Source organism: Pedococcus sp. P2_D7 (assembly GCF_056404295.1).
This window is the reverse complement of the sequence record NZ_JBFUEH010000005.1, coordinates 514117-560834: the sequence shown is the minus strand read 5'-3', so window position 1 is coordinate 560834 and position 46718 is coordinate 514117. Positions and strand designations below refer to the sequence as shown.

At 70.2% G+C, this 46718-nt stretch carries 45 protein-coding genes, 1 tRNA gene and 1 pseudogene; 17 read left to right on the top strand and 30 right to left on the bottom strand.

Annotation, left to right across the window (positions count from 1 at the left end; all coding sequences use genetic code 11):
• Positions 1-189, bottom strand: a 189-nt coding sequence (locus AC1DWJ_RS15065) for a helix-turn-helix domain-containing protein (protein WP_457255868.1), incomplete at its 3' end; no start/stop codon positions are given.
• Positions 190-367: 178 nt separating this feature from the next.
• Here AC1DWJ_RS15065 and AC1DWJ_RS15060 point away from each other — a divergent pair.
• Positions 368-608 (top strand): annotated as a pseudogene (locus tag AC1DWJ_RS15060) (helix-turn-helix domain-containing protein); the annotation flags it as partial.
• A 135-nt stretch (positions 609-743) separates the two neighbouring features.
• Here AC1DWJ_RS15060 and AC1DWJ_RS15055 read toward each other — a convergent pair.
• Positions 744-2696 (bottom strand): APC family permease, encoded by a 1953-nt coding sequence (locus tag AC1DWJ_RS15055; protein WP_457255867.1) that lies wholly within the window; start codon positions 2694-2696, stop codon positions 744-746.
• Positions 2697-2855: 159 nt separating this feature from the next.
• Here AC1DWJ_RS15055 and AC1DWJ_RS15050 point away from each other — a divergent pair, with 159 nt between their 5' ends.
• The gene (locus AC1DWJ_RS15050) at positions 2856-3026 is read left to right on the top strand and encodes a hypothetical protein (protein WP_457255865.1); all 171 of its coding nucleotides are present in this window, start codon (positions 2856-2858) and stop codon (positions 3024-3026) included.
• Positions 3027-3057: 31 nt separating this feature from the next.
• On the opposite strand, the gene AC1DWJ_RS15045 is transcribed toward AC1DWJ_RS15050, so the two are convergent.
• The 7 genes from AC1DWJ_RS15045 to AC1DWJ_RS15015 form a co-directional block, all read right to left on the bottom strand.
• Complete coding sequence (locus AC1DWJ_RS15045) at positions 3058-3732, bottom strand: response regulator (protein WP_457255864.1); 675 nt, start codon at positions 3730-3732, stop codon at positions 3058-3060.
• Positions 3729-5177 (bottom strand): sensor histidine kinase, encoded by a 1449-nt coding sequence (locus tag AC1DWJ_RS15040; protein ID WP_457255863.1) that lies wholly within the window; start codon positions 5175-5177, stop codon positions 3729-3731. The genes AC1DWJ_RS15045 and AC1DWJ_RS15040 overlap by 4 nt, the downstream gene beginning before the upstream one ends.
• Before the next feature lie 4 nt (positions 5178-5181).
• The gene (locus AC1DWJ_RS15035) at positions 5182-7200 is read right to left on the bottom strand and encodes an APC family permease (RefSeq protein WP_457255861.1); all 2019 of its coding nucleotides are present in this window, start codon (positions 7198-7200) and stop codon (positions 5182-5184) included.
• A 105-nt stretch (positions 7201-7305) separates the two neighbouring features.
• Positions 7306-8208: a DUF389 domain-containing protein gene (locus AC1DWJ_RS15030; RefSeq protein ID WP_477621207.1), complete on the bottom strand. Its 903-nt coding sequence runs from the start codon at positions 8206-8208 to the stop codon at positions 7306-7308.
• Positions 8209-8737: 529 nt separating this feature from the next.
• Positions 8738-9439, bottom strand: coding sequence for a cation diffusion facilitator family transporter (locus tag AC1DWJ_RS15025; RefSeq protein WP_457255858.1), 702 nt, complete (start codon positions 9437-9439; stop codon positions 8738-8740).
• Entirely contained in the window at positions 9436-9774 is a 339-nt protein-coding gene (locus tag AC1DWJ_RS15020; RefSeq protein ID WP_457255856.1) for an ArsR/SmtB family transcription factor, read from the bottom strand. The genes AC1DWJ_RS15025 and AC1DWJ_RS15020 overlap by 4 nt, the downstream gene beginning before the upstream one ends.
• 453 nt (positions 9775-10227) lie before the next feature.
• Positions 10228-10527, bottom strand: a complete 300-nt coding sequence (locus AC1DWJ_RS15015; protein ID WP_457255854.1) for a thioredoxin domain-containing protein — start codon at positions 10525-10527, stop codon at positions 10228-10230.
• A gap of 332 nt (positions 10528-10859) precedes the next feature.
• Between AC1DWJ_RS15015 and AC1DWJ_RS15010 the strand changes: the two genes are divergently transcribed.
• The 4 genes from AC1DWJ_RS15010 to AC1DWJ_RS14995 all read left to right on the top strand — a co-directional run bounded on the left by AC1DWJ_RS15010 (position 10860) and on the right by AC1DWJ_RS14995 (position 14162).
• Positions 10860-11600, top strand: coding sequence for an amino acid ABC transporter ATP-binding protein (locus AC1DWJ_RS15010; RefSeq protein WP_457255853.1), 741 nt, complete (start codon positions 10860-10862; stop codon positions 11598-11600).
• A 79-nt stretch (positions 11601-11679) separates the two neighbouring features.
• The gene (locus AC1DWJ_RS15005; RefSeq protein ID WP_457255851.1) at positions 11680-12519 is read left to right on the top strand and encodes a glutamate ABC transporter substrate-binding protein; all 840 of its coding nucleotides are present in this window, start codon (positions 11680-11682) and stop codon (positions 12517-12519) included.
• Between the two features lie 99 nt (positions 12520-12618).
• Positions 12619-13290 carry an amino acid ABC transporter permease gene (locus AC1DWJ_RS15000; RefSeq protein WP_457255849.1) on the top strand — a complete coding sequence of 224 codons (672 nt, stop codon included), beginning with the start codon at positions 12619-12621 and terminating at the stop codon, positions 13288-13290.
• Positions 13287-14162 (top strand): amino acid ABC transporter permease, encoded by an 876-nt coding sequence (locus AC1DWJ_RS14995; RefSeq protein ID WP_457255848.1) that lies wholly within the window; start codon positions 13287-13289, stop codon positions 14160-14162. Before AC1DWJ_RS15000 ends, AC1DWJ_RS14995 begins: the two co-directional genes overlap by 4 nt.
• Positions 14163-14223: 61 nt before the next feature.
• Here AC1DWJ_RS14995 and AC1DWJ_RS14990 read toward each other — a convergent pair.
• The 6 genes from AC1DWJ_RS14990 to AC1DWJ_RS14965 form a co-directional block, all read right to left on the bottom strand.
• Positions 14224-14299, bottom strand: a tRNA-Asn gene (locus AC1DWJ_RS14990).
• Between the two features lie 106 nt (positions 14300-14405).
• Entirely contained in the window at positions 14406-14921 is a 516-nt protein-coding gene (locus AC1DWJ_RS14985) for a hypothetical protein (protein ID WP_477621206.1), read from the bottom strand.
• Entirely contained in the window at positions 14921-16909 is a 1989-nt protein-coding gene (dnaG, locus tag AC1DWJ_RS14980; protein ID WP_457255845.1) for a DNA primase, read from the bottom strand. Before dnaG ends, AC1DWJ_RS14985 begins: the two co-directional genes overlap by 1 nt.
• Positions 16910-16972: 63 nt before the next feature.
• On the bottom strand, positions 16973-18205 hold the full coding sequence (locus AC1DWJ_RS14975; RefSeq protein WP_457255843.1) for a deoxyguanosinetriphosphate triphosphohydrolase: 1233 nt from the start codon (positions 18203-18205) through the stop codon (positions 16973-16975).
• A 10-nt stretch (positions 18206-18215) separates the two neighbouring features.
• Positions 18216-18896: a YdeI/OmpD-associated family protein gene (locus tag AC1DWJ_RS14970; RefSeq protein WP_477621205.1), complete on the bottom strand. Its 681-nt coding sequence runs from the start codon at positions 18894-18896 to the stop codon at positions 18216-18218.
• Positions 18817-20169, bottom strand: coding sequence for an amino acid permease (locus AC1DWJ_RS14965; RefSeq protein WP_477621204.1), 1353 nt, complete (start codon positions 20167-20169; stop codon positions 18817-18819). The genes AC1DWJ_RS14970 and AC1DWJ_RS14965 overlap by 80 nt, the downstream gene beginning before the upstream one ends.
• A gap of 94 nt (positions 20170-20263) precedes the next feature.
• On the opposite strand from AC1DWJ_RS14965, the gene pdxR reads away from it, so the two are divergent.
• A complete protein-coding gene (pdxR, locus tag AC1DWJ_RS14960) occupies positions 20264-21694 on the top strand; it encodes a MocR-like pyridoxine biosynthesis transcription factor PdxR (protein WP_477621203.1) in 1431 nt (476 codons plus the stop codon).
• Here the strand turns inward: pdxR and AC1DWJ_RS14955 are convergent.
• A complete protein-coding gene (locus AC1DWJ_RS14955; RefSeq protein ID WP_477621202.1) occupies positions 21679-24072 on the bottom strand; it encodes an ATP-binding cassette domain-containing protein in 2394 nt (797 codons plus the stop codon). The genes pdxR and AC1DWJ_RS14955 overlap by 16 nt on opposite strands.
• Positions 24073-24172: 100 nt before the next feature.
• A complete protein-coding gene (dusB, locus tag AC1DWJ_RS14950; protein ID WP_477621201.1) occupies positions 24173-25372 on the bottom strand; it encodes a tRNA dihydrouridine synthase DusB in 1200 nt (399 codons plus the stop codon).
• A 38-nt stretch (positions 25373-25410) separates the two neighbouring features.
• Here dusB and AC1DWJ_RS14945 point away from each other — a divergent pair, with 38 nt between their 5' ends.
• Positions 25411-26259 (top strand): sulfurtransferase, encoded by an 849-nt coding sequence (locus AC1DWJ_RS14945; RefSeq protein WP_477621200.1) that lies wholly within the window; start codon positions 25411-25413, stop codon positions 26257-26259.
• 22 nt (positions 26260-26281) lie between these two features.
• Here AC1DWJ_RS14945 and AC1DWJ_RS14940 read toward each other — a convergent pair whose 3' ends face one another.
• The 7 genes from AC1DWJ_RS14940 to AC1DWJ_RS14910 form a co-directional block, all read right to left on the bottom strand.
• Positions 26282-26887, bottom strand: coding sequence for a response regulator transcription factor (locus AC1DWJ_RS14940; protein ID WP_457255886.1), 606 nt, complete (start codon positions 26885-26887; stop codon positions 26282-26284).
• Entirely contained in the window at positions 26887-28107 is a 1221-nt protein-coding gene (locus tag AC1DWJ_RS14935; protein ID WP_477621199.1) for a sensor histidine kinase, read from the bottom strand. The genes AC1DWJ_RS14940 and AC1DWJ_RS14935 overlap by 1 nt, the downstream gene beginning before the upstream one ends.
• Positions 28108-28166: 59 nt before the next feature.
• Positions 28167-28955, bottom strand: coding sequence for an ABC transporter permease (locus AC1DWJ_RS14930; RefSeq protein WP_477621198.1), 789 nt, complete (start codon positions 28953-28955; stop codon positions 28167-28169).
• Positions 28952-29899 (bottom strand): ABC transporter ATP-binding protein, encoded by a 948-nt coding sequence (locus AC1DWJ_RS14925; RefSeq protein WP_477621197.1) that lies wholly within the window; start codon positions 29897-29899, stop codon positions 28952-28954. Before AC1DWJ_RS14925 ends, AC1DWJ_RS14930 begins: the two co-directional genes overlap by 4 nt.
• 69 nt (positions 29900-29968) lie before the next feature.
• Complete coding sequence (locus AC1DWJ_RS14920; protein WP_477621196.1) at positions 29969-31231, bottom strand: hypothetical protein; 1263 nt, start codon at positions 31229-31231, stop codon at positions 29969-29971.
• The gene (locus tag AC1DWJ_RS14915) at positions 31228-31779 is read right to left on the bottom strand and encodes a SigE family RNA polymerase sigma factor (protein ID WP_477621195.1); all 552 of its coding nucleotides are present in this window, start codon (positions 31777-31779) and stop codon (positions 31228-31230) included. Before AC1DWJ_RS14915 ends, AC1DWJ_RS14920 begins: the two co-directional genes overlap by 4 nt.
• 133 nt (positions 31780-31912) lie before the next feature.
• Entirely contained in the window at positions 31913-33304 is a 1392-nt protein-coding gene (locus tag AC1DWJ_RS14910; RefSeq protein WP_477621194.1) for a glycine--tRNA ligase, read from the bottom strand.
• Positions 33305-33396: 92 nt separating this feature from the next.
• On the opposite strand from AC1DWJ_RS14910, the gene AC1DWJ_RS14905 reads away from it, so the two are divergent.
• Genes AC1DWJ_RS14905 through AC1DWJ_RS14880 form a run of 6 tightly spaced genes read left to right on the top strand, consistent with a single transcriptional unit; the run spans position 33397 to position 38135 of the window.
• On the top strand, positions 33397-34593 hold the full coding sequence (locus AC1DWJ_RS14905; protein ID WP_477621193.1) for an aminotransferase class I/II-fold pyridoxal phosphate-dependent enzyme: 1197 nt from the start codon (positions 33397-33399) through the stop codon (positions 34591-34593).
• 35 nt (positions 34594-34628) lie between these two features.
• Positions 34629-34913 (top strand): DUF6703 family protein, encoded by a 285-nt coding sequence (locus AC1DWJ_RS14900; RefSeq protein ID WP_457255818.1) that lies wholly within the window; start codon positions 34629-34631, stop codon positions 34911-34913.
• 42 nt (positions 34914-34955) lie between these two features.
• Entirely contained in the window at positions 34956-35897 is a 942-nt protein-coding gene (locus AC1DWJ_RS14895) for a metal ABC transporter substrate-binding protein (protein ID WP_477621192.1), read from the top strand.
• On the top strand, positions 35894-36727 hold the full coding sequence (locus tag AC1DWJ_RS14890; RefSeq protein WP_477621191.1) for a metal ABC transporter ATP-binding protein: 834 nt from the start codon (positions 35894-35896) through the stop codon (positions 36725-36727). The genes AC1DWJ_RS14895 and AC1DWJ_RS14890 overlap by 4 nt, the downstream gene beginning before the upstream one ends.
• Positions 36724-37719, top strand: coding sequence for a metal ABC transporter permease (locus AC1DWJ_RS14885; protein WP_477621190.1), 996 nt, complete (start codon positions 36724-36726; stop codon positions 37717-37719). The genes AC1DWJ_RS14890 and AC1DWJ_RS14885 overlap by 4 nt, the downstream gene beginning before the upstream one ends.
• Positions 37716-38135 (top strand): Fur family transcriptional regulator, encoded by a 420-nt coding sequence (locus AC1DWJ_RS14880; protein WP_477621189.1) that lies wholly within the window; start codon positions 37716-37718, stop codon positions 38133-38135. Before AC1DWJ_RS14885 ends, AC1DWJ_RS14880 begins: the two co-directional genes overlap by 4 nt.
• A 92-nt stretch (positions 38136-38227) precedes the next feature.
• Here the strand turns inward: AC1DWJ_RS14880 and AC1DWJ_RS14875 are convergent, their stop codons facing one another.
• The 3 genes from AC1DWJ_RS14875 to AC1DWJ_RS14865 are packed head-to-tail and all read right to left on the bottom strand — an operon-like array spanning position 38228 to position 40032.
• Entirely contained in the window at positions 38228-39004 is a 777-nt protein-coding gene (locus AC1DWJ_RS14875) for an isoprenyl transferase (protein ID WP_477621216.1), read from the bottom strand.
• A 2-nt stretch (positions 39005-39006) separates the two neighbouring features.
• Positions 39007-39846: a DNA repair protein RecO gene (gene recO, locus AC1DWJ_RS14870; protein WP_477621188.1), complete on the bottom strand. Its 840-nt coding sequence runs from the start codon at positions 39844-39846 to the stop codon at positions 39007-39009.
• Between the two features lie 51 nt (positions 39847-39897).
• Positions 39898-40032: a hypothetical protein gene (locus tag AC1DWJ_RS14865; protein WP_477621187.1), complete on the bottom strand. Its 135-nt coding sequence runs from the start codon at positions 40030-40032 to the stop codon at positions 39898-39900.
• A gap of 80 nt (positions 40033-40112) precedes the next feature.
• On the opposite strand from AC1DWJ_RS14865, the gene AC1DWJ_RS14860 reads away from it, so the two are divergent.
• On the top strand, positions 40113-40742 hold the full coding sequence (locus tag AC1DWJ_RS14860; protein WP_477621186.1) for an alpha-ketoglutarate-dependent dioxygenase AlkB: 630 nt from the start codon (positions 40113-40115) through the stop codon (positions 40740-40742).
• A 105-nt stretch (positions 40743-40847) separates the two neighbouring features.
• The gene (locus tag AC1DWJ_RS14855) at positions 40848-42188 is read left to right on the top strand and encodes a hypothetical protein (RefSeq protein ID WP_477621185.1); all 1341 of its coding nucleotides are present in this window, start codon (positions 40848-40850) and stop codon (positions 42186-42188) included.
• A 63-nt stretch (positions 42189-42251) separates the two neighbouring features.
• Here the strand turns inward: AC1DWJ_RS14855 and leuA are convergent, their stop codons facing one another.
• Entirely contained in the window at positions 42252-43997 is a 1746-nt protein-coding gene (gene leuA / locus AC1DWJ_RS14850; protein ID WP_477621184.1) for a 2-isopropylmalate synthase, read from the bottom strand.
• A 222-nt stretch (positions 43998-44219) separates the two neighbouring features.
• On the opposite strand from leuA, the gene AC1DWJ_RS14845 reads away from it, so the two are divergent.
• The gene (locus AC1DWJ_RS14845) at positions 44220-45038 is read left to right on the top strand and encodes a hypothetical protein (RefSeq protein WP_477621183.1); all 819 of its coding nucleotides are present in this window, start codon (positions 44220-44222) and stop codon (positions 45036-45038) included.
• Here AC1DWJ_RS14845 and AC1DWJ_RS14840 read toward each other — a convergent pair.
• Together AC1DWJ_RS14840 and AC1DWJ_RS14835 are read right to left on the bottom strand one after the other, a co-directional pair.
• Positions 45017-46036 (bottom strand): 1-aminocyclopropane-1-carboxylate deaminase, encoded by a 1020-nt coding sequence (locus AC1DWJ_RS14840; protein ID WP_477621182.1) that lies wholly within the window; start codon positions 46034-46036, stop codon positions 45017-45019. The two genes, AC1DWJ_RS14845 and AC1DWJ_RS14840, sit on opposite strands and share 22 nt — an antisense overlap.
• 20 nt (positions 46037-46056) lie before the next feature.
• Entirely contained in the window at positions 46057-46710 is a 654-nt protein-coding gene (locus AC1DWJ_RS14835; protein WP_477621181.1) for a GntR family transcriptional regulator, read from the bottom strand.
• Positions 46711-46718 lie beyond the last annotated feature (8 nt).

Below are 46718 nucleotides of genomic sequence, written 5' to 3'. Positions count from 1 at the left end.
ACACGACCGTGGCCGATGAGACCGGTCACCCAGGTTCTCCAGCCCGCCACCCTCGTACCGCGACAGCCACTCATGAAGGGTCTTGCGTGCAACCCCGAACCGGGCCGCCACTTCGGTGACGGTCGCGCCCTCACCGATCACCGCCAACACCGCCTGATACCGCTGCTCAGCCACACTCATCTCCCGCATCTCGAGAGTGTCACCGATCAACCGGAGTAGAACTGTCACCCATCAACCGAGGGACTTCAGCCCCACCAGTGCCTTGTATGAGTTCGCCTGATGCTTGACGTTTGGGCTTCGGTTGATGCCTGACAGTGTTTCGGTTGATGGTTGACAGTTACTTCGGCTGATCCTTGACACTCCCTTGATGAGGGAGATGAGCGTGGCTTGAGCAGCGGTACAAGGCGGTGCTGGCGGTCATCAGCGATGGCCGCACGGTCAAGGAGGTCGCGGCCGCGTGGTCAGTGTCGCGGCAAACCCTGCACGACTGGCTGGCCCGGTACGAGCAGGGCGGGTTGGAGGCGTTGACCGACCGGTCTCACCGGCCCGAGACGTGCCCGCATCAGTTGGACCCCGAGCTGGAGGTCGCGGTGCTGGAGATGCGGCGGTTGCATGTTTTATGTGGAATTGTCCGCTGCTTCGAGGGTGGCGCCGACCACCGACACCAGTCCACCTTCCCCGGACGGCCAACGATCCTTGACCAATTCCTTAACCGCGGGCGGGACCTTCGCCGTCGGCGAGGGTCAGCTGACGTGGATGCTAGGTCGCCGGGACGGGTCGGGTTCGACCTTGCGAATGATCTCCCGGACAACGGGAGGGGTGTCGCCGCGGCCCAGGAGCAGGTACCGCAGCAGGTGGGCAACCGGGGAGCCTTCGGACCACTCGAAGTGGCAGTGCGGGTGCAGCCCGGTCGCGTCCCGCAGGGCAAGCAGGACGGCGGCCATGGCGTTGGGTGCGGCCGGGCTGGCCAACCGCAGGATGCGGTACCCGCCCACCTCGACGCCGTGCACGCGCAGGACGTCGGCGAAGTCGGAGGGGTCGTCGATGTCGACCTCGAGGAACAGCACGTCCGAACGGCCCGGAACCGGGTTCATGGAGCGCTGCTCGGCCTCCTTGGCCACGTACTCGGCCTCGTCGCCGGCCTGTCGCTTGTTCGCGATGATGTTCAGCAGCCCGTCGTGGGCGACGGACTCCTCGATGAACCGGCGGGCGTCCTCGTCGAACTCGATATGTTCAACTCGCAGCTCGGTGGTTCGACTGATGCGGGAGATGAGGGAGACGACCACGATGCCGAGGATGAACAGCCCGGAGATGGCAATGCCGTCGGGCTTCTCGCGGATGTTCTCCACCAGGGCGTACAGCAGGATGAGGGTCAGGACCGCGAACCCTCCCGCGGCGACCTTCTGCCGGTGCCGGTATGCGGAGATGGTGACGGCCACCGCACCCGAGACCATCATGGCCAGGATGCCGGTCGCGTAGGCACCCGCTTGGGCGTTGACGTCGGCACCAAACGCGATGGTGATGATGATGCAGATGACGGTGTAGACGAGTACGACCGGGCGCACCGCGCGGCCCCACTCGGGGGCCATCCCGTAGGCGGGTAGGTAGCGGGGCACGATGTTGATCAGGCCGGCCATCGCCGAGGCGCCCGCGAACCACAGGATGAGGATGGTGCTGATGTCGTAGATGGTGCCGAACCCGTCGCCAAACATCTCATGCGCCAGGTAGGCCAGGGCGCGGCCGTTGGCCTCCCCGCCGGTCTTGAACTCCTGCGCGGGGATGAGCACGGTGGTGACGAAGCTGGTGGACAGCAGGTACACCGACATGATGAGCGCCGCGCCGGCCAGGAGCTTGCGGGTGTTCCGGATGCGGGAAGCGAGCTTCTCCTTCGCGCTCTCACCGTCGGCGGCGACCAGCGGCATCATCGACACCCCGGTCTCAAACCCGGACAGGCCGAGCACCAGCAGCGGGAACGCGATCACCGCCGGGCCGATAGCCCCACCCAGACCGCCGCTGTCGGCCAGGGCGGACGTCCAGGCGGACAGGGCGCCGTCGGTGCTGAACACCTCCATCAGTCCCTTGACGACGACGACGGCGTTCAGCGCCAGGAAGACGGCCACGAGCGGGATGGCGACCCTGACGGCCTCGCTGAAGCCGAGTAGGAACACCCCGCACAGCACGAGCAGCAGGAACACCGTGATGGCCACCGCGTGCCCGTGCAGGGCGTCGGGGAAGAACGGGGACTCCAGCACGTGCACGGACGCGTCCGCCGCGGACAGGGTGATGGTGATGATCCACGACGTGGCGACAAAACCAAGCAGGACAAGGACGAACACCTTGCCGCGCCAGAAGGGCAGCAGGTCCTCCAGCATGGCGACCGACCCTTGCCCGTGCGGGCTCTCCCTGGCGACGCGGGAGTACATCGGCAACATTCCCAGCAGGGTCAGCAGCACGATGAGCAGGGTCGCCAACGGGGACAGGGCGCCGGCGGCCAAAGCGGCGATGCCGGGCAAGTACGCGAGGGTGGAGAAGTAGTCGACCCCGGTCAGGGTCATCACCTTCCACCAGGCGTGAGGCTCCGCGTGCTCCTCCCCCGACTCAGGACCGACCGGCTGGACGCGGTGCTCGAGCAGCCACTTGGCTCCAGGCCGCGTGGACTCGGTGCGGGTCGCGGGACTCGGCACTCGGGCGGGCATGACCAAAGGGTCAGGAGCGTTCATTTCGTCTCTCTGTAGCGGGAACGTTGGGGCGGAGCCACCCTATGGCGGCAGGCCTTGACCCTCCCCACCCGTGCCACGCCCACGCTGCGCCACCCCGCTGCTACGTCCAAGCCATGAGGCGAGCGTGAGGCGACGATGAACACCGCGGTCCGCGTCGTCCTGGCTGTTGCTGCAGCGGCAGGAACCCTCGCCATCGGCAGGGCGGTTGCCAACCGTGAGGAGAACCACCGGATGTCGCTGCCGATGTCCGTCGGCGTCGGTGTGGTGTTGCTCGCGGTGTACCTCACCATCGCCTTGTCCATGTAAAGGGCTCCCATCAGGGTGCGGCAGGATTGAGTCAGAGCTCGAAGCGGTAACCGAGCCCGGGTTCGGTGATGAGGTGGTGCGGGGTGGATGGGTTCTCCTCGAGCTTGCGTCGCAGGGTGGCCATGTACACGCGCAGGTAGTTGCTCTCGTCGCCGTAGGTGGGGCCCCACACCTCTTGGAGGAGCTGCCTGCCGGGGATGAGCCTGCCTGGGTCGCGCACCAGGACCTCGAGCAGGTGCCACTCGGTCGGTGTCAGGCGGACGTCCTGACCTGCGCGGGTGACGCGCTTGGCGCGTCGGTCGATGACCAAGGTGCCTGCCGCAAGGGTCGGCACGTCACCTCCTGGGGCCGCTCGGCGCAGGCTGGCCCGCAACCGGGCAAGGAGCTCATCCATGCCGAAGGGCTTGGTGACGTAGTCGTCGGCGCCCGCGTCGAGGGCGTCGACCTTGGCGCCTTGGGCGTCCCGTGCAGAGAGCACGATGATGGGCACGTCGGTCCAGCCGCGCAAACCGCTGACCACGTCGACCCCGTCGATGTCGGGGAGCCCGAGGTCGAGGATGACGATGTCGGGCAGGTCCGCTGCTGCTGCCGCCAGGGCGGTGGTTCCGTCGCCGACGGCGTGCACGTCGTACCGGCGGGCGCGCAGGTTGATGGCCAAGGCTCGGCGAAGCTGGGGATCGTCTTCGACGATAAGTACTTTGGTCATTGCGGCGCCGCCGGGAGTCGGATGGTCATGGTCAGGCCACCGCCAGGGGTGGTGGATGGACTGATGCTGCCGCCCATGGCCTCGGTGAAGCCTCGGGCGATGGCCAGCCCGAGCCCGACCCCGCCGGGTGTGGTGTCACCAAGGCGCTGGAAGGGAACGAACATCTCTTCCCAGCCGCCGGGGTGGGCGCCTGGCCCTTGGTCGGCGACCTGGATCTGGATATACGCGGCATGCGATGTCGGCAAAGGTGTGGCGGCGATGCTGACCTTGCGCCCTTCGGGGGTGTATCGGAGCGCATTGTCGATGAGGTTCGCCAGGACGCGCTCGAGCAGGCCGTCGTCGGCCATGACAGATGGCAGTCCCTCCGCGATTTTGAGGACGACGCCGCGCGCATCGAGGGTAAGCAGGGCCCGGGAGGCGATCTCCTCGACGTCCACGGGGTGGGTGTGCACCGACAGGGCGCCCGCTTGGATGCGGCTCATCGCCAGGAGGTTGTTGACCAGGCCGGTGAGCCTGTCGGCGCCTTCCTCAATCGTGGCCAGGAGCTCGTCCTGCTCGCCCGGCTCCCACGTCACGTCGGGCTGCCGCAGCCCAGATGCGGCGGTCTTGATGCCTGCCAAGGGGGTGCGAAGGTCGTGCCCGACGGCCGTCAGCAACGCCGAGCGGACCCGGTCGGTCTGGGCGAGCTGTTCCGCCCGAGCTGCTTCCTGAGCGAGTCGCGCGGTTTCCCACGCCCGCCCGGCCGTCCCGGCGAGGGCTTCCAGTAGGACTCTGTCTTCGGCGAACAGCGGGCGGCCGTACCCAAGCAAGCTCAAAGTGCCCGACGCCGGCACGCACAGCACCGCTGGCCCCTCGGCTGTGGGGCCGGTCCATGCCACCGGATGCTCCGGCTCTGCGTTTGGGGCCAGGGTAACGGTGTCCATGCTGTACAGCTCGCGCACCTGGTCAAGAACCTGCTGCACGGTTACCCCGCGCATCTCCGCACTGCTCAAGGTGGCAACCATGCGGGTTTGGAGCCGGTTTCTTTCTGCCTTGGCTCGGTTCCTTGCGCCAACCTCGACCGTAATGCTGACAATGGCAGCCGCCAGGACAAACACCACGAGGTCGGTCAGCGCGTCCGGCTCGCCGACACTGAGCGTGTGGTAGGGCGGGGTGAGGAACCAGTTCGCCAGAAGAAATCCTCCGACCGCGGCCAGGAGGCCAGGCAGGACCCCGCCTACGACAGCGACCACCACAACCGCCAGCAAGTAGACGAGTAACACACTCTCGCCAGGCCCCAACGGCTGCAGGCCCACCATCGTCCACGTGAGCAAAGGCATGCCCACGACGCACAGCCCCAAGCCTGTCAGCAGGCGCCGTCTAGAAAGCCCGGTGGCCCCGGGTGACATCGCCCCGGTAGGGAACAGCCCCGCTGCGGGCTCCGCTCGCGGTGCGGCCGGCTGCATGACCTCAGCGTGCCACACCAAGACCTTCGGGACGGCCGGACAAGTCCGCAGAAGGGACGGCCACCCTCCCGCTCGGCCCGTCCCCGTCCGAGCCATCTGTAGTGACGCCCGGGTCCACGGACAGCTGCCAAGGCACCGACGTCACCATCACGCCGGGCTCGAAAAGCAGCCGGGCCTTCAGACGTAGTGCGCTCTGGTTGTGTAGCAAATGCTCCCACCACCGACGAACTACGTACTCGGGGATGAACACGGAAACGACATCGCGGGGGTGGTCCCGCAGGAGCTCGCGTACGTGCTCGATCACCGGCCGGGTCATGTCGCGGAACGGCGAGTCCAGAACGGTCAGCTCCACCGGGATGTCCCGCTCGATCCACTGCGCGGTCAGTCGTTCGGTGGCCCCCGCGCTGGTGCGCACCGTGACGGCCCGGAGGCTGGCGGGCCTGGTCGCTCTGGCGAATGCCAGCGCCCGCAGTGTGGGTGCATGCAGCGTCGACACCAGCACCAGGGTGTGGATCCGGGCTGGCAGAACTACCCCACCGACGGCCGGCCGAAGGGCTCGGGCCACCGTCCGGTAGTGCTTGCGGATGAGCGTCATAAGAGCGATGAGCAGAGGCATGGCCACCACGACCAGCCAAGCACCGTGGGTGAACTTGGTGACCAGGACGATGACCAGCACCAACCCGGTCACGGCGGCGCCCACGGCGTTGACAGCCAGCTTGCGCCTGATGCTTGCCCGGTCGCGTGCTGCTGCGGGTGTGACCAGCAACTGCTGCCAGTGCCGCACCATCCCGACCTGGCTGAGGGTGAACGAGACGAACACGCCGATGATGTACAGCTGGATCAGTCGGGTCGTGTTCGCGTCGAACGCCCACAGCAATCCGATCGCCAGCAGCGCCAGGATCACGATGCCGTTGGAGAACACAAGTCGGTCTCCACGGCGAGCGAACTGTCGCGGCAGGTATCCGTCCTCCCCCAGCAAGGACGCGAGGATCGGGAAGCCGTTGAACGCGGTGTTCGCCGCCAGGACGAGGATGGCTGCCGTAAAGCCCTGCACCGCATAGAAGCCGATGCTGCCCCCACCGAAGATGGCGCCCGCGACCTGGGCGATCACCGTCTTCTGCGTGTACCCGTCCGGGGCCCCGATGAGCATGGATGGGTCATGTGCGACGTGGACCTTGGCGATCAGGGCCAACGCTGTGAGCCCGACAAACATAACGATGGTCAGAACACCCATGATTGCCAACGTGTCTGCGGCATTGCGGCTCTTGGGTCGTTTGAAGTTGGGCACTCCGTTGCTCACCGCTTCCACCCCGGTCAGCGCGGTACATCCCGAGGCAAAGGCCCGAAGGGCGAGGGCAAGCACGAGCAACCCGGAGACGTGACTTTCGGCCCGAATCCCAAGCGGCGCTGACTCGGCGACCGGCGCCGCCCCCGTCGCGGTCCGGTACAGCCCGAGGGCGAGCATGACCAAGACACAGGCGACGAACCCGTACGTAGGGATCGCGAACGCCGCTCCCGACTCCTTGATTCCGCGCAGGTTGATGACGGCGAGCAAAGCCACCAGCCCCACCGAGAGCGTGAGGGCGTGGGGCGCCAGCTCCGGGACGGCGGAGACGATGTTGGCCACCCCTGCCGCCACCGACACCGCCACCGTCAGGACGTAGTCGACGAGCAGCGCGCTGGCCGCGACCAGGGCGGCGCCGCGCCCCAGGTTGGCCCGACTGACGGCATACGCCCCGCCACCGTTGGGGTAGGCATAACAGGTCTGGCGGTAGGACAACACGACAACGACAAGCAAGAGCACGACCCCGGCAGCGACGAGCGGTGTGAGGTGCAGCAGCGTCAGGCCGCCCAGGCTTAGCACCAGCAGAATCTCCTCGGTGGCGTACGCGTTGGATGACAGTGGGTCGCTGCAGAACACCGGCAAGGCGAGCTTCTTCGGCAGCAGGGTTTCGCCCATCTGCGAGCTCAGTAGAGGTCGGCCCACAAGGAGACGCTTGGGCATGCGCAGCAGTTCGGTCACCGCCCGACTGAAGCACCACTGCCGCTATAGGACTGTGGCTCTTGACGCGTCCTTAGCGGGCGAGGTACCAATCTTGATACTCCCTTAGCGTCGAGCGCGTGCGGGTTATCTCGGCCAGTCGGGGCTCCGGCGCCTCAGTCGGCCGCTGATGCGGGCTCGTCTAGCGGACACGCGTGCCCAGACGGTCTGCTGCACGGCCAGGGTCGCCCACCCCGCCAACGCCATCCCTGACAGGTTCAGCGCCAGTTGCAGGGTGCTGCCCCAAACCTCGTGACCGACGCCAAACGCCAACCCGAGGGCGATGTTCCCGGCAGCGGGGACGGTGGTTACGGAGATGAACACCCCGGACAGGCCACCGGTACGGGCGGAGGTCACCGACAAGACACCGGCCGCGCCCGCGATGACGGCCACGATGAACGACCACGTGTCCGGGAAGTAGATGAAGTCGGTGCCGGGACGAGGCCCAGTGACGTCAGCCAGAGCGAGCCAGCCCAGCGCCTTTCCTACCAACGCGAGCAACGTAGTCAGCGCAATCGCGGCGCCGAACCCGGCAACGAGGGTGACGATGGCGCTGCGCAGCAGTGTGTATCGGCGGCGGACGAGCGCCACCCCAAGAGCGGCGACAGCGCCGAACTCCGGACCGAGGACCATGGCCCCGATGACCAGGATCTGAGAGTCCAGGACGATCGCGATGGTCGCAATGAGCGTCGCCAGCGTCATGAACGTGCTGTACGTCCAGTTCAGCTCGGAATCCTCGTACGCCCGCTGGGTCACGTCGGCCCACACCACGGAGTCGGCACTGCTGCCCGGTGTTCGCCGCTCGGCTTGGTAGCCATCCTTCGAGAGCCATGTGGTCACCGTCTCGATGTGCAGCGACCCGCCCTGGTGGACACCCAGATCGCGCAAGCCGTCGATGACCGCGTTCGCGCCCTCACGGGCTACATCGGTCAGGACCAAGTCGCCCGCCGGGCGGAGGGATGCGTCGCGGACCACGGACAAGGCACTCACGCTGGTGTCCGCTTTCCAACAGGGCCACGATTCGTTCGGTCTGGGCGGCCGGTGAGGAGATGCGCAGATGCAGCATGCGGACAGTGTGTCCCACGTTCGTGCTCGTACTTCGCTCGGCATCTGGGCTGCGAATCCAGCTGTCGCGCTCGACCTCGACCAGACGCTCGCGGATTCGCCCAGCCGAGTGAGGTACAAGACCGGCTCGGACGGCAGCGCCCGGCTGTCGCCGGCCGCGAGCTTGGCGATCCGCTCCCGGTGCCGCTGGCGTTCCCGGATCTCGGCCCGTAGGCACGACCGTCAAGCACCTACCGGGACAGCACACGTGAACACACATGCTTGCCCACAATGCTCGCGGTGAGGACTTTCCATACTGGCTCAAGCGCGGCTCCGCCGCGAGGCGCGGGGCCCCGCGATGGGGCCCCGCGCTTAGGCGCTTCGCGCCACGCGCACCCCACCGCACCCCACGCCTGAACAGCAGAAGAGCGGCGTCCCGGTTCTCAGTCACCCGGGCGCCGCTCTCGTGGGGCTGTCAGTCCTTGCAGCAGCCGTCCGCGCAGGCCGCGACCGAGCCCGTCTGCCTCGACTCGTGCAAGACCGCGTTCGGGGCACAGCAGCTGTCGCCCTTCCACGCCTCAAGACCCTCCTTCAACGCCACGCCGGCGATCACCAACGCGGCCAGCGGGTCGGCCCAGGTCCACCCAAACATCGAGTTCACGGCCAGCCCGACCAACAGCACCGCCGACAGGTACGTGCACAGCAACGTCTGCTTGGAGTCCGCGACCGCCGACCTCGAGCCCAGTTCCCGCCCCGCGTGTCGTTGGGCGTACGACAGCCCCGGCATCACCATGAGACTCACGGCCGCCAAGGCCAACCCGACGGTGGAGTGCTCGGCCCGTCCCGACCCGAGCAGAGAGCGGACAGCCTCGAAGCTCACGTAGGCCGCCAAGGCGAAGAACGAGCAGGCGATCACCCGCAGGGCAACCCTTTCCCGCGACTCCGGGTCCTTCCCTGAGAACTGCCACGCCACCGCGGCCGCCGAGGACACCTCAATGACCGAGTCCAGCCCGAAGCCGACCAGAGCGGTCGACGACGCCGCACGCCCAGCCCAAAGCGCGATGACAGCCTCGATGACGTTGTAGGTGATCGTCGCGGCCACCAGCAGCCGGATGCGACGCGACAGCACTGCGCGACGGGCCACGACCGAGGGTGTGGTCAGCTGCAGCGAGGTCACGCCGTCGACCCGACCTTGTCGCACACATCGACCGGCGAGCACGCAGGGTCCACGGCCAGCACCAAGCTCAGCAAGTCACCCAGCGCGTGTCCGATGTTTCGGTCCGCCAACTCGTACCGAGTGCGACGCCCTTCCGGAACAGCCACCACCAGACCGCACCCACGCAAGCACGCCAAGTGGTTCGAAACGCCTTGCCTGGAGGCACCCACCAGGTCAGCCAAGTCACTCGGATACGACGAACCCTCTCGCAAGGCCAGAAGGAGCCGGGCCCGGGTGGGATCCGAGAGGGCATGCCCGAACCGGGCCAGTACATCGCTTGGGGTCGCCATTTGCATGACCGTCATAGTACAGCCACCGCTGTATCCCCCGACCGAGGTCCCCGTGGCCCCGTCCCGGCGACACTCACCTTCCGCCGCCGACCCGACGCTCCACTGTCCACCCGCCTCCGGGACGCCTCAAGGCCGCTGCGCGTCACTGTGTGATGGCCTGCGGCCAGCCTTGACCCGACCACTCCGGCAGGCTCCCCTGCTCTGCTAACGGATCGGTGGCTCCGTCTGCTCACCTCACCGACAGGACCCCCGCGCTTCAGACGACCTCTGGCGATTTCGGCCCACCGGTCCAGGAGCTCATGTGACCGCGTGGGAAGACCCAACGGAACACGCTCAGGCCCGGTCGCTTGCACCAGCAGTCGTCCGCGCAGCCACAAGCGATCAGCCCCATGCGCTCTCGCACCAGCCCGACGACGGCCGCCGCGAGGTAGAGACCCCCAGCAAGTCCCACGACTCGCTTCATGACAACACCTCCACCAACTGATCCACCGTGGGCGACCCGGCTCGGCCTTCTGCGGAAGAGAACACCCGGCAGGCCAAAGCCGCCTGCTCGTCCCCTGTCGCGAATGGGTCTTGGCCATCGAGCAAGATCGTCGGCGACCCGATGAAACCCAGACGCTCTGCATCCTCGGGCGTCTCCACCAGCACATGCTCGATCCGCTCGACATCACGCCCAACGCGGGCCAAAGCCGTCCGCAACCGCTCATCGGCAAGCGCCGAATGGGGACACCCATCGAAGTACAGCAGCCGCACATCCACGACCCCATCATGCGCCTCGCCACACCGGAGGCTCCGTATGTTGCGGGTCCGACCCTCAAGCGCAGCGACTCTCGTGGCACCTCAGTGGCACACCATTTTGAGAATCGACCGATTTGGTGTCAGCCGACCACGACCGACTGAGCACAAATCGGCAAGAAATAGCGCCTGACCTGCACCTTCGGGACTTCTCATGATCCGTCGGTCGTCGGTTCAAGCGCGACCTGCCCCACCAGTGCCTCGGCGCGGAGCTCGCGGACGCCTCAGGTTGCCTTTGGGTGACAGATGGGGACGGAGGAGGCAGGGAACTGCGTCAAACGGGTAGGTTGCCGGGCATGACGGAGCCACTGGTCGTCCTCAAGGGCGTCAACAAGCACTTCGGCGAGCTGCACGTCCTCCAGGACATCAACCTGTCCATCGGCAAGGGCGAGGTCGTCGTCGTGATCGGTCCCTCGGGGTCCGGCAAGTCGACCCTGTGCCGCACCATCAACCGGCTCGAGACCTTCGAGACCGGCTCGATCACCATCGACGGTGTACCGCTGCCCGAGGAGGGCAAGGAGCTCGCCAAGCTGCGGGCCGACGTCGGCATGGTGTTCCAGTCCTTCAACCTCTTCGCCCACAAGACGATCCTCGACAACGTCACGTTGGGCCCGATCAAGGCCCGTAAGGTGCCCAAGGCCGAGGCCGAGAAGCGGGCGATGGAGCTGCTCGAGCGGGTGGGCGTCGCGCACCAGGCGCAGAAGTTCCCCGCCCAGCTATCCGGCGGTCAGCAGCAGCGCGTGGCCATCGCCCGTTCGCTGGCGATGGACCCCAAGGTGATGCTCTTCGACGAGCCCACCTCCGCCCTCGACCCCGAGATGATCACCGAGGTCCTCGACGTCATGATCTCCCTCGCCAAGGAGGGCATGACGATGGTCGTCGTCACCCACGAGATGGGCTTCGCCCGCAAGGCTGCGAACCGGGTCGTCTTCATGGCCGACGGCCAGATCGTCGAGGAGAACGACCCCGAGGGCTTCTTCACCACGCCGAAGTCCGACCGCGCCAAGGACTTCCTCGGCAAGATCCTCACCCACTGACCGACCACGACATCCAGACCGCACTGCACTGAACACCGGGGCGCGCCAGCGCAGCGGCTACACATCAGGAGGAAACGGAATGAAGATTCGTCAGATTGGCGCCATGACCGCCGCATCGGTCCTCGCGCTCGGCCTGGCCGCCTGCGGCGACAGCGCCAAGGACGGGGGCAGCGGCGGAGGCGGGGGCAGCAAGTTCAAGGTCGGCATCAAGTTCGACCAGCCCGGCCTCGGTCTCAAGGAGGGCGCGAAGTACACCGGCCTCGACGTCGACGTGGCGACCTACGTCGCCAAGGAGCTCGGCCACGAGGCGGGCGACATCCAGTGGGTGCAGGCCCCCTCGGCCCAGCGCGAGACGCTGATCTCCACGGGTCAGGTGGACATGGTGGTCGCGACGTACTCGATCACCGATGCCCGCAAGGAAAAGATCTCCTTCGCCGGTCCTTACTTCGTCGCCGGCCAGGACCTGCTGGTGCGCGCCGACGACACGTCGATCACCGGCCCGGAGGCCCTCACCGGCAAGAAGCTCTGCTCGGTGACTGGCTCCACCTCCGCCCAGAAGGTCAAGGACAAGTACCCGGGCGTGCAGCTCCAGGAGTTCGGCACCTACTCCGAATGCGTGACCGCCCTCGTCTCCAAGGGCGTCGACGCCCTCACGACCGACAACACCATCCTCGCGGGCTACGCCTCGCAGGCGCAGTACAAGGGCAAGCTCAAGGTCGTCGGCAAGACCTTCTCCGAGGAGCGCTACGGCATCGGCCTCAAGAAGGGCGACACCGCCACCTGCGAGAAGATCAACACGGCGATCGGCAAGATGATCTCGTCCGGCGACTGGCAGAAGGCCATCGACGCCAACCTCGGCCCGGCTGGTTTCAAGGTCGACAGTGCGACCAACCCGCCCAAGCAGGACGCCTGTTCCTGACCCGTCCCACGCCGCAATGGGTATGCCGCGCGCTCAGCTGAGCGCGCGGCATGCCGCGGCCCTTGTCCGCACCACCCCAGCGACGGAAGGCATCCCTGCATGGGCGACATCCTGAGCACTTACGGTTCCGAGATCCTCAAGGCGTTCTGGGTCACGATCCGGCTCGCCGTCGTGGCGGGCATCGGCTCGCTGGTCATCGGCACCCTCGTCGCAGTCATGCGGCTGTCGCCGGTGCGCGTCCTGCGGCTGCTGGGCGCGTGGTACGTCAACGTCTTCCGCAACACGCCGCTGACCCTGCTCATGGTCTTCAGCATCCTGGGCCTGACCTACATCCTCGGCCTCAACCTCGACCAGCAGGACATCACGCAGAACGCGCTGCGATGGTCGGCCGTGATGCTGTCGATCTACCACGCGGCGTTCGTCTGCGAGGCCCTCAGGTCGGGAGTCAACACCGTGCCGGTCGGTCAGGCCGAGGCCTCCCGGTCGATCGGGCTGACCTTCTCCCAGAGCATGCGTGAGGTGATCCTGCCGCAGGCCTTCCGGGGCGCCGTTGCCCCGCTCGGGTCCAACTTCATCGCCCTCGTCAAGAACACGACGGTCACCGCAGTCATCGTGGCGGCCGAGGCGGGCGGGCTGATGCAGAAGATCATCGAGAACGAGACCGGCACGCTGTCGGTCTTCTTCATCTTCGCGCTCGGCTTCGTCATCCTGACGCTGCCCCTTGGAGTCTTCTTCACCTCGCTGTCGCGTCGCCTGGCGGTGAAGCGATGAGCGCCTCCGTCCTGTTCGACGCTCCAGGGCCCCGTGCTCGCCGGCGGCACGCCATCCTGTCGGTCGTCGGCGTCCTGCTCGTCCTCGCGATCGGCTACGTGGTCGTCCGCAAGATGCAGACGGCCAACCAGCTCGAGGGCTACATGTGGAAGCCGTTCGTGACGGACCGCTCGGTCTGGCGCGACTACCTCCTCATCGGCCTGTGGGGCACGCTGAAGGCCGCAGTGATCTCCATCGCGCTGGCCATCGCCTTCGGGCTGCTGTTCGGCATCGGTCGGCTCTCGAGCATCACGCCGATCCGCTGGGCGTCCGGCGTGGTCGTGGAGTTCTTCCGCGCCGTCCCGGTGCTGATCATGATGATCGCCAGCTACGGCTACTACTCGCGAGCCGGCGTGTTCTCGAGCGAGACTGCTCCCCTCGCCGGCGTCGTCACCGGGCTGACGCTCTACAACGGGTCCGTCATCGCGGAGCTGGTTCGTTCCGGTGTCTTCTCCCTGCCGAAGGGCCAGTCCGAGGCGGGCCTGTCCATCGGGCTGACGGAGTCGCAGACGCTGCGCTCGATCCAGCTGCCGCAGGCCATCACCGCCATGCTGCCCGCCCTGATCGGCCAGTTCGTCGTCATCCTCAAGGACTCGGCGCTGGGCTACTCGATCACCTACGGCGAGCTGCTCGTCTGGTCCAAGACCCTGGGGTCGGCGTTCGCCAACACCCTGCCGGCCTACATCGTGGCGGCGCTGCTGTTCATCCTCATCAACTTCACCCTCACCGTGATCGCGAGTCGGGTGCAGCGCCGGCTCTCGCGTCGTGGGCGGACCACGATCCGCGAGGCCGCAGCCGTCCCTGCCCCCGCAGCGGCGGACACGACCGCCTGAACGCCCGCCGACGGCACGACGAAGGCCCCGGACCTGATGGTCTGGGGCCTCGTTGGTGGGGTGGCTCCCCCGGTTGGACTCGAACCAACAACCTGCCGATTAACAGTCGGCTGCTCTGCCAATTGAGCTACAGGGGAAAGTCCGTCGGCGGTCCCCCGCGTTCGGCGCTGCGCAACCATAGCAAAGGATGCGCGCAGTTCTGAAAACGGGTGGAGGCGCGGGTGGAGGGTCGCCGCAGCGTCCCTAGAGCCCGACCTGCTCGCGCAGGTAGACCAGCGCCGCCTCGGTGCGGGCGACCAGCTCGGGGTCGTCGGCGCGCACCCCTCGGCCGAGCACCACCTGCTCGACCAGACCGCCGCCCGCGAGGTCCTGCCGGAGGGCCACCTTGGCCGTTCGGCGAGGTCCGAGCTCGATCCGCTGGGCCAGCACCACGCTTGCCTGGACGCGCTCGCGCAGGGTCTCCGGCACCAGGCTCGTGGCGCCCAGCACCCACTGCGAGGGCCGCGAGCCGTCGACCCAGGTGACCGTGAGGGTGCTGAGCTCGGCCGACCAGGTGCCACCGTCCACCTCGTGCCACGGGCGGTGGAGCGTTCGCTCCCCGGCCGCGTCGACGGCATACAGGGCATGGTTGGTGGCGACCACGGTCGCGCCGCTGGCTTCCTCGCGACCCCAGCTGAGCACCCGCTCCCCCGACGCGAGCCCCACGGCGGAGCGCACCTCGGCCGGCAGCCGCTCTGGGCGGCGCAGCGAGATCGCCATCACGAGGCCTGGTCGCGCAGCGTCGCCAGCTCGCGCTGGAGCTCCTGGAGCTCCCCGCTCAGGCTGCGCGCGAGGGCAGGGTCGGTGTGCGGGTCGGTCGCCATCCTGCGCATGGCCGACATCGCGTCGGCGATCCTGCGGGTCAAGGAGACCTCCTGGACGCGGGTGAGCAACGCGTCGATGTAGCGGCGCTCCGGCAGCCCGGTCGCCTTGTCGAACCTGGTCGGCAGTGACGCGACCGCCAGCTCGGCGACGAGCCCGTGCACGGCCAGCGGCGCTGCCTGCGTCACCCGGTCGGCCCAGGCCTGGACGGACAGCCCCCGCTGTGGCCCGCCGGCTCCGCGGACCCCGTCGAAGACCGCCCGGTGGGCAGGAGCGGTGAACGCGTCGGCCGAGACCTTGTCGACGTCATCGGGGGCGAAGCTGTCGGGGTACTGCAGCAACGTCTGGAGCAGCTGCCGCTCGGCGAAGACGATGGGGTCGCGCAGGTCGGGGGCGGGCAGCGCGGCGCGCGCCTCCTCGATGGAGGGCTCGGGCACCGTGTCGGCGTCGGGCCGGTTGACGACCGCCTCGCGCGAGCGCTCGTGCTGCCCGGGCCGACCCTCGCGACCAGCCGGGGACTCCGCAGCCTCCTTGGCGTCACGGGCGGCCATCCGCTGGGCGCGGGACACCTCCGCCTGCACCTGCTCGACCTCGACCCCGATCCACCCGGCGACCGTGCGGATGTACTCGGGGCGCATCGAGCTGTCCCGGATCGAGTTCACGATGGGAGCGGCGGCACGCATCCCCTGGACCCGGCCCTCGGCAGTCGTCAGGTCGAACCGGGCGATCGTCGTGCGGACGGCGAACTCGAACATCGGCACCGCGTCGTCGATGAGGTGACGCACCGCGTCGTCGCCTTGGGCGATGCGCAGCTCGCACGGGTCCATCCCGCCCTCGGCCACGGCCACGAACGACTGCGAGGCCCACCGCTGGTCCTCGCCGAACGCCCGCATGGCGGCCTTCTGCCCCGCGGCGTCGCCGTCGAACGTGAAGACCACCCGGGCTGGGGCGAGGTCGGCCTCGTCGCGCATGATCCGGCGCAGCAGCTTGATGTGGTCGACACCGAACGACGTGCCGCACGTGGCCACGGCGCCCTCGATGCCGGCCAGGTGGCATGCCATCACGTCGGTGTAGCCCTCGACGATGACCGCCTTGCGGTCGCCCGCGATCGACTTCTTGGCCGCATCGAGGCCGTAGAGGACGGTCGACTTCTTGTAGATGGGGGTCTCGGAGGTGTTGAGGTACTTGGCGGCGATCCGGTCGTCCTCGAACAGCCGGCGCGCGCCGAACCCCACCGTGTCGCCGGTGATGTCGCGGATCGGCCAGACCAGCCGCCCCCGGAAGCGGTCGTAGAGCCCGCGGCTGCCCCGACCCGAGAGACCGGCCAGGGTGACCTCCTCGTCGGTGAAACCCTTGGAGCGCAGGTGGCGCGACAGCTCCTCGCCACCGCGGGGCGCGAAGCCCACACCGAACTTCTTGGCCGCCTCGCTGTCGAACCCGCGCTCACGCAGGAAGTCGCGGCCCACCCGGGCCTCGGGCGCGTTGAGCAGGGCGTGGTGGTAGAACTCCTGCGCCACCCGGTGCGCCTCGACCAGCCGCGAGCGCCGCCCGAGGGTCTCGCCGTCACGGGGCCGGCCACCCTCCTCGTAGTGCAGCTCCATGCCGAGCTTCTGGGCCAGCCGCTCGATGGCCTCGCTGAAGGTGAGGTGCTCGACCTTCTGGACGAACGAGATGACGTCGCCGCCCTCGCCGCAGCCGAAGCAGTGCCACGCGCCGACCACGGGACGGATGTTGAAGGAGGGGGTCTTCTCGTCGTGGAAGGGACACAGGCCCTTCATCGAACCCGGGCCGGCAGGTCGCAGGGTCACGTGCTCGCGCACGACATCCTCGATGGACGAGCGCTCCTTGACGAGCGCGACGTCCTCGGCCTTGATCCGACCCGCCACTGGCCCTCCTTGTCGCGGTTGAGTCTAGGTGGTGGCCATGACTCGTCGTGGCCGACCATGAGGTCAGGACCAGGCGTGGTGCAGGTACTCCGCGCGCACGTCGGTCAGGGATGCGACCTGGTCGACCACGACCCGCAACGCCTCGGCGTCGTCCGTGGCCGCCTTCCAGTCGCCGAGCAGGTCGGGGTCGAGCCGTCCGACCGGGTCCTGCTGGTAACCGGTCACCAGGTCGGCCACCACCTCCCGCTGCCGGCTCAGCACGTCGACCCGCTCCAGGGCGTGCATGACGAAGTGCGCCGCCACGGCCTTGAGCACGGCACACTCGGCCCGTGTCTCGTCCGGAACGACCAAGTCGGCGGCGTAGCGGGTCAGCGGCCCGTCACCGTGCCGCTCGCGGGTGGCCACCTCCACCCCGTGGACGAACCGGCCGATGAGCCGCGACGTCATGTCCTTGAGCGCCGCCCGGTCCACCCGTGACCCGTCGTATGCCGTGGGCACGGCACCGCTGGCGAGCACGCGTTCCAGCGCAGCGCCGAGGGCGTCCACCCCGAGGTCCGCGGCGTACAGGCCGGTGGCCACCGCGAGCACCGAGTCGACGTCGGTGCGGTCGCGGAGGCGGCGCACGTCGAGGCGGCCCGAGGCGATCGCGTCCTCGACGTCGTGCACGGAGTAGGCGACGTCGTCCGACCAGTCCATGACGTCTGCCTCGAGGCACCGCTGCCCGTCCGGCCGGCCGTCTCTGAACCACTCGAAGACCGGCAGGTCGTCGACGTAGACACCGAACTTGGCCGCGGCACCGTCGTCCCCCGCGCCGCGGCGCCACGGGTACTTCGTGGCGGCGTCGAGGGTCGCCCGGGTCAGGTTGAGCCCTGCTGGTCGGCCGTCCGGGTGGACCCGCTTGGGCTCCAGCCGGGTCAGCAGCCGCAGGGTCTGGGCGTTGCCCTCGAACCCACCGATCTCGGCGGCGATCTCGTCGAGGGCGCGCTCGCCGTTGTGGCCGAAGGGTGGGTGCCCGAGGTCGTGGGCCAGGCAGGCCGAGTCGACGACGTCGGCGCTGCAGCCGAGCGCCTGCCCGAACTCGCGGCCGATCTGGGCGACCTCGAGGCTGTGCGTGAGCCGGTTGCGCACGAAGTCGTCGTCGCCGGGCTGCACCACCTGGGTCTTGGCCGACAGACGGCGCAGCGACGCGGAGTGCACCAGCCGGGCCCGGTCGCGAGAGAAGTCGTCCCGGTCGGCCCGTTTCGTGGCAGGGTCTTCCCGCACCCACCGCTCACGGTCGACCGCGCTGTACGCCACGCTCGCGAGCCTACGACCGGGCGGCCCGCGCTGCCTCGGCGGCCCGCTCCACCCACTTAGGCTGGGTGCCGTAGCGCTGGCTGGGGATCAGCCGCCCCGCTGCGCTGTCCTCGACCAGCTGGGCCATCCGCTTCGCGCGGGTGGCCTCCTGCTTGGCGGTCACCACCCAGTGCACGGCGAGCTTCCGGTAGGACGCCGTGGCGATCTCCCAGAAGGCACTGGCGGCCGCGTCGCCCGCCAGCCGCGCGGCATACTCCGGCGGCAGCTCGAGCTGGCCCGCGCTCTCGTAGGAGTAGACCCCCGAACGGTCCTCGCGGCGCAGGGCGTAGGCGGCCAGCCCCGGTGGCTGCATCCGCCCCTCTGCCGTGAGCCGCTCGACCGCGGCGATGTTGATGGCGCTCCAGTTGCTGGTGGACTTGCGGGGCGTCCAGCGCTGGCGGGTGGTGTCCTCGTCGATCCGCTGGGCGACCGAGTCGATCCAGCCCCAGCAGAGCGCCTCGATGACCGCCTGCTCCCAGGTCAGACCGCGGTCGGGCACGTGCTTCTTGGAGAGACCCATCCAGAGCTCGGTGGCGGTGTCGTGGTTGGCGGCGAGCCAGGCGCCGAACTCCTCAGGCCCCGAGAAGAACGTCGCCGGGCGCTCCGCGGTCCCGCCCGGCGTCCCGATCCGCATCGGCTTCGTCGTACCCATGGACGCAGCCTGCCACGACCCCCCGACGGTCGTGCCACACCTGGTAGGCCACCGCCGAAGCGGCGACACCGAGCGCCCACACCACGTGCCAGCCGTTCATCACCAGCAGGCCCAGCACCGAGACCAGCGCGACCACGGCGGTCCACCAGGCTCGTGAGCCGCGGTCCAGGAGGCGCACGGCCGCGGCGGTCCCCAGGACGTAGACCAGCGTGAAGCAGCCCGTGGCCAACAGCATCAGCGGGGTGAGCCCGAGGTGCAGCACCTCCGAGGCCACCAACCAGAGCACGGACTGCCCGGCGATGAGGGCCAGGCTGCTCCGCGGCACGCCACCCTTCTCCGCATCCACCGCCAGGTATGCCGGGAGGGCACCGTCGCGCGCCAACGCAGCCCCCAGCCGCGAGCCGCCCGCGTAGTAGGCGTTCATGGCCCCGACCGTGAGCAGGACGGCCACCACGGCGGTGACGATCCGGACCTCGCCGCCGACGCCCGCTGCCAACAGGTCCGACAGGGGCGCCGCACTGGTTCCGGTCGCCGGCCCGAGCACCATCAGGCTGGTGGCCGCGAGCGCGAGGTACAGGGTGCCGACGACCACCAGCGCGATGGCGGTCGCCCGGGGCACGTCCCGAGCCGGGCGCCGGTAGTCACCCGCGAGGGAGGCCACGGCCTCCCAGCCGGCGAACCCCCACACCAGCAGTGCCGCCGCCGAGCCCACGGCCCCCCAGCCGTGCGGCGCGAACGGCCGCAGGTTGTCCCACGACGCGTGCGGCAGGGCGGCGACGATGGTCACCAGCATCAGGGTCGCGAGCACCGCGGTCAGCCCCAGCTGGACCCGGCCCGACAGCCGGAGCCCGGCGGCGTTCATCAGCGCGACCCCGACGATGAGGCTCGCGGCCACCGCGACGGAGACCATCCGCCCGCCACCCACCGCGTCGGACACGTAGTGCCCGGCCATCAGCGACGCCGGTGGGGCCCCCACCGGGACCGCGAAGTAGAAGCACCAGCCGACGGCGGCCGAGGCTCGCGGACCGAAGGCGCGCCGCACGTAGGTCGAGACTCCCCCGCTGTCCGGGAAGCGGGCCCCCATCGCGGCGAAGGTCGATGCGAGCGGGATGCTCAGCACCACCAGCGCGGCCCAGGCCACGAGGGAGGCCGGTCCGGCGATCCCGGCCGCGATGGCCGGCAGTGTGATGACCCCGGTGCCGAGCACGGCACCGATGGACAGGGCGGTGCCCTGGGGGATGCTCAACCGCGCCGTCGTCGGGGTGCTCGTCATGGGACCAGCCTCGCCGCTCATTGGCCCGGTCAGAAGGTCCACTTGAGGGCAAACTGATTGAGCCAATTTCCGGTCTACGCCCTACCCTGTGGAGGTGGACCTGCACCTCGATCCCGCCACGACCGGCGACCGGTCCGCGACCATCTACCGCGAGCTGCTCGAGGCGATCCTCGACGGCCGGCTGGCCGCCGGAGAGCGGGTCCCACCCAGTCGCGAGCTCGCGTCGTCACTGGGCGTCGCCCGCGGCACGGTCACCACGGCCTACGACCGGCTGACGGCCGAGGGCTTCCTGGTGACCCGCGTCGGCGCCGGGACGTTCGTGTGCGCCGACATCGAGCCACGGCGGGCCCGACGGGCACCGGTCGGCGACCTCCGCCCCCGGGAGGTGTGGTCGGCGCTCCCACCACCGGTGCCTGACGCGGCACCCACCGACTTCGACCTGTCGGTCGGCGGACCTGACACCACGCTCTTCCCCCTCGCCGTGTGGCGCCGGCTGGTGTCCGCGACCCTGCGGCCGTCGTTGCTCGCCGCCTCCGCCTACGAGGGCGGTGGCCACCCGGGGCTGCAGGCCGAGGTCGCGAGGTATGCCGGTCTGGCCAGGTCGGTGGTCGCCAGCCCCGAGGACGTGCTCCTCACCAACGGCGCCCAACAGGCCCTCGACGTGGTCGCGCGGGCAGTGCTCGACCCGGGTGACGTCGTCGTGGTCGAGGACCCGGGCTACACGGCGGCCACCAGGCTCTTCGCCTCGCACGGCGCCACGGTGCGGCCGGTCCGGGTCGACGAGGAAGGTCTCGTCGTCGACGACCTGCCCGGCGCCGCGCGGATGGTGTACGTGACGCCGTCCCACCAGTTCCCGACCGGTGCGGTGATGTCGCTACGACGCCGGATCGCCTTGCTGGAGTGGGCCTCTCGGCGCAACGTCGTCATCGTCGAGGACGACTACGACAGCGAGTTCCGGTTCGAGGACCGCCCCCTCGCGCCGCTGCAGAACCTCGACCGTGACGGTCGCGTCGTCTACGTCGGCTCGTTCTCCAAGACCCTCATGCCCTCGCTGCGGGTCGGTTACCTGATCGCCCCTCGGTCACTCCAGGAGACGTTGCGCCAGGCCAAGCTGCTCACCGACTGGCAGGGTGACGCGGTCACCCAAGGAGCGTTGGCCCGGTTCATGGGCGAGGGGTTGCTGTCGGCCCACGTCCGCAAGGTCACCAAGCTCTACGCGGTGCGCCGGCAGGCCCTCCTCGATGGCCTCGCCACGCTGCCCCACGGCGTCCTCGAGGTGCTTCCCTCGGCCGCCGGCCTCCACGTGTGCACCTACTTCACCGACCGCACGGTCGACGACGTGGCGGTGGCTGCGGCAGCCGCCAGGGCCGGGGTCGCGCTCGAACCCGTGTCGGTGCGGTTCCAGGGCGGCACGCCCCGCCCCGGCCTGGCGATGGGGTTCCGCCGGATCACCGTCGAGCAGGTGCCCGAGGCGGTCGCCCGGCTGGCGTCGGTCCTCCCGGCGCCGGGTCAGGCACCCACGTAGAGCGCGAGGTGCTCGCCGGTCAGGGTCGAGCGGTCCGCGACCAGGTCGGCCGGCGTGCCCTCGAACACCACCAGCCCACCGTCGTGCCCCGCGCCGGGGCCGAGGTCGATGAGCCAGTCGGCGTGGGCCATCACGGCCTGGTGGTGCTCGATGACGATGACCGACTTGCCGGAGTCCACGAGCCGGTCGAGCAGGCCGAGCAGGTTCGCCACGTCGGCGAGGTGCAGACCCGTGGTCGGCTCGTCGAGGACGTAGACGTCACCCTTCTCCGCCATCTGCGCGGCCAGCTTCAGGCGCTGGCGCTCGCCACCGGACAGGGTGGTGAGCGGCTGGCCCAGGCTGAGGTAGCCCAGGCCCACGTCGGCGAGCCGGTCGAGCACCTTGTGGGCGGCCGGGGTCTTCGCGTCACCGTCGGCGAAGAAGGCCTCCGCCTCGGTGACCGACATGTCCAGCACGTCGGCGATGTTCTTGCCCCCGAACGTGTACTCGAGCACGGCGGCCTGGAAGCGGCGGCCCTCGCACTCCTCGCAGGTCGACTCGACGGTGGCCATCACCCCCAGCTCGGTGAAGATGACGCCGGCGCCGTTGCACGTGGGGCAGGCGCCCTCGGAGTTCGAGCTGAAGAGGGCCGGCTTGACGTTGTTCGCCTTCGCGAAGGCCTTGCGGATCGGCTCGAGCAGGCCGGTGTAGGTGGCCGGGTTGCTGCGGCGTGAGCCCTTGATCGCGGCCTGGTCGACGACGACCACCCCGTCACGACCCGCGACCGAGCCGTGGATGAGCGAGCTCTTGCCCGAGCCGGCGACACCGGTGACGACGCACAGCACGCCGAGCGGGATGTCGACGCTCACGTCGCGCAGGTTGTGCGTCGAGGCGCCGCGGACCTCCATGGCTCCGGTGGACGCGCGCACCGAGTCCTTGATCGCCGCGCGGTCGTCGAGGTGGTGACCAGTGGTGGTGTCGCTCGCCCGCAGACCCTCGACGCTCCCCTCGAAGCAGACCGTGCCACCTCCGGTCCCGGCACCGGGACCCAGGTCGATGACGTGGTCGGCGATCGCGATGGTCTCGGGCTTGTGCTCGACCACCAGCACCGTGTTGCCCTTGTCGCGGAGCTGGAGGAGGAGCCCGTTCATCTGCTCGATGTCGTGCGGGTGCAAGCCGATCGTGGGCTCGTCGAAGACGTAGGTGACGTCCGTGAGCGACGAGCCGAGGTGGCGGATCATCTTGGTGCGCTGCGCTTCTCCCCCGGACAGCGTGCCGGCCGGCCGGTCGAGGGAGAGGTAGCCCAGGCCGATCTCGGTGAACGAGTCGAGCGCGTGCTGGAGGCCGGCGAGCAGGGGTGCGACCGAGGGCTCCTCGAGGTCGCGGACCCACCCGGCCAGGTCGCTGATCTGCATGGTGCACAGCTCGGCGATGTTCTTGCCCCGGATCCTCGACGACCGCGCCTCCTTGCTCAGCCGGGTGCCCTCGCACTCAGGACACGACTGGAAGGTGATGGCCCGCTCGACGAACCGCCGGACGTGCGGCTGCATCGCCTCGACGTCCTTGGACAGCATCGACTTCTGGACCTTCGGGATGATGCCCTCGAAGGTCAGGTTGACGCCCTCGACGTTGATCTTGGTCGGCTCCGCGTAGAGCATCGTCTCGAGCTGCTTCTTGGTGAACGAGGCGATCGGTTTGTCCATCGGGAGCCCCATCCCCTCGAAGAGCCGGCCGTACCAGCCGTCCATCGAGTAGCCCGGCACGGTCAGGGCGCCCGCGCGCAGCGACTTCGTCTCGTCGTACAGCGCGGTCAGGTCGAAGTCGGAGACCGCGCCCGTGCCCTCGCAGCGCGCGCACATCCCGCCCAGGTAGACTTGGTTCTGGACGACGGCCTTCTCGACCCGGCCACCCGCCTTCTCGGTGCTCATCACCCCGCTGGCCTTGCGGGTCGGGACGTTGAACGAGAACGCGGTCGGCGGGCCGATCTGGGGGTCGCCGATGCGGCTGAACAGGATGCGCAGCATGGCGTTGGCGTCCGTCGCGGTGCCCACGGTCGAGCGCGGGTTGGCGCCCATCCGCTCCTGGTCGACGATGATCGCGGTCGTCAGGCCCTCGAGGAGGTCGACGTCGGGTCGGGCCAGCGACGGCATGAACCCCTGCACGAAGGCGCTGTAGGTCTCGTTGATCATCCGCTGGGAGTCGGCGGCGATGGTGCTGAAGACCAGCGAGCTCTTGCCGGACCCGGACACCCCCGTGAACACCGTGAGCCGCCGCTTCGGGATCTCGACGCTGATGTCCTTGAGGTTGTTCTCGCGCGCACCGTGGACGCGGATCAGGTCGTGGCGGTCCGCCGGGTGCGTCCCGGTCGACGTCGCCTGCGTGGTGGTACCCCTGCTCATCGTGTCTCCCTCTCCAACCCGGTCGCCGCGCGGCCAAGCCTAGCCACGGCGCGTGCGGCGATCTTCTCGATTCCTGACGGACCGAGGTGGCTCAGTCGGGTCAGCCGCCGGAGACGGACAGCTCGGCCTCGGCGACCGCCTCGCGGTGCGCCTCGCTGAGCTCGCGGCTGTCGAGCCAGCCCTCAGGCAGGGCGACGTGGCGCGGCGAACCTGCGCGCCCACGCTGGCCCTCGGCGGCGTCACCCGGCCACGCCGCGTCGGGGTCCATCGACGCGATCAGCTCGTCCAGGGCCGCCATCGAGTCGACCAGCGCGAGGTGGTGGCGCACGGTGGAGCCGGCAGGGAATCCCTTGAGGTACCAGGCGATGTGCTTGCGGATGTCGCGGCAGGCCTTGTACTCGTCGTCGTAGAAGTCGATGAGGTACTCGGTGTGCCGGCGCATCGTGGCGGTCACCTCGCCGAGGGTCGGCTCGACGCGCGCCGGGGCGCCGGCGAAGGCCGCGGCCAGGTCGGTGAACAACCACGGACGACCCAGGCACCCGCGGCCGACCACGACGCCGTCACAGCCGGTCTCACGGGTCATCCGCACGGCCTCCTCGGCCGACCAGATGTCGCCGTTGCCGAGCACTGGGATGGTCTTCACCGTCTCCTTGAGCCGCGCGATGGCGGTCCAGTCGGCCTCGCCGGAGTAGGCCTGGGAGGCCGTGCGCCCGTGCAGCGCCACGGCCGCGACACCGGCCCGCTCCGCGGTCAGGCCCGCCTCGAGGTAGGTCAGGTGGTCGTCGTCGATGCCCTTGCGCATCTTCACGGTCACCGGCACGTCATACGGGCTCGCCTCGCGCACCGCCCCGCGGACGATGGCCTCGAACAGGTCGCGCTTCCACGGCAGGGCGGCGCCGCCGCCCTTGCGGGTCACCTTGGGCACGGGGCAGCCGAAGTTGAGGTCGATGTGGTCGGCGCGGTCCTCGGTGACCAGCATCCGCACGGCCGCCGCGACAGTGGCGGGGTCCACGCCGTAGAGCTGGATCGACCGCGGGCTCTCCTCCGGGTCGTGCTCGATCAGCCGCATCGACTCCGGCGTCCGTTCCACGAGCGCCCGGGACGTGATCATCTCGCTGACGTAGAGCGAGGTCGCCCCGCTCGCGCCGCCCTGGTCCAGCCCCTGGTTGCCGTACTCACGGCACAGCTTGCGGAACGCCCGGTTGGTGATGCCCGCCATCGGCGCCAGCACGACCGGCGACTCGATGGTGTGGCGCCCGATGGTGAGCGGCGGCAGCAGGGAGGCAGTGGTGGCGGTCATGGCGGCACCAGTGTCCCATCTGGTGCTTGACTGGCCGAATGCGTGCCCTGATCAGCGCCGACGAGCTGCTCGTCGACGTCACCCGCGACCCGGCCTCGGTCGTGCTCGTCGACGTCCAGTGGAACCTCACGACGACGGCCGGACCACCGGGGCGTGACCTGTATGCCGCGGCGCACCTCCCGGGGGCCCATCACGTCGACCTCGACGCCGAGCTGGCCGGGCCTCCCGGTCGCGGGGGTCGTCACCCACTCCCCCAGGCCCACTCGGTCGCAGCCGCCGCCCAGCGGTGTGGAGCCGACAACGACTCGCGCATCGTCGTCTACGACCAGGGTCCGTCGTTCGGGGCGGCGCGGGCCTGGTGGGTGCTGCGCTACTTCGGGGCCAGTGACGTGCGCGTCCTCGACGGAGGCCTGGCTGCGTGGCGCGCCGCCGGTGGACCCGTGACCCGCGAGCTCCCCGAGCCCGGCGCCGGGACCTTCGAGGCCCACGCGGGTGGGATGCCGGTGGTCGACGCCACCGCGGCGGCCCAAGTCGCCAGCGACGGTGTCCTGCTCGACGCGCGCGCCGTGGAGAGGTTCCGTGGCGAGACCGAGCCCATCGATCCGGTGGCCGGCCGCATCCCGGGAGCCGTGAGCGCCCCCGCCACCGAGAACCTCGGCCCGGACGACCGGTTCCTCGATGCCGAGGTCTTGCGGGAGCTGTTCTCCCGCAAGGGAGTTCCCGCACCCGGCCCGGTGGGTCCGGTCGCGGCATACTGCGGCTCCGGGGTGACCGCCGCGCACACGGTGCTCGCACTGGAGGAGGCAGGCGTCGAAGCGGCCTTGTATCCCGGGTCGTGGAGCGAGTGGATCACCGACCCGAGCCGGCCGGTCGCCACCGGCGACTGAGACCGACCTCCCGCCGGACGGGCTACAGCCAGCCGTACTCGTCGGCGATCCGGACGGCGTCAGCGCGGTTGCGCGCCATGGTCTTGCCGATCGCGGAGGACAGGTGGTTGCGCACGGTCCCCTCGGAGAGGCTGACGTCCCGGGCGATGTCGGCGACCGAGCCACCCTCGCGCGCCGCGATGAGCACCTCGGTCTCGCGGGCGGTCAGCGGCGACTCGCCCCCCGCGAGCGAGTCGGCAGCGAGGGCCGGGTCGACGACCCGCAGACCCGAGTGCACCCGGCGCACCGCCTCGGCGAGCTGTCGCGCCGGGGTGTCCTTGACGACGAACCCGCTCGCACCGGCCTGGAGCGCCCGACGGAGGAACCCCGGTCGTCCGAAGGTGGTCACGATGAGGACCCGCACCCCGGGCATCGCCTCGTGCAGCGCCGCGGTGGCGGCGATGCCGTCCAGCCCGGGCATCTCGACGTCCACGAGCGCCACGTCCGGCTTGCTGGCTCGGGCGGCGGCGACGACCTCGTCACCACTGCCCACCTCGGCGACGACCTCCATGTCGGGCTCGAGCCCGAGCAGCGTCGCGAGGGCGCCGCGCACCATCGCCTGGTCGTCGGCGAGCAGCAGTCGGATCATCATGCCTCTACCCTCTCGTGGGTGTCGGGGTCGGACTGTCGCGGGTCGGACGGTGCGGTGACCGACAGCCGGTAGCCGTGCGGCTCCAGCGATCCCGCCACGAGGCGGGCGCCGGCAGCCTCGGCGCGCTCCTGGAGGCCCAGCAACCCCGTGCCGGGACTGCCGGGCTGCACGCCGGCGCCGTCGTCCGTGACGGTGATCCCGTGCTCGTCGAGGATCACCCGGCAGCTCGTCGCACGGCTGTGCCGGATGACGTTCGTGACGCCCTCGCGCAGGGTCCACGCGCAGAGCTCGCGCAGGTGGCTGGGCACGGCGTCGGCAGCAGTGGGCAGGTCGGCCTCGATGCCAGCCGTCGCGAGGGACGCGCGGGCCCGGGCCAGCTCGGCCGGCAAGGACATCTCACGGAAGCCCGCCACCGCCTGCCGGACGTCGGCGAGTGCGTCTCGCGCCAGCCGCTCGAGGTCGGCCACCTCCGCCTTGGCGCGTTCGGGGCTGACCTCGAGCAACCGGGCGGCCAGCTCGGCCTTCACCGTGATGACGGTGAGGCTGTGCCCGAGGATGTCGTGCACGTCGCGCGCCATCCGGTTGCGCTCGTCCTGGATGGCGAGGCGGGCGTTCTCCTCCCGGGCCTCGGCGAGCGCTCGCTGCCGTTGGGAGGCGATCATGCCTCCGGTCACGGCCAGCATGGCCAGCACCATCGACATGCTGATGCTGACGTCGTGCGTCCAGCCGTCGACGTGGAAGGTGAGCAGCTCGTAGAGGGCGACCAAGCAGGCGCCGATGGCCAGTCCCACGCGGACCCGGAAGGTCCACAGCCCTGACACCGCGAGGAACACCCAGGTCGCCGCGCCCTTCTGGCCCACCGTGACAGTGGCCAGGGCCGCGAGCAGGGCCAACCCTGCCCACGACGCGATCCCGATCGGTGTGACGTACCAGCGCGACGCGACGGAGCCCCTCGTCCCCCACACCGCGGCGCGGAGGTGGGAGAAGTGCACCAGGTAGAGGACGCCGAACAGGACGAGCACGACCAGCCCACCGTCAGCGCGGAGGTTCTGCCGTTGCTGCCAGGCCGCGTTGAAGGCGTCGGAGAGGAACACCAACCAGATGCCGGCGAAGAAGATCCCGACGATCCTCCCGCCCCACGTGTCGTCGCCGGTGTCGCCGAAGAACTGGGCCCGCGGACCGGTGGTCCGTCCTCCCTCGGCGTTGCGCTCGCTCACACCGCCCAGCCTGTCAGAGACCGGGCCGGCGGTGAACGAGCGCACCGCCGCCAGCAGGGTCAGACGCGCGCTGTGTCGCGACGGAACCGCCATGCCGCGCCTCCCGCGAAGACCGCCAGCCAGGCCACCACGTTGACGCCTGCCCCCCAGCCGGGCGCCGTGCCGGTGAGGGGAGCGTGGGCCAGCTCGCTGAGCCCGTACATGGGCGTGAACTTCGCGATGGTCTGGAAGGTCTGGCCCATCTGGTCGAGCGGGGTGAAGAGCCCGCCGAGGAAGGCCAGCAGGGCCAGTCCCGGCCCGAGGATCTGCATGACGTTGTCGCTCGGGAGCAGGTAGCCCATGAACACCCCGAAGGCGGCGAAGACCAGGGACCCCACCCACGCGATGAGCGCCGTCTCCCACCACAGGTGGTGGTCCATCTGCGCCTGCGTGAACGACCCGGCGAGGTACACGACCGCGACGGACAGGCCGCCCAGGAGCATCGCCACGAGGACCTTCACCGCGATGTAGGCCGTCGGCGTCAGCGGGGTGAGCCGCAGCTGGCGGCTCCACCCCTGGCTGCGTTCGGTCGACACCATGGCCCCTCCCGCGGTGGTCGAGAGCATGGCGCCGTAGAGGGCCATCGAGATCATCACGTAGCTCGCGACATTGCCGTGCCCGGCGTTCTTCAGGGAGTAGTCCTTGCCGGTGCCGAAGAGCAGGAAGAAGACCACCGGCAGGACGATCGAGAAGATCACCGTGCGGCGGTTGCGCAGCAAGCGCCGCAGCTCGATGCGCAGCAGGGTCGAGTTGAACCCACCCAGGGGTGGGACGGCCCGCTCCGGGACGGTGCCGGTGGCGGTGGTCATGACTGATCCTCCTCGGCGGTCAGCGAGATGAAGGCGTCCTCGAGTCCCCGAGAGGTGATCTCGAGGTCGTGGGCGTCGGTCGCGCTCAGCAGGTGACGGGCCACGGCGTCGCTGTCGGTGGTGGCGATGAGGACCGAGTCGCCACGCACCTCGACCGTCTCGACGCCTGGAAGTCCTTGCAGCGCAGGCACATCTGCATCCGGAAGGGTCGCGCGGATGGTGCGTCCGGACACCAGCGCCTTCACCTGGGAGGCGGTGCCGTCGGCGACCACCTGTCCGTGGCTGACCAGGACGATGCGGTCCGCGTAGGCGTCCGCCTCCTCCAGGTAGTGGGTCGCGAACAGCACGGTCCGCCCCTGCTCGGCGTCCTCGCGGATGGCAGCCCAGAAGTCCCGTCGGCCCGTGACGTCCATGCCGGTGGTGGGCTCGTCGAGCACGAGGAGCTCCGGGTCCGGCAGGAGCGCCATGGCGAAGCGCAGCCGTTGCTGCTGGCCGCCCGAGCACTTGCCGACCCGGCGGTCGCCGAGGTCGGAGATGCCTGCGCGGGCCAGCACCTCCGCGACGGGGCGGGTGTCGCTGAACAGGCTCGCGGTCAGGCGCAGCGTCTCGGCGACAGTGAGGTCCTTGAGGAGGCCGCCGGTCTGCATGACGGCCGAGATCAGTCCGTGGCGGACCGCGGCGGACGGCCCCATGCCATAGACCTGCACGCTGCCGCCGTCCGGCCTCGACAGGCCGAGCATCATGTCGATCGTCGTGGTCTTGCCGGCACCGTTCGGGCCGAGGAAGGCGATGATCTCGCCGGGCCGCACGGTCAGGTCGATCCCCCGCACCGCGTGGACGCGGCCGAAGCTCTTGGTGAGGCCTCGCAGCTCGATGGCCGGCACCGCAGTGGTGCGCGCCACCGGCAGCGTCTGCATTGGTGAGCTGCCAGCCGACTGTGTCATGCCGACCACGGTGCCGTGGGCGGGCGTCGCGGTCCTCACACAGTCGTCATGAGCCGACCATGACGTCTGTCAGTCGCGCCGGCCGACGTTGAGGGCGACCGGGGTGGCCGGGTCGTCGGGTGCCGCGGTGGTGATCCGCGAGACGTCGAACACCTCGCCCGTGGTCGTCTTCCAGGCCAGGATCCAGCGACCGTGGCTGCCCACCGACTGGAAGAGGACGGTCTGGGCGTCCGCCCACCCGAGCACCGTGCAGCAGCCCTTGAACCGCCCGGTCTGCCCGTCGGGGTTCTCCGGCGCGAGCAGCACCGTGGCCGCCGCGGAGGAGGGCTCGACGACCAGCAGGCCCTGGTAGATCGGGCCGAACCCCCTGCGGATCACCGTCGAGGTGATGTTCTGGTCGAAGAACGCACCGGTGGCGGCCAGCTCCTCGGTGTTGACCGTCTCGCCCCACAGCCCCGACACCGGGCTGCGCACTGGCGTGGACCCCAGCGGCACGCCGTGTGCATCGAACCTGGTGACGCGGACGTCGGCCGGCACCGTGTCGCTGGCCGTGACGCGGAAGGTGCCCTCGTAGCCGCCGCGCACGGCGACGGCCGGGGCCCCCGCCGTCGAGGGGTCGACGGTCCACGTGTTCTCCGCGTCGCGCGCGACGACCAGGCTCCCCGCGCCGTTCCAGCCGGCCCACTCCACGTGCTCCGAGGGGATCGGGTAGGACACCGTGGCACCCGTCTGGGTGTCGAGCCGCACGACGTGGTCACGCTGCGGGAAGACGACGTAGCGACCACCACCGCCGACCGCGCGCGGGCCGAGGGGCGTGGCCTGGTTGCCGCCCGAGTCCGTGGTCCAGACGAGGGCGACGCCGGCGACCTCGAGCTGGCGGCCGTCGCCCGTGACGAGGACCGGGTGGAAGCGCTCGCCGTCCGCACGCAGGTAGACGGCCACGACCGAGGCCGGGGGCCGGGCCGGCGAGAACGCCTCGGTCCTAGCGCCGACGTCGATCGTCGAGGGCAGCCCGGCGTCGAAGTCGGGCAGCTGCGCCTCCTTGCCCTCCGGGGGCATGACCGCGTATGCCGTGCCGTCCGGGAGCGCGCCCCGGGTGGCCGAGGTGGTGGACGAGATGGCGGGGCCGGGCTTCGGGTCGTCTGACCCACCCAGCTGGACGGCTGTCACGGCGAGCGCGGCCGCGGCAACGGCCCCCGCACCGGCCACGAACCTGCGTCGGCGGCTCCGCCGACCTTCGAGCGCCGCGTTCCACGCGTTCTCGGCGAAGTCGAGCTCGACGACGTCCTCCGCCGCCCGCTCCAGCAGGGCGCTCAGGTCACGGTCGGTCATGACGGCTCCTCGGCAGACGGGTGCGGTCCGGACGGGTGCGGTCCGGCCAGGTGCGGCGCAAACTCCGGCAGGAGGGTGCGCAGCTTGGCGAGCGCGGCGTGGGTCTGGCTCTTCACCGTGCCCACGGAGACCCCGAGCGCCTCGGCCGTGTCCGCCTCGCTGCGGTCCTCGAAGAACCTGAGCACCACGACCGCCCGTTGTTTCGGGGTCAGCTGCGCAAGGGCACGCAGCAGGTCGACGCGCTCCCCTGCCCGAGACGTCCGGTCCGGCTCGATCCCCTCGAGCTCGAGCTCGGGGAAGAGCGACAGGCTCTCGCGCCTGGTCCGGCGCCACGACGACACCGCGTCGCGGTAGAGGATCCTGCGGACGTAGGCATCCGGGTTCTCGTGGCGCAGCCGCTCCCACCGCGTGGCGAGCTTGGCCAGGGCGCCCTGTAGGAGGTCCTCCGCGAGGTGCAGGTCACCGCAGACGAGGAACGCGGCGCGCAGGAGGCGGTGCTGACGGGCCCGCACGTACCGTGCGAAGTCCTCGTCCACGTCCTGCTGCATACCCACCTCCAGCCTGACGACCTGCCTCGCCGACACTGCCCGGCGAGGGCTCTCACCCCAGTAACGCACGGGCGAGGCCAAAAGGTTGGCCCGCGGGATACGCGGGCAACGGGTGGCGCAGGAGGCGCTGCGGTCAGCAGCCGAGCAGGCGCCCGCCGAGGTACTCCTCGACCTTGTCGAGCGACACGCGCTCCTGGGCCATGGAGTCACGCTCGCGGATCGTCACGGCGTGGTCCTCGAGGGTGTCGAAGTCCACCGTGATGCAGAACGGCGTGCCGATCTCGTCCTGGCGACGGTAGCGGCGGCCGATCGCGCCGGCGTCGTCGAAGTCGATGTTCCAGTGCTGGCGCAGGGTGGCGGCGAGGTCGCGGGCCTTGGGCGACAGGTCGGCGTTGCGCGACAGGGGAAGCACCGCGGCCTTGACCGGGGCGAGGCGCTTGTCGAGCTTGAGCACGACGCGCTTGTCGACCCCGCCCTTGGTGTTGGGCGCCTCGTCCTCGGTGTAGGCGTCGACGAGGAAGGTCATGAGCGAGCGCGAGAGGCCCGCCGCGGGCTCGATGACGTAAGGGGTGTACTTCTCGCCGCTGGCCTGGTCGAAGTAGACGAGGTCGGTGCCGGAGTGCTCGCTGTGGGTCTTGAGGTCGAAGTCGGTGCGGTTGGCGATGCCCTCGAGCTCGCCCCACTCGCTGCCCGTGAAGCCGAAGCGGTACTCGATGTCGACGGTGCGCTTGGAGTAGTGGCTGAGCTTCTCCTGGGCGTGCTCGTAGTGCCGCAGGTTGTCGGGGTTGATGCCGAGGTCGGTGTACCAGCGGGTGCGCTCGTCGATCCAGTACTGGTGCCAGTCCTCGTCCTCGCCGGGCTTGACGAAGAACTCCATCTCCATCTGCTCGAACTCCCGCGTGCGGAAGATGAAGTTGCCGGGCGTGATCTCGTTGCGGAAGCTCTTGCCCGTCTGGGCGATGCCGAACGGCGGCTTGCGGCGCGCGGAGTTCATCACGTTGAGGAAGTTGAGGAAGATGCCCTGGGCGGTCTCGGGGCGCAGGTAGTGCAGGCCCGACTCGTCCTCGACGACACCGAGGTAGGTCTTGAGCAGGCCGGAGAACTGACGGGGCTCGGTCCACTGGCCGCGCGTGCCGCAGTTGGTGCAGGCGACGTCGGCGAGGCTGACGTCGACGGGGTTCTCGATGCCCTTCTTCTCGGCCACGGCCTCCTGGAGGTGGTCGGCCCGGAACCGCTTGTGGCAGGACAGGCACTCGACCAGGGGGTCGGAGAAGGTGGCGACGTGGCCGGAGGCCTCCCACGTCTGGCGGGGCAGGATCACGGAGGAGTCGAGGCCCACGACGTCGTCGCGACCGGTGACCATGGTCCGCCACCACTGCCGCTTGATGTTCTCCTTGAGCTCCACGCCCAGCGGCCCGTAGTCCCACGCGGACCTCGTGCCGCCATAGATCTCACCGCAGGGGAAGACGAACCCGCGGCGCTTGCAGAGGGAGACGACGGTGTCGACGGTGGAGGGTGCAGCCATGCGCGCAAGGCTACTGTGCGCCTGCTCGCCCCTCGACGGGGTATGCCGCGCGGCCTACGCTCGACGGCACACCCACCGTCCGAGGGGGCACCGTGAGCGACCGTCCCGTCTCCGAACGCAGCCTCCGCATCGGCGACGCCGCCCCGTTCCGGATGTTGTTCGAGTTCGCCAGGAAGTCGGGCTACCAGGAGCGCCGGCTCGAGCCCGGCGTGCTGGACTTCACCTTCGGGGACCCGCACGAGATGCCGATCCCGGAGTACGTCGAGGCGCTGCGCGATGCGGTCGTACCGCAAAACGAGCTGTGGTTCGCCTACAAGTTCAGCCTCGTCGAGGCGCAGGAGGCGGCCGCCGCCTCGCTGCGCACGGTGGTGGACCTGCCGTGGACCGCCGACCGGATCCGGATGACCACCGGAGGGTTCGGGGCGATCACCCTGTCGATGAAGGCCGTGGCCGACCCTGGCGACGAGGTCATCTACAGCCTGCCACCGTGGTTCCTCTACGAAGCGCTCGCGCTGGAGGCCGGCTTGGTGCCGGTCAAGGTCCGCATCGACCCCGAGACTTTCGACCTCGACCTCGACGCGATCGCCGCCGCGATCACACCCCGCACGCGGCTGGTCGTGGTCAACTCCCCCAACAACCCCACCGGCCGGATCTACCCGGAGTCCACGCTCCGCGCGCTGGCGGACCTGTTGGAGGCCGCCTCGGCCCGCAACGGGCGGCGGATCTACCTCATCTCCGACGAGCCGTACAACCGGATCGTCTTCGACGGCGCACGGTTTCGCAGCCCCGCAGAGTTCTATCCCCACACGATGCTCTGCTACAGCTACGGCAAGACGCTGCTGGCCCCGGGCCAGCGGCTCGGCTACCTGGCCCTCCCGCCGCAGCTGCCCGAGGCGGAGCAGGTCATCGACGCCGTCGAGAGCCTGCAGGTGGCCGCCGGCTGGCTGTTCCCGAACGCCGTGATGCAGTACGCCGTCCCCCGCCTCGAGACGCTCTCGCTCGACGTGGCGCACCTGCAGGCCAAGCGCGACCGGATGACCGTGGCCCTGCGCGAGATGGGCTACGACGTCGCCACCCCGGAGGGCACCTTCTACCTCTTCCCGAGGTCGCCGGTGGCCGACGACGAGGCGTTCGTGGGCCTGCTCGCCGACGCCGGGGTCCTGGTGATGCCCGGGCGGCTGTTCGAGACGCCCGGGTTCTTCCGGATCTGCCTGACCGCCACCATGGAGACCATCGAGGCGAGCCTGCCGCACTTCGCGTCGGTCCTCGACCAGGTCCGCGCCGGCTGACGACCCAGCCGACCCGACGACATAGGGTTTCGCCCGTGCCCTCCCTGCGTGAGCGCGTCACCGACGCCAGCCTGCCCCTCGTCAACACCCTGAACCGGCTGCCGCGAGCCGTCCCCTTCCTCGTGGTGCTCGCCCTCATGGTGGCCGGGATCTTCGTGTCGGGCTGGGGCTGGGTGTTCCTGGCCGTGGTGGTCGCCTTCCTGGCGTGGACCCTCTACCTGGCCTGGCCCGCGCTCGACTCGGGGGCGCGGGCAGGACGCGTCGCTGTCCTGCTCATCGCCGTCGCCATCACGGTCACCCAGGCGCTGCCCCGCAGCTGACGACTTTGACAATCGTTCTCATTTAAGATGAGAATGATTGTCATGACGCTTCGCCCCCTCGGTCTGCTCGCGGGCCTCTTGTCCATCGCCGTGGTCTCCGCCTGTGGCGCGACCGGGGGGCGGGGCGCCGACGACGGTCGGCTCGAGGTCGTCGCAGCCTTCTACCCCCTGCAGTACGCCGTGCAGCAGATCGGCGGCGCGCACGTCGCGGTGCAGGGCCTGACCAAGCCGGGGGCCGAGCCCCACGACCTCGAGCTGAGCCCGCGCCAGGTCGCCACGATCGCCCAGGCGGACGTCGTCGTCTACGAGTCCCACTTCCAGCCGGCGGTCGACGCCGCCGTCGGTGAGCAGGCGAAGCAGACCGCTCTCGACGTGTCCGCCGCAGCCCGACTGGACCTCGTCGCGGTCGAGGACGCCCACGAGCACGGCGCCGAGACCGCGGAGGAACACGCCGCGCACGGCGCTCGGGACCCCCACTTCTGGCTCGACCCGCTGCGGTACGCCGACGTCGGCGACGCGATCGCCAGCCGGCTGGCCGACCGCGACCCGGCCAACGCCGCGGCCTACCGGGCCAACGCAGCGGCCTTCCGCGCCTCGATGACGACCCTCGACGACGAGTTCCGCACCGGTCTGAAGACCTGTGTCATCGACGAGCTGGTCACGTCGCACGCCGCCTTCGGCTACCTGTCGCAGACCTACGGCTTCCACCAGGAGGCGATCACCGGGCTGACCCCCGACGCCGAACCGAGCCCGGCCGCCATGGCCGAGCTCACCCGACACATCCGCGAGACCGGAGCGAGCACCGTGTATGCGGAGACGCTCGTCAGCGAGGACGTGGCCCGCACGCTCGCCCGGGAGACCGGTGCCAGACTGGCCGTGCTCGACCCCATCGAGGGCATCACCTCCGCCTCCGCCGGCCGCGACTACCCGAGCGTGATGCGGGCCAACCTGCAGGTCCTGCGCGCGGGACAGGAGTGCTCATGACGACCACCGAGTCCACGCCCATCATCGAGCTGCGGCACGCCTCCTTCGGCTACGCCGACCAAGCCGTGGTCACGGGGGCCACCCTCGCGATCCACCCCGGTGAGGTCGTCGCGGTCCTCGGGCCCAACGGCTCGGGCAAGTCCACCCTCGTGCGCGGGCTGCTCGGCCTCAACGACCACCTCGGCGGGGACGTCGAGCTGTTCGGCCAGCCGCGCGAGTCCTTCTCCGACTTCGCCCGGCTGGGCTACGTCCCCCAACGACACACCCTGTCGGCGTCGGTGCGCGCCACGGTCGCGGAGATCGTGGCCGTCGGCCGCCTGTCGCACCACCGGTGGTGGCGTCCGGTGCTCAGGTCGTCGCAGGATGCCGCGATCATCGACCGCGCCCTCGATGTCGTGGGGCTCAACGACCGCGCCCACGCCGACGTCGCCACCCTGTCGGGTGGGCAACAGCGCCGCGTCCTCATCGCCCGCGCCCTCGCCTCCAACCCCGACGTGCTGCTCATGGACGAGCCGACCGCCGGCGTCGACACCGCCAACCAGCAGGTGCTCTCCACCGTCCTCGCCCGGCTCGCTGCCCGGGGCACGACGATGGTCATCGTCACGCACGAGCTCGCAGCACTGGCAGACATCGTCACCCGGATCGTCGTGGTGCAGGGTGGCCACCTCGTCTTCGACGGTTCACGGGACGAGTTCGCTGCCAGGACAGGCGAGTTCGTGTCATCGGCCGACCACCACCACCACGAGGACGAGAACCGCGTGCGCTCCCCCAGGCTCCCCGGCGCCCCGTCGGCCGGCCCACTCGACCCCCGAGGACAGGTGCACTCATGAGCGAGCTCCTCTCCCTCGACTTCATGCGGCAGGCCCTCATCGCCGCAGTCCTGGTCGGCATCGCCGCCCCACTCGTCGGGGTCTTCCTGGTGCAGCGTCGGCTCTCCCTGATCGGCGACGGCATGGGCCACGTGGCGCTCGCCGGCGTGGCCGTCGGGGTCCTCACCGGGCAGGCACCCGTCCTCACGGCCCTGGTGGCGGCGGTCGCCGCCGCCGTGGCCATCGAGCTGATCCGCGGGCGCGGTCGCACGAGCGGCGACATCGCCCTCGCGGTGATGTTCTACGGCGGCATCGCCGCCGGCGTGGTCATCATCGCCAAGTCGCCGAGCAGCAGCCCGGCCAACCTCACGGCATACCTCTTCGGGGCCATCACCACCGCCGACCAGAAGGACCTGTGGGTCTTCGCGGGGCTGGCGCTGGTCGTGCTCGTCGGCACCTGGCTGTTGCGCCCGTGGCTGTTCGCGGTGGCCAACGACGAGGAGTACGCCCGAGCCAGCGGGCTGCCCGTGACGGGGCTCAACATCGCCCTCGCCGTGCTCACCGCCGTGACCGTCGTCGTCTCGATGCGGGTCGTCGGGCTCCTGCTCATCAGTGCACTGATGATCATCCCCAACGCCACCGCGCAGCTGCTCGGTCGCAGCTTCCGGGCCTCGACCCGCTGGGCGGTCGCCGTCGGCGTGGTCTCCAGCGTCGGGGGCGTGATCGCGTCGTTCTACGCGGAGACCCCGTCGGGCGGGACGATCGTGCTCCTGGCGATCGGCTTCTTCGTCGTGGCGGCAACGGCGACCGCGACGGTTGCCAGGGCCCGCGCCCACCAGCACCGACGGGCCGAGCGGCACGACCACGAGCACGGCCCGGAGTGCGGCCACCCCGCGGTCGCCCACGGTGACCACGTGGACTACGTGCACGACGGCCACCGGCACGCCCCGCACGAGGGCCACTACGACGAGCACGACTCGAGCCAGCACGCCAAGGAGGCGGCCCAGCCATGACCGGCACCCGCGAACGCCCCGCTCTCGAGGGCACCCGTCGCCCCACGCGGCAGCGCGCTGCCGTGGCAGCGGTGCTGGCGGAGAACGACGAGTTCCGCTCCGCCCAGGAGCTGCACGCCATCCTGCGCGACACGGGAGACAAGGTCGGCCTCGCCACCGTCTACCGCAACCTCCAGGCAATGGCCGCCGACGGCGAGATCGACATGCTCCGCACCGATGACGGCGAAGCGGTCTACCGCGCCTGCTCGACCGGTCACCACCACCACCTCGTGTGCCGCGTGTGCGGACGCACCGTCGAGGTCGAGGGACCGACCGTCGAGGCCTGGGCGAACAAGGTCAGCGCAGAGCACGGGTTCACCGACGTGCACCACACCCTGGAGATCTTCGGCACCTGCGGGGCCTGCTCGACTCAGTAACCTTTGCTAGCAAAGGAAACTGGCAGGTGGACAGGTTGCACCCTGTCCACCAACGAGCAACCTTTGCTAGCAAAGGTTCCTGGAACCCGCGGCTAGGTCGCGGCCCGGTCGACCGCCCCGCCGTAGCGTCGGTCCCGCTCGGCGTAGGTCTGGATCGCGGCCCACAGGTGGCGTCGGTCGTAGTCGGGCCAGAGGGTGTCCTGGAAGACCATCTCCGCGTAGGCGCTCTGCCACAGCAGGAAGTTCGACGTGCGCTGCTCCCCCGACGACCGCACGAACAGGTCGACGTCGGGCATGTCCGGCTCGGGGAGGTGGCGCGCGATGGTCTTCTCGTCGATCGATCCCGGCTTGAGCTTGCCGCGCTGCACCTGCTCGGCGATCCGCTGCACCGCGTCGGCGATCTCGGCGCGTCCGCCGTAGTTGACGCAGAAGTAGAGCGTCAGCCCGGTGTTGTCCTTGGTGAGCTCCTGGGCGGTCTCGAGCTCCTGGATGACCGAACCCCAGAGGCGCGGGCGCCGACCCACCCAGCGCATCCGCACGCCCCACTCGTGGAGCTGGTCGCGGCGCCGGCGGATCACGTCGCGGTTGAAGCCCATCAGGAAGCGCACCTCGTCGGGGCTGCGCTTCCAGTTCTCGGTCGAGAACGCGTAGGCCGACAGGTGGGTCACCCCGGCCTCGATCGCGCCGGCCGTCACGTCGAGCAGCGCCGCCTCACCGGCCTCGTGTCCCTTGGTGCGCGGGAGACCACGCTGGTTGGCCCAGCGGCCGTTGCCGTCCATGACGATGGCGATGTGGCGCGGCACGAGCTCCCTTGGGAGAGAGGGAGGTTGGGCTCCGCTCGGGTGGGCGAACGGCTTCGGGTAGACCATGCTCACGCCTGGGCCGCCTGCGCGGCGGCGTGCGCCTCTTCCACCGTGTCCACCACGCTGAGAGGGGCCGGCGCCCACGTCACGCGGGAGTCGAGTCTCGGCTGGGCGTCGGGGTCACGTCGGTCCACGAGGCGCAACGATCGCACACCCTTCTCGAGGTGCCACTGGAGGAAGGCGCTGGCCAGGGTGCTGCCCTCCCTGCGGTGGCGTCCCTGGGACGCGTCGGCGAGGACCCAGTCGCCGGCGAGCAGGGCCGCCAGCAACGACAAGGTCTCCGGCGCCGGCGCAGCGGAGCCGACCGGGCGGCATACCGGGCACACCGTGCCACCCGCCGCGAGGTTGAACGCGCGGTGCGGACCCTCGGCGCCGCACCGGGCGCAGTCGTGGAAGCTCGGCGCCCAGCCCGCGATGGCGAGCGCCCGGAGCAGGTAGGCGTCGAGCACCAGGCCGGGGTCGTGCAGCCCCTCGGCCATCGAGCGCAACGCGCCCTGGAGCAGGAGGTACTGCTGGAGGTTGGGCTCGCGCTCCTCGGTGAGCCGGTCCGCCGTCTCGAGCATCGCGGCCGCAGCGGTGTAGGTCGTGTAGTCGCGGGCCAGCACGTCACCCCACGAGGCGAGCGACTCGGCCTGGGTCACGGTGTCGAGGTTGCGGCCCTCGTAGCACTGGACGTCGACCATCATGGCCGGCTCCAGCCGAGCCCCGAACCGGCTCTTGGTGCGGCGCACCCCCTTGCCGACGACCCGCACCTTGCCCAGACCGCGGGTGAGCAGCGTGACGATGCGATCGGCCTCACCCAGCTTCTGGGTGCGCAGGACGATTCCCTCGTCGCGGTACAGGGGCATGGCCCCATTGTCGCAAGTCCCGTCCCGGAAGCCGGTATGCCGTGCCGATGGTCAGCCGCGCAGCCCCAGCCCGAAGAAGGCGAGGCCGATGATGACGAGGATGACCACGAGCGCGACCAGGCCCGCCCAGAGCCCACAGGCCAGGCCGCGGGCCAGCGCGTCGTCCTCGGCGCGACGCTCGGTCATGGGACGACGGTAGCGTCACGCGCCAATTGGATGCCGTGTCGGACTAGAACACCTGTTCGAATGTGGGTTAGAGTGCCGCCATGTCCACGGCATTCCAGGGCTCCCTGCTCGACACCGGTGACGACATCGCGCTGCACTCCCTGACCGACGGCCTGCACCGCACCCCGCTCAGCCGCGGGGCCTGGGTGGACTACCGTCCCGGTTGGCTGGCCGGCGCCGACACGCTGTTCGAGCTGCTCCACCACGAGGTGCCATGGCACGCCGAGCGGCGCGAGATGTACGAGCGCATGGTCGATGTGCCCCGGCTGCTCAAGTTCTACGACGAGGACGAGGTCCTGCCGCACGCCGCCTTGACGCAGGCCCGTGAGGCGCTGAGCAGCCACTATGCCGCCGAGCTGGGCGAGCCGTTCGCGACCTCGGGACTGTGCCTCTACCGCGACGGTCGCGACTCGGTGGCGTGGCACGGCGACCGGATCGGCCGGTCCAAGGACCTCGACACCATGGTGGCCATCCTCTCCGTCGGCTCGGCGCGCTCCCTGATGCTGCGTCCGCGGGGCGGGGGCCCCTCGATGGGCTTCTCGCTCGGTCACGGCGACCTGGTCGTGATGGGCGGCTCGTGCCAGCGCACCTGGGACCACGCGATCCCCAAGACGACCAAGGCGGTCGGCCCGCGGATCTCGATCCAGTTCCGTCCCCGCGGGGTGCGCTAGGGCACCCGGGCCAGTCCCGTTCCGCCCCCTGTGGGCTCGTGCGTGTGGCAGCATGTGGGCCGCGCGGACGCGGGAATCCGTGCACGGAGACCATCGGGGGATCAGGTGACACGGGCTCTCGATGTCCAGGACGACGACGGACATCGGCCGGGTTTGAGCCTGCGACGGCGCCCTCTCACCCTCGCCGCCGCCCTCGTGGCGGCAGCGGCCACACTGCTGGCCTCCGGGTGCGAACGCTTCCCGGCACCACGCACGTCGGACCGGTCGGCGGCCCCCCGGTCGGGACCGACAGTGGTCGGTGGGTGGTCGCGCGTCGCCACGCCCGATGAGCTGTCCGGGCCGATCGACACCGTGGGCGTGATCGGGATGATGTTCGTCGGGCGGCGCGGCGACGGATCGTGCCTCGAGGAGATGGATTTCGATCGACGGTTCGCCTGCGTGGCCTGGCTGCCCTCCCAGCACGTGATGGCCTTCGACACCGCCGCCGAGTGGTCCCTGCTGGCCAGCTCGAGGCCGGCGGCGACCCCCCAGCTGTACAGCGCTGACACCCAGCTTCCGGTGCGGTGGGCCCTCGAGCTGCACGACCCCCCAGCGACCGCGCGGCGGCTGGCTGCCGACGGCACCATGGACGACGCCGTCAAGGTCCAGTCGGTCGCCATCGACGACGATGGCGTCTTCCCCATCGCAGCGGGCACGACGACCACCGCCGGCGGCGATCGGCTGGGCGTCTGGACCCTGCAAGCGGACCACTTGGTCAAGGTGGCTCCGCCGGACGGCCAGGGCTGCTGCGTGGTCGAGCCCGGCAGCGTGGTCCGGTCCGCCGGCACCGACCCGCAGGTTCTAGTCGCCGCCTCCGTGCGCGATGCGACCGACTCTGACGGGCCCTATCGGGTGCGCGCATGGGCTGGCTGGAGTGATGGCACTGGTCCCGACAGCTGGACCTGGGCGGAGCAGCGGCTGGCGACCTCACTGGAGGTGCTGACCGACGCAGTGGGCGACACGCTGGACACCTGGCTCGCCGGGACCTCCCACGGCACCGCGGTGGTCCTGCGGACGTCGGAGCACCGCCGCGGGTTCGAGCGCGTCGAGCTACCCGACATCCCCGTGGACCCGGATGAGCCCGTCCTCGTCGTTGCCCTCTCTTCGTTCGCCGACGACGACGCTCTCGTCCTCGCCGTGCAGACGCCGACGGGCGGACAGGTCTGGACCCATCACGACTCGGGGTGGAGGTCCGTGGATCTCCCGAAGGGTGTGGTGGTGGACGCGGCCGTGTTCGACGGCACGGCCTACGTCACGCTGCGCGACGACTCCGGCCACATCACCCTGTGGCGTCAGAGGGTCATGGCGAGCACCATCGTGGAGGACCTGGGCGGCCCGGACGAGATCGGCGACTACGTCCCCCGTGGCTACCTGGACGAGGTCCGCCGCGAGGACTGGCACGACTGAACACCATCGCACCGCTGAGGCGAGGCATGCCGGGTGGCCGGAGCCGGCGCGGCATACCCGCCGTCACTCGGCGAGGGTCATCCGCTCCGCACGGTTCACGGCGGAGAGCACCGCGGTCAGGGACGCCTTGACGATCGAGGAGTGCAGCCCGACACCCCACAGCACGCGGTCACCGACGGCGCACTCGACGTAGGCCGCAGCCTTCGCGTCGCCACCGGCCGACAGGGCGTGCTCGGCGTAGTCGAGCACGCGGACGTCCACGCCCAGCGTTGACATGGCATCGATGAACGCCGCGATGGGGCCGTTGCCGGTGCCCTCGACGGTGACCTCCACGCCACGGTCGAGCATCGTCGCGCTGATCCGGTCGACGCCGCCCTGCTCGCTGAGCAGCGAGTGGCTGATCGGCGTGAACCGGCCCCAGGTGTTGACCGCACCGTCGACGGCCGGCAGGTACTCGTCCTGGAAGATCGACCACAGCTCGGCCGCGCTGACCTCGCCGCCCTCGCTGTCGGTCTTGGCCTGCACGACGCCGCTGAACTCGATCTGGAGCCGGCGCGGCAGGTCCAGCTGGTGCTCCGCCTTGAGCAGGTAGGCGACGCCACCCTTGCCCGACTGGCTGTTGACCCGCACCACGGCCTCGTAGGACCGGCCCACGTCGTGCGGGTCGATCGGCAGGTAGGGCACGCCCCAGACGAGCTCGTTGATGGACTTGCCGCTGGACGCCACTTGGCGCTCCATGTCCTCGAAGCCCTTCTTGATCGCGTCCTGGTGCGAGCCGGAGAACGCCGTGAAGACGAGGTCGCCGCCCCACGGGTGGCGCTCCCCCACCGGCAGCTGGTTGCAGTGCTCCACGGTGCGACGGATCTCGTCGAGGTTGGAGAAGTCGATCTGCGGGTCGATGCCCTGGCTGAAGAGGTTCATGCCGAGCGTGACCAGGTCGACGTTGCCGGTGCGCTCGCCGTTGCCGAACAGGCAGCCCTCGATGCGGTCGGCGCCGGCGAGGTAGCCCAGCTCCGCCGCGGCGACACCGGTCCCCCGGTCGTTGTGCGGGTGCAGGCTGACGACGATCGACTCGCGCCGCTCCAGGTGGCGGACCATCCACTCGATCGAGTCGGCGTAGACGTTCGGGGTCGCCATCTCGACCGTGGCCGGCAGGTTGATGATCATCTTGTGGTCCGGGGTCGGGTCGATGACGTCGGCCACCTCGTTGCAGATCCGCACGGCGAACTCGAGCTCGGTCCCGGTGTAGGACTCCGGGCTGTACTCGTAGTAGACCGTCGTGTCGGGGATGGTCTCCTCGAGCTTGCGGCACAGGCGCGCGGCCTGGAGCGCGATGTCGACGATGCCGTCCTGGTCGAGCCCGAAGACCACGCGTCGCTGCAGGATGGACGTCGAGTTGTAGAAGTGGACGATGGCCTGCTTGGCGCCGCGGATCGAGTCGAAGGTGCGCTCGACGAGGTGGTCGCGACACTGCGTCAGCACCTGGATGGTGACGTCGTCGGGGATCATGTCGTCCTCGATCAGCATCCGCACGAAGTCGAAGTCGGTCTGGCTCGCCGAGGGGAACCCGACCTCGATCTCCTTGTAGCCCATCCGCACCAGGAGCTCGAACATCCGCTTCTTGCGGTCGGGGCTCATCGGGTCGATCAGGGCCTGGTTGCCGTCGCGCAGGTCGACGGCGCACCAGCGCGGCGCCTGCTCGATGACGCGGGTGGGCCAGGTGCGGTCGGGGAGCGCGAAGGGGATCTGGTCCTGGAAGGGGACGTACTTCGCGACCGGCATGCCCGACGGCTGTTGGGGGTGGATCATGGTGTCTCGCCTCACGATTCGCTGCAGTTGGCCGTACTCAGGGTCTCAGCCGGCAACGCGAACTCCGCGACGAGGGGCGGCTGATCGGTCAGGCCCCGCCGCGGCGGCGAAGGAGGAGGCGCAGTGAACGCACGGGTCGAGGGTATGCCGCGCGCCCGGCATCCGTCCAACGTGCGAACCTGCTCGCCCACCATCCGGACGCAGGGCGGGTAGGTTGCCGCCATGATGATCCGACCGGACACCCTCGCGGCCATCAGGGCGGGCGACGTCGATCTCGCCTTTCGGCGCTGGGACCGTCCGAGGGTGGTCGTCGGCACGAGGCTGCGCACGCGCGTCGGCCTGCTCGAGGTGACGTCCGTCGAGAAGGTCGCCCCGTCGCGGATCAGCGCCGAGGAGGCCCGGCGAGCGGGCGCGAAGTCGGTCGTCGAGCTGCGCCGGATGCTGGAGGCCAAGGCCGACCGGCCGGTCTGGCGGGTTGGGCTGCGCCACGCGGGCGCCGACCCGAGGGAGCAGCTGCGCGCCACGGTGCCCGAGGCCGACGAGGTGGCCGCGATCCGCGAGCGCCTCGACCGGCTCGATCGCGCGTCGTCGATCGGCCCGTGGACGCGGGCGACGCTGCTGATCATCGACCGCTCCCCGACGGTCCGGGCGCCAGAGCTCGCCGCCGAGCTGGGGCGGGACACCCCGAGCTTCAAGCGCGACGTCCGCAAGCTCAAGGAGCTCGGGCTGACCGAGTCACTCGACATCGGCTACCGGCTGTCGCCCCGTGGGGCGGCCGTGGTCGACGCCGAGTCCGGCGCTCCACGGCTCGACCGGCCGACCGCCCCCGAGGGCACTCCCCTGCCCCGCATCGGCGCCCCCGCCACGCGGGCACTGCGGGCCGAGGGGATCTGGACCCTCGAGCAGGTGCGGGACCGCAGCGAGGAAGGGCTGGCGGCGCTCCACGGGGTGGGACCGATCGCGCTCCGGTTCCTGCGCGAAGCCCTGGCCGAGCGCGGGTGGACGTTCGCCGAGGGTGGTCAGTCGAAGATCCCCGAGTAGGCGTTGAGCGCGGGCTGTCCACCGAGATGCGCGTAGAGCACCGTCGAGTCCTTCGCGATCTCGCCGGACGTCACGAGGTCCACGAGACCAGCCATCGACTTCCCCTCGTAGACCGGGTCGATGATCATGCCCTCCAGCCGACCGCTCAGCAGGATCGCCTCGATGGTGGAGTCGACCGGGATGCCGTAGAGATCGCCGGCCCAGCCGTCGAGCACGGTCACCTCGTCATCGCGGAGCGGCCGGTCGAGGCCGATGAGGTCGGCGGTGTGCTGCGCGATGCGGCGGACCTGGTCGCGGGTCTTGTCGATCGTGGCCGAGGCGTCGATGCCCAGGACCCGGCGCGGGCGACTGCCGGCGTCCTCCAGGGCTGCGAACCCGGCGATCATGCCGGCGTGGGTCGAGCCGGTCACGGTGCACACGACGATGGTGTCGAAGGAGACCCCGAGCTCCTCCTCCTGCTGGATCACCTCGTAGGCCCAGTTCGCGAACCCGAGGCCGCCCAGCCGGTGCTCGGAGGCCCCGGCAGGGATGCCGTAGGGCTTGCCCCCGGACTCCTCGACCTCGCGCAGCGCGTCCTCCCAGGACGAGCGGATCCCGATGTCGAAGCCGTGCGGGTCGAGCCGGGCGTCGGCCCCCATGATCCGCGACAGCAGGATGTTGCCGACCTTGTCGTTGACCGGGTCGTCCCAGTCCACCCACTTCTCCTGCACCAGGCGGCACTTGAGCCCGAGGTGTGCCGCGACCGCCGCGACCTGCCGGGTGTGGTTGGACTGGTAGCCACCGATCGACACCAGCGTGTCCGCGCCCTGCGCGAGGGCGTCGGGGACGATGTACTCGAGCTTGCGGGTCTTGTTGCCACCAAAGGCGAGCCCGCTGTTGCAGTCCTCGCGCTTGGCCCAGACCTGCGCGCCACCGAGGTGCGCGGTGAGACGCGCCAGCCGGTGCACCGGGCTCGGGCCGAAGGTGAGCGGGTAGCGCTCGAAGTCGTGGATCGACATGCGGATCTCCTCGGGTCGGGTCAGGTGTCGAGCAGGGGGGCAAGGGTCTGCCAGGTCTGGTGGGACACCTGGGCGGCCGCCTCCCGGTCCCCCGCCTCGCACAGGTCGATGAGCCGGGCGTGCAGGGCGACGGAGCCACGGCCCGACAGCGAGCTGAACCGCAGCCGCTCCACCCGCCGGAGCACCGGGGTGAACTGGTCGAGGACCGCGGCGAGCGCGGCGTTGCCCGCCGCCGCGACCGGTATGCCGTGCAGCTCGTCGTCGGCGGCGAGGGCCCCCTCCGCGTCGCCGGCCTCCAGAGCCAGGCGGAAGCGCGCGTTCGCGGCGCGCATGCGGGCGAGGTCGTCGGCCGTCAGCAGGCCGACCGCGTCGTGGACGGCGAGCCGGTGCATCTCGGCCACCACCGCCTGGGCGTCCCGAGCCGCCCGGGTGTCGAGCGAGGCCACCGTGGTGGAGCGACCCGGGAGCGCGGCGACCAGCCCCGCCTGCTGGAGGCGCAGCAGGGCCTCGCGCACCGGGGTGCGGCTCACGCCGAGCCAGGCCGCCAGCTCCTGGTCGCGCAGCTGCTCGCCGGGGCCGAGGGTGCCGTCGACGATCGCGTCGCGCACCCGGCGATAGACGTCGTCGCGCAGCAGGGCACGGGAGACCGGAGGCTGCGGCGCGGGGACGGGCACGCGATATA

Coding starts and splice junctions, on each gene's coding strand:
- AC1DWJ_RS15055 (WP_457255867.1), bottom strand. CDS start 2,696: ATGCCCGCCCGAGTGCCGAGTCCCGCGACCCGCACCGAGTCCACGCGG.
- AC1DWJ_RS15050 (WP_457255865.1), top strand. CDS start 2,856: ATGAACACCGCGGTCCGCGTCGTCCTGGCTGTTGCTGCAGCGGCAGGA.
- AC1DWJ_RS15045 (WP_457255864.1), bottom strand. CDS start 3,732: ATGACCAAAGTACTTATCGTCGAAGACGATCCCCAGCTTCGCCGAGCC.
- AC1DWJ_RS15040 (WP_457255863.1), bottom strand. CDS start 5,177: ATGCAGCCGGCCGCACCGCGAGCGGAGCCCGCAGCGGGGCTGTTCCCT.
- AC1DWJ_RS15020 (WP_457255856.1), bottom strand. CDS start 9,774: ATGCAAATGGCGACCCCAAGCGATGTACTGGCCCGGTTCGGGCATGCC.
- AC1DWJ_RS15010 (WP_457255853.1), top strand. CDS start 10,860: ATGACGGAGCCACTGGTCGTCCTCAAGGGCGTCAACAAGCACTTCGGC.
- AC1DWJ_RS15005 (WP_457255851.1), top strand. CDS start 11,680: ATGAAGATTCGTCAGATTGGCGCCATGACCGCCGCATCGGTCCTCGCG.
- AC1DWJ_RS15000 (WP_457255849.1), top strand. CDS start 12,619: ATGGGCGACATCCTGAGCACTTACGGTTCCGAGATCCTCAAGGCGTTC.
- AC1DWJ_RS14995 (WP_457255848.1), top strand. CDS start 13,287: ATGAGCGCCTCCGTCCTGTTCGACGCTCCAGGGCCCCGTGCTCGCCGG.
- AC1DWJ_RS14985 (WP_477621206.1), bottom strand. CDS start 14,921: ATGGCGATCTCGCTGCGCCGCCCAGAGCGGCTGCCGGCCGAGGTGCGC.
- AC1DWJ_RS14970 (WP_477621205.1), bottom strand. CDS start 18,896: ATGGGTACGACGAAGCCGATGCGGATCGGGACGCCGGGCGGGACCGCG.
- AC1DWJ_RS14965 (WP_477621204.1), bottom strand. CDS start 20,169: ATGACGAGCACCCCGACGACGGCGCGGTTGAGCATCCCCCAGGGCACC.
- AC1DWJ_RS14955 (WP_477621202.1), bottom strand. CDS start 24,072: ATGAGCAGGGGTACCACCACGCAGGCGACGTCGACCGGGACGCACCCG.
- dusB (WP_477621201.1), bottom strand. CDS start 25,372: ATGACCGCCACCACTGCCTCCCTGCTGCCGCCGCTCACCATCGGGCGC.
- AC1DWJ_RS14945 (WP_477621200.1), top strand. CDS start 25,411: ATGCGTGCCCTGATCAGCGCCGACGAGCTGCTCGTCGACGTCACCCGC.
- AC1DWJ_RS14940 (WP_457255886.1), bottom strand. CDS start 26,887: ATGATCCGACTGCTGCTCGCCGACGACCAGGCGATGGTGCGCGGCGCC.
- AC1DWJ_RS14930 (WP_477621198.1), bottom strand. CDS start 28,955: ATGACCACCGCCACCGGCACCGTCCCGGAGCGGGCCGTCCCACCCCTG.
- AC1DWJ_RS14925 (WP_477621197.1), bottom strand. CDS start 29,899: ATGACACAGTCGGCTGGCAGCTCACCAATGCAGACGCTGCCGGTGGCG.
- AC1DWJ_RS14920 (WP_477621196.1), bottom strand. CDS start 31,231: ATGACCGACCGTGACCTGAGCGCCCTGCTGGAGCGGGCGGCGGAGGAC.
- AC1DWJ_RS14915 (WP_477621195.1), bottom strand. CDS start 31,779: ATGCAGCAGGACGTGGACGAGGACTTCGCACGGTACGTGCGGGCCCGT.
- AC1DWJ_RS14910 (WP_477621194.1), bottom strand. CDS start 33,304: ATGGCTGCACCCTCCACCGTCGACACCGTCGTCTCCCTCTGCAAGCGC.
- AC1DWJ_RS14895 (WP_477621192.1), top strand. CDS start 34,956: ATGACGCTTCGCCCCCTCGGTCTGCTCGCGGGCCTCTTGTCCATCGCC.
- AC1DWJ_RS14890 (WP_477621191.1), top strand. CDS start 35,894: ATGACGACCACCGAGTCCACGCCCATCATCGAGCTGCGGCACGCCTCC.
- AC1DWJ_RS14885 (WP_477621190.1), top strand. CDS start 36,724: ATGAGCGAGCTCCTCTCCCTCGACTTCATGCGGCAGGCCCTCATCGCC.
- AC1DWJ_RS14880 (WP_477621189.1), top strand. CDS start 37,716: ATGACCGGCACCCGCGAACGCCCCGCTCTCGAGGGCACCCGTCGCCCC.
- AC1DWJ_RS14875 (WP_477621216.1), bottom strand. CDS start 39,004: ATGGTCTACCCGAAGCCGTTCGCCCACCCGAGCGGAGCCCAACCTCCC.
- recO (WP_477621188.1), bottom strand. CDS start 39,846: ATGCCCCTGTACCGCGACGAGGGAATCGTCCTGCGCACCCAGAAGCTG.
- AC1DWJ_RS14865 (WP_477621187.1), bottom strand. CDS start 40,032: ATGACCGAGCGTCGCGCCGAGGACGACGCGCTGGCCCGCGGCCTGGCC.
- AC1DWJ_RS14860 (WP_477621186.1), top strand. CDS start 40,113: ATGTCCACGGCATTCCAGGGCTCCCTGCTCGACACCGGTGACGACATC.
- leuA (WP_477621184.1), bottom strand. CDS start 43,997: ATGATCCACCCCCAACAGCCGTCGGGCATGCCGGTCGCGAAGTACGTC.
- AC1DWJ_RS14845 (WP_477621183.1), top strand. CDS start 44,220: ATGATGATCCGACCGGACACCCTCGCGGCCATCAGGGCGGGCGACGTC.
- AC1DWJ_RS14840 (WP_477621182.1), bottom strand. CDS start 46,036: ATGTCGATCCACGACTTCGAGCGCTACCCGCTCACCTTCGGCCCGAGC.